The following is a 57671-nucleotide window of genomic DNA, read 5'->3' on the forward strand; positions in this document are numbered from 1 at the left end:
TGTTGTGATGTGGGCGCGGCCAAGGGCGGCGTCTGTGATGTTGCCAGTTACACCTTTGGGGCGCAGATCGACGAGCATCACGTGTGTGTCTGTGCCGCCAGTAACGATATCAAGACCACCTTTCATCAGCTGGTCTGCCAGAGCTTGGGCGTTTTTCACCACTTGTTGTTGGTAGGCTTTGAACTCTGGGCGCAAGGCTTCGCCAAAAGCAACGGCTTTGCCCGCGATAACGTGCATCAAGGGGCCGCCTTGGATGCCAGGGAAGATGGCAGAGTTGAATTTCTTGGCCAGTGCTTCGTCATTTGTGACGATCATGCCACCACGTGGGCCGCGCAGTGTTTTGTGCGTGGTTGTTGTGGCAACGTGGGCGTGTGGGAATGGGGACGGGTGAACGCCAGCCGCCACGAGGCCCGCAAAGTGGGCCATGTCCACGTGCAAGTATGCACCAACGCTGTCTGCGATTTCGCGCATTTTGGCAAAGTCGATTTGGCGTGGGATCGCAGAACCACCCGCGATGATCATTTTTGGCTGATGTTCGTTGGCCAATTCTTGGACTTGGTCATAATCCAAGAGGTTGTCTTGCTTGCGCACGCCGTATTGAACAGCGTTGAACCACTTGCCTGATTGGTTTGGCTTCGCGCCGTGTGTCAGGTGGCCCCCTGCGTCCAAAGACATGCCAAGGATTGTGTCGCCTGGTTGCAAGAGCGCCTGCATTACACCTTGGTTTGCTTGGGAACCCGAGTTTGGTTGCACGTTAGCAAATTCACAGTTGAACAGTTGTTTCGCACGCTCAATAGCGAGGTTTTCTGCCACATCAACGAACTGACACCCGCCGTAGTAGCGACGCCCAGGATAGCCTTCGGCATATTTGTTCGTCATCACCGACCCTTGGGCCTGCATAACGGCCTTGGATACAATGTTTTCGGATGCGATCAGTTCAATTTCGTCCCGTTGACGACCAAGTTCGTTAGTGATGGAGCCAAAAATCTCTGGGTCACGGGTGGATAGGTCTTCGGTGAAGAAGCCAGCGTCGCGTACGTTTGTCATAAGTGCATCCTGTTGTTGGAGGGCGATTGCCGCAGGGTATAATTGGTGCCGTCGGTTCCAGAAGTTCCAGATGCGACGGATTTGTATTCTTGGCGGACGGAATATGGGGAATCACTCCAAAAGCAAAGGTGCAAACTGTCGCAAATAAGCCGATTCTTTGTGTGCGATGGTATGCAATAAGCCAATTTTTTGAAGGATTTGGCCGAACCGACCCGCAGTTTCGCTTGCGCTGGTGGGGCTGTGCAGGGATGGTAACGCAAGACAATCAAAAAGGCGCAGGTGATGCGATTTAAAAAGATCAGTTTTTTGGCCAGCAAAGCCGAAATGGCCCAAGACGCCCGCGCGGCTTTGGTGCAGCGGTATGGGCATGTGTCCCCTGTGCAAGCGGATTTGATCGTCGCGTTGGGGGGGGATGGTTTTATGCTGTCCACTTTACACGAAACCCAAGGTCTGCGTGCGCCTGTTTACGGAATGAACCGTGGGACAGTTGGGTTTTTGATGAATGAATATTCCGAAGACGGGTTAGAGGATCGGCTGGCGCTGGCCGAGGAAACCGTGATCCATCCGCTGCGCATGACGGCACATGGTGTTGATGGCGAAGAACGCGAAGGTTTGGCCATCAACGAAGTATCTTTGCTGCGCAAAGGGCCCCAAGCGGCCAAACTGCGAATTTTGGTGGATGGCAAAGAGCGGCTGTCTGAGCTGGTGTGTGATGGGGCGCTGTTGGCAACCCCAGCGGGTTCAACCGCCTACAACTATTCTGCGCATGGTCCGATTTTACCCATCGGGGCGGAGATTTTGGCGCTGACGGCCGTTGCAGCGTTTCGCCCACGGCGCTGGCGTGGGGCTTTGTTGCCGATGCGTGCGAAAGTGCGAATCGAAGTGTTGGAATCAGATAAACGCCCTGTGCAAGCGGTGGCAGACAGTTTTGATGCCCGCGCTGTGGAATGGGTGGAAATCCAAAGCGCGCCAGATATTTCTCATCGGTTGCTGTTTGATCCAGAACACGGCTTGGAAGAGCGGTTGATCCGCGAGCAGTTTGTCTGACTTTGTGATCAAAGGCACAAAGGGCGTGGTACTGCGCCGCCTTTCGCCTGCAGATTTGGCGGCGTTTCAAGCCTATCGCCAAGACCCAGAAGTGGGTCGGTTTCAAGACTGGGACCGTATGGATGATGAAAAGGCCGCAGGGTTTTTACAGCACATGTCCAAAGCCGCGTTGTTTGTGAAAGGACAATGGTCTCAGATTGGTGTTGATTTGGACGGTGAGCTGATCGGGGACATGGGTGTTTTTGTCAGCGCGGATAAACCCGAAGCAGAGATTGGTGTGACATTGGCACAAGGTGCGCAAGGCAAAGGGCTGGCCGAGGCGGCTGTGCGGGCGTTGATTGGCTATCTGTTTGATGATCTTGGACTAGATCAGATTATTGCAGGTGCGCACAAAGACAATGCGCGATCCATTGCGTTGATGGAGCGGTTGGGCATGAGCTTTACGGCCGAGGTTGGGGACGATGTGGATTACGTTTTGCATCGCTCAGTTTAATCGGCCTGTTTAATTGTATGCTGCGCATGTGCTTGGGAGCTTTTGCTTGGGCAAAAGCGATTTTGGATATTTTAGTCGAAAGAAATGTGGGGATTATTGCATTTCGCGAAAGGCTGATGCGACGGTTTTTTAAGCGAAACGCTTTAGGGTAGGCTGAGTTTTGCCATTCTGCCGCCGTCGATTGTCCAGATTTGACCAGTGACAAAGGCAGCTTCGTCTGAGGCGAGCCAAGTGACAAGATTTGCAACCTCGCTCGGGGCACCCGTGCGACCGACGGGGTGAATGCCGCCGATTTTCTTGCGAAACTCTGCTGGGTCGCCCAAGCTTTCGATGAAGGCTGTGTTGAGATCGGTGTCGATCCAGCCTGGGGCCACGGCATTGCAGCGTATTCCATCTGGGCCATGATCAACCGCAATGGCGCGGGTCAGGCCATGCAGGCCTGCTTTTGAAGCGCAATAAGCAGGGTGGCGTGGGTTCGAGCCGAGCCCTTCGATGGAACCAATATTGACGATATTGCCAGCGGATTTGATCAGGTGGGGCAGGGCGGATTTGGTCAGTAAAAAGGGCGCGGTGAGGTTAACCTGAATGGTGTTGGCCCAGTCTTGTTCGCTGGTTTCAAGGGTGGTGCCTTCAATCATCAGGCCCGCGTTGTTGACAAGGATATCGAGTCTTCCTGTTCGCGCGATGATCTGGTCGATGACGTTTTGTGGTGCGGTTGGATCAAGGAAATCTGCGGTGATGCTGGTGTGGGTTGGGTCCGTGCCGCGCTGGGCGGTGAAGACTGTTGCGCCAAGGCCGGCGAACCTGTCTGCGGTGGCCGCGCCGATGCCACTGCGCCCGCCTGTGATAAGAACGATTTTTCCATTGAAGTCGATCATTTGACGGGTTTTCCTCCGTTTACCTCGAGGAGTGCGCCGCACATGTAGCGGGACTGATCCGAGGCGAGGAAGAGGATCACATCGGCGATGTCTTCAGGCTCGGCAATGCGGCCAAGGGGGACAGAGGCATTCAATTCTGCGATGGCTTTGTCAGGGTCCATGCCACGAATTTTGAAACCCGTGCGGATCATTGGAGTGTTGACCTCGTTTGGGCAGACGGCGTTGACGCGGATACCTTGATGAGCGTGGTCCATGCCGAGGCATTGGGTCATCGACGCGACGGCGGCTTTGGACATGACGTAGACGGGATGGTTCGGGCCAGGGTGAACGCCCCAGCAGGACGATGTGTTGACGATGGCACCGCCCCCAGTTGCGGCCATGATGGGAATAGCCGCGCGGCAGAGGCGGAACGGGGCCTCCACATTGATGGCCATGGTGCGGGCGAAATCGGTGTCAGTGGCTTGCGTGATGTCGCCCCGTGTGATGATGCCTGCGTTATTGATAAGGATGTCGAGGCCACCCAATACATCGGCAGCATGGGTTGGGAGAGCGTCGCAGAATGTGGCGTCCATCAGATCGCCGGTGATTGAATGATCCGCCACGCTGTCTTTGATATCGACACCAAGCACGGTTGCCCCAGCGGATTGGAAACGCCGTACAACGGCCTGCCCGATCCCGCCAGCGGCGCCGGTGAGTAACACGCGTTTGCCTTTTAAATCTGTCATCTGCGGCTCCTGCTACTCCCCAAAAGGTACATCCCGTTATACGGGGCGCAATGCCGAATGCGACGCGGGATGTCGGATTATTTTGAAAGTTTATACGCCGACTGGTCGATGGGGTAATAGGCTTCGATTGCGGCGGTTGCGATGACGCTGGCTGTTGTTCCATCGGCAGAGGGGATGTTTTGGCCGCCCTTGATTGCCGTGACCTGAGCGTTGCCACGCGGCAATTCCGCAGCAACACGCGCGGTGTCGAGCGCGTCTGGATCTTGAACACCGATGGTGACCTTAACCGTCATTTGTTTGTGGTCGAGGTTCAGTTCCGTGAACAAGGTGAGCGAGGAATGACGGATGGCATCATTCACGGCGCGGATCGCGGCTTTGGTGTAGTCTTGGCCGTAAAGGTCTGTGCCGATGCCTGTTTCAAGGATGATACGGTGATCCATTATGCAGGCTCCATATCAAAAGAAACGACGATTGCGGCGTTGGCGATGACGGTGTGATCCGTGTTGGTGGGTTTGGCGATATCAAGGCCGCCGTGAGAAGCCGTGATCGCGATTTGGCCGTAAGGAAACATGTCTTTGAGCGCGTCTGTGTCCACTTTATCAGGGTGTTGTACCGCGATGTCTACATCCACGATCATGGCTTCTTTGGGGAAGCCGAAAGCGGGTGCGACCGTTAATGAATTGCGCCAAAGTGCGTTTTGAATGGCGCGGCGGGCGGCGGCGGTATAGTCCATTCGGCGCAGTGATGTGCCGTGACCAATTTCTAGGGCAACGCGGGTTTTGGGCATGGGGTGGCCTTTTCTTTTGGTGCTGCGAGGTAACCTCAGCCCGAATGCGGATGCAAGAGCGGTGGATCAATTGTTTTCGCGCACGGATTAGGGTACATGTGAGTCTTGAATTTTTTGCGGAGTTATCATGGCGTTGAGCACAAATGAACAGGTGCGGTATTGGGGCATCGGTGCGGTGGTCTTTCTGCTGTGCCTTTGGGTGATGGGCAATGTGTTGTTGCCGTTCATCACGGGCATGGCGATTGCGTATTTTCTGGACCCTGTTGCGGATCGACTGGAAGCGGCGGGTTTGTCGCGCAGTGTGGCGACCACAGTGATTACGCTTGTGGCGGTGGTGGTCATCCTGATCTTACTGATTGTTTTGATCCCATTGCTGGTGCGCCAAACGGCGGGATTTGTGTCGGCGTTGCCTGAGTATGTGGCGCAACTGCAAACCTTTATCAAAGAACGCTTTCCTGAGGCTTTTAAAGAAGGGTCTGCAGTGTTGCAGGGGTTGAATTCCGTCATTGAATTTGTGCGCTCCAAGGGTGGGGATTTGGCAAATGCGTTGCTGGCGTCTGCGTTTACCATTGTGGATGTGGCCATTTTCATGGTCGTCGCCCCAGTCGTGGCATTTTACATGCTGCTCGATTGGGATCGTATGATCGCCACGATTGATGGCTGGATTCCGCGCGATCATTTGGAAACGGTGCGCGATTTGGCGCGGCAGGTGGACAATGTTCTGGCAGGATTCGTGCGTGGCCAATTGACGGTTTGCAGCATTTTGGGTGCATTTTATGCGGTGGCTTTGATGCTGGTCGGGCTACAATTTGGCGTGGTGGTTGGCCTGATTGCGGGACTGTTAACCTTTATCCCTTATGTGGGATCGATCATTGGGGGCGTGTTGTCCATCGGACTGGCGTTGTTTCAGTTTTGGGATGATCCGATTTGGATTGTCGCGGTTTTGGTGATCTTTGTGATTGGTCAGATGCTGGAAGGTAACTTTTTGACCCCGAAACTGGTTGGACGGTCCGTTGGGTTGCATCCTGTTTGGTTGATGTTTGCACTGTCTGCCTTTGGCAGCTTTTTGGGGTTCACAGGGATGCTGATTGCGGTTCCTGTTGCGGCCATGCTGGGCGTGTTCTTCCGATTTGGTGTAAGCCAATATTTGGACGGGCGATTGTACACGGGGATGTCGGGCCAGAAAGACAACGGCGATGGCTGAACAACTGGTGTTCGATCTGCCGGTTAAAACGGCGTTCGGACGGGATGATTTTTTCCGCTCTGCTGCGAACGAAGCGGCTGTGGCTGCTATCGAAAGCTGGCCCACTTGGCCCTTGGGTAAAATGGTTTTGGCTGGACCAGCGGGCGCGGGTAAATCCCATTTGGCACAGATTTGGGCCGAGATGGTTGAGGGATCGGTGATTGCAGCGAATGGCGACTGGGATGCACGCGATATCGGTGGCGCGGTGTGTGTGGAAAACGTGCATGCCATTGCTGGACAGCGCGCGCAGGAAGAACGGTTGTTTCACTTGCATAATATCCAAGCCCAACAGGAACGGCCGCTGTTGATGACAGGACAGGGCGTGCCAAGCGGTTGGGCCATTGGCCTGCCCGATCTGGCGAGCCGCATTCAGGGCAGCTTGCTCGTGCAATTGGGCGCGCCAGATGATAGGCTTTTGGCAGCGGTGTTTTTGAAACAATGCGCGGATCGGCAGTTGCAGGTGGAGCCAGGCGTTGTGGATTACATCCTGCGCCGCGCGGAGCGGTCCTTTGTCGGGATGCGCGATCTGGTGGGACAGATGGACCATCTGTCTTTGCAACGCAAAAAGCCAATTGGGCAGGGAATGGTGCGTGAAATTCTTGCGCAAATGGAGTTGGACACATGAAGGATAGCCCCGTGGTATCGTCACATATCGAGCCAGATTTTCTGCACAACCCAACACCAGAAGCGGTTGAAGTGCCCGAGTTGGATATCACCAGTTCCGCGCGGTTTTTTAATCGCGAGCTGAGCTGGCTCGCGTTTAACACCCGCGTTTTGGAAGAGGCGCAAAACCCGCGTTTGCCCCTGCTGGAACGGGTAAAAATGCTGTCGATTTCTGGTACGAACCTTGATGAATTTTACACCGTGCGTGTGGCAGGTCTGCGCGAAATGGTGCGCAATAATATTCAACGACCAGCCCTTGATGGGAAGACGCCCCAGCAGCAATTGGATGCCATTGATCTGGATGCCCGTTGTTTGATGCAAACCCAACAAGATGTCTGGGTCGATCTGATGGCCGAGATAAAGCGCGATGGGATTGATATTTTAACCCGTGATAAACTGTCAGAAGAGGATCGCGCGCATCTAAAACAAGTGTTTGTGGAACAGATTTTTCCGATCCTAACGCCGTTGGCCATTGATCCTGCGCATCCGTTTCCGTTTATCCCGAATACAGGTCTAACGTTGGCGTTGGAGTTGCGGCGCAAGAAAGACAAACGCGTTTTGCAATCTTTGCTGCCTATCCCCGCGCAGGTGCAGCGGTTTGTGGCGCTGCCAGATGGTTTGGCGGGCACACAACGGTTGATCATGCTCGAAGAGGTCTTGCTAGAGTTTTTGGATCAACTGTTTCCAGGCTATGGCATTGTTGGGCATTGTTCGTTCCGATTGCTACGCGACAGTGATTTAGAACTTGAAGACGAAGCTGAGGATTTGGTGCGCGAATTTGAAACCGCGCTGAAACGTCGTCGTCGAGGCGAAGTGATCCGCATGACTCTGTCCACAGGGGCACCGAGTGGGCTGACCAATGTGATCCTCGAGTCTTTGGGGCTTAAAAAATCTGATGTGATTGAAGTGGACGGTCTGCTGGGGGTTTCAGACCTTGCTGCGGTGATTTTGGACAGCCGTGCCGATCTGCAATGGCAGCGGTTTAAACCGCGTGTGCCAGAACGGGTGCAGGACTTTGAAGGGGATATTTTTGCGGCCATTCGCCAAAAAGATATGCTGCTACATCATCCTTACGAAACCTTTGACATCGTGGTGGAGTTTCTGCGCCAAGCAGCGCGCGATCCCGATGTGGTGGCGATCAAACAGACGCTGTATCGTACATCTAACGAAAGCCCGATTGTCGAGGCGTTGTGTGAGGCTGCGGAAAACGGAAAATCTGTGACCGCATTGGTGGAATTGAAAGCCCGATTTGATGAGGCCGCAAACATCCGTCAATCGCGGCGTTTGGAACGGGCAGGGGCGCATGTGGTTTACGGATTTATTGATCTAAAAACCCACGCGAAACTGTCCACTGTTGTGCGGCGCGAAGGCGATGCGCTGGTCACATACACACACTTTGGAACAGGGAATTATCATCCTATCACAGCCAAATTTTACACCGACCTTTCGTTTTTCACTTGTGATCGGGATTTAGGCCATGATGCGACGAAAGTGTTTAATTACATCTCTGGCTATGTGCAGCCAGAAGGGCTGAGTAAACTGTCCGTGTCGCCGCTGTATCTGAAAAATGATCTGCTGGGGATGATCCAAAACGAAGTGGATGCGGTGGCACAAGGAAAGCCTGGCACAATCTGGGCCAAGATGAACGCGCTGATTGATGGCGATGTGATTGATGCCCTTTATCGCGCGTCGCAGGCAGGTGTGAAAATTGATCTGGTTGTGCGTGGGATTTGCGGTTTGCGTCCCGGTATCAAGGGATTAAGCGACAATATCCGCGTAAAATCCATTGTTGGCAGGTTTTTGGAACATTCGCGGATTGTGTGCTTTGGCAATGGGTTTGGATTGCCTAGCAAAAACGCCAAAGTGTTCATGTCATCGGCCGATTGGATGGGGCGCAATTTGAAACGCCGCGTGGAATCGCTCGTGCCGATAACCAACAAAACTGTGCATGCCCAGATCATGAGCCAAATCATGGCTGCCAATCTGGCCGATCAGGTAAATTCTTGGGTGTTGCAGCCCGATGGCACTTATGTTCGCGACTTGGAAGGGGACGGATCAGCTTGGTTCAATTGCCACAAGTTTTTCATGGAAAATCCGTCGCTGTCTGGCCGTGGTTCGGTTGGCGCGAAAGATGTGCCAAAGTTGATGCACAGCAATGAAGGTTAACCCACCGTGCAAATAACAACAAAGTTTGCAGAACTGGAACGGGTTGGCGTGATTGATGTGGGGTCGAACTCTGTCCGTTTGGTGGTGTTTGACGGAGCAGCCCGCTCGCCTGCGTATTTTTTCAACGAAAAAATCCTGTGCGGGTTGGGGCGCGATATTTCGGAAACAGGTGTTTTGCATCCAGAAGGGCGGGCCCGTGCGCTGCGTGCGATGCAACGGTTCGCGGCTCTGGCGGCTAGTTTTGAGGTGCAATCCTTGCGGGCGGTGGCCACCGCAGCGGTGCGCGATGCAAGAGATGGGGGCGAGTTTTGTAAAGAGGTGTTGGCGCAAACAGGTATCAAGATTGATGTGATTGCGGGCAAAGACGAAGCGCGTCTTGCGGCCCAAGGCGTGTTGTTGGGTCGCCCCGAAGCCCATGGGCTTGTCAGTGATATTGGTGGGGCATCTATGGAATTGGCGGAACTGTCCAACGGGACGGTTGGCACGCAGGTGACATCGCCCCTTGCGCCGTTGCGTTTGGCGGATGTGAAAGGGGACGTGGATGCGCATATCCGCAGAGAATTAACCGCGTTGCGTAAGCAGATATCGGGCACATATGAAACGCTGTTCCTTGTGGGAGGATCGTATCGCGCCATTGCCAAAGTGGACATGATCCGACGGTCCTATCCGCTCGGTGTGTTGCATGAGTATGTGTTGGAGCCCGCACAGATGATCGAAACGCTCGATTGGATCAAATCTGCGAGCCCTGAAGACTTGGCCGCTTCGTCCACTTCGAGCGCAACGCGCATGGCGCTGGTGCCGATGGCCGCGCGAGTGTTGCGCCAGTTGCTGGATGTGTTTGGCCCAAGACGGATTTCTGTATCGAGCTATGGTCTGCGCGAGGGCATGTTGTTTGAGAAAATGCCGCCAGATGTGCGTGCCCGTGATCCGCTGATCGAAGCCTGTCGTGTGATGGAGCGGACTTCGGCGCGGTTTGTGGGGTTTGGAGCGCATTTGGCCGCGTGGGTTGCACCATTGTTGCCCGACGCGCCACGGCTGCAACGGTTGGTTTTGGCGGCTGGATTGCTGCATGATGTGAGTTGGCGATCCGATCCAAGTTCACGCGCGGAAGAGTGTTTCGACAACGCTATGCGAGGCAATTTGGGTGGACTTGACCATAAGGGGCGGGTGATGTTGGCGATGGCGCTGCTGCATCGATATCGCAAAAGCGGTAAAATCGAAAAATACAAAACGTTGCGCAGCGTTCTGAACGACGAAGAGCAAAAATCGGCACAGATCATTGGACAAGCAATGCGATTGGGGGCGTCCCTGGCAGGGGGGGATCCGCAGGTTTTGGCCCAATCGCAATTGACACAAAGTGATACCCACCTTGATCTGCGCCTTGGGCCACAGGCCGAGGCGTTCGGCGGTGAAGTGGTTGAGGCACGTTTGGCAGAGTTGGCCACTTCTATGGGGCGCGCTGCGCGGTCAGGCGCGTTATAAATCCTGTGCGTGATCGGCAGCCCATTGCGCACGTAGGGCCCTACTTTTTCCGATGAAATTGCCGCCTGGTTTGATTTTGGGCTGATTTGCGAGCCGATCAAGGCGGAAATGCCTGAAATTATTTCGCAATTCGCACCACGCAGGCATCACGATCACCTCTGAATAATAGATGATGGAAATGGGGCAAACGGTGCGATCTGTTTCTGTGCCGTCCGCATCGCGGTAGGTGATGCACAGTTTCTTTTCATCGCGAATGGCGCGGCGGATTTCGGATAGATCAATGCCATGAGGTTCGGCTGCGCCCCATGTGGAGGAAAACAAAGTCTCTGACAGCGGTGTTGCCTCGGCCAGTTTTTGGGCGGCGCGTTTGGCGGCCTTTTGTAGGGATTTATCCCCTGTGCGGGCAATCATGGATAGACCCACGGTGATGGCTTCGGCCTCTTCTACATCAAAATTCAGGGGAGGCAGATCATAGCCCCGCCGCATAATGTAACCGATGCCAGCGGCCCCTTCGATCGGCACGCGCATGGATTGTAGCGTGGCAATATCGCGGTAGATGGTGCGCGGTGTGACCTCACACTCGGTTGCTATTTGCGCAGCTGTCATGGGGTTTGCCGCGGACCGCAGGACTTGGATGATTTCGAACATACGGCTGGATCGGGGCATCGGGGATTTCCTTTTCTTGGGGATAGCATAGGACTCCTGACAACATGTTGTCAGTAGCGTTTCTGTACACTGGGGCCAAAGAAGGAGACCTGCATGGATCGGACCTATGTGATTGGCGTGATTTTGGTGACGATTTCGGCTGTGGTGTGGTCGAGTGCGGGGATTTTCACTCGCGGGGTCAGTGCGGATGCGTGGAGCGTGATTTTCTGGCGCGGCATTGCGGCAACGGGATTCACGCTGGCCTATATGGCGCTGCGTGGTGTGTTGCTGGCAGAGTTTCGTGGGCTGAACAAACCAACAGTTTTGGCGATTGTGTTGATGGCCTCGGGTACGGCAGCGTTTATTCCCGCATTTAAATTGTCGAGCGTGGCAAATGTCGCCTTGATCCGGGCCACAGCACCATTTGTGACGGCGGGTTTGTCGTGGCTGTTTTTGCGTGAAGCCCCAAGCCGCCGCGTGCTGATCGCGAGTTTTGCCACGCTGTTTGGGGTTGGCATCGTGGCAAAAGGCAGTGTGCAATCTGGGTTGTGGATTGGGGATTTGCTGGCGTTTTGGATGGCTTTGATGATGTCGGCCTCATTTGTTGTGTATCGCCGCTGGCCCAAGACCCCTGCCGCGCTGCCTTCGGCGGTTTCGGCAGCGGTTTTGGTTCCGATTGCGTGGTTTTTGACGGATGCGATGGCGGTTGTGCCCCATGAACGGTGGATCATCACGGCGTTTGGGGCGGTGTTTGCCACTGCTTCTGTGCTGATGATGGAAGGCGCGCGGCGCATTCCATCTGCGGAGGTGGCGTTGATTTCAGCACTAGAAACTCCTGTGGCGGTTCTGTTGGGGTTCGTGATTTTGGCCGAAACGCCGCCGATGATCACGGTGATCGGGGGGATGATTATCATGGCGGCTGTGATCTGGTCGCAATGGCGGGGCGTGACACGGTAGTTCGTGTTGCACCGCTGTTCGGTTTGGCCTAGAGGTTTTGGTGATCAAGAATTGGAGCCGACCCCATGCGCATGTCCCGTTATTTCCTGCCTGTGTTGAAAGAAGACCCTGCGGAAGCATCCATTGTAAGCCACCGTTATATGTTGCGGGCTGGCATGATCAAACAAGCGACTGCTGGGATTTATTCGTGGCTGCCGCTGGGGTTCAAAGTGCTGCGTAAGATCGAAGATATTGTGCATGAAGAACAGGCCAAGGCGGGGCATTTACCGATGTTGATGCCAACCATTCAATCCACAGATTTGTGGAAGGAAAGCGGTCGGTATGAGGCATTTGGCGAAGAAATGCTGCGGTTTAATGATCGTCACGAGCGTGAGATGTTGTTCACGCCAACCGCTGAAGAGCTGATCACAGATATTTTCCGCGCCCATGTCACATCTTACAAAGACATGCCGCTGACCATGTATCAGATTCAATGGAAGTTCCGCGATGAGCGCCGCCCTCGGTTTGGGGTGATGCGCGGGCGCGAATTCTACATGAAGGACGGCTATAACTTTGACCTGACCAAAGAAGACGCGCTGCATGCGTATAACCGCCATTTGGTAAGCTATCTGCGCACCTATGAGCGGATGGGCTTGCAGGCGATTCCGATGCGCGCGGACAGTGGCGCAATTGGTGGCGATGATACGCACGAATTTTTGGTGTTGGCCGAAACGGGCGAAAGCGAAGTGTTTTACGACAGCGCGGTTACAGAGCTGACGTTTGGGGACCGTGATATCGACTTTGATGACAAAGCACAGTGCCAAGCCATCATGGAAGAGTTCACCACCAAATACGCGCGTACCGATGAAACCCATGATGAAGCACTGTTTAACGAAGTGCCAGAAGAGCGCCGCAAATCGGCGCGTGGTATTGAGGTTGGCCAAATCTTTTATTTCGGGACGAAGTATTCCGATGCGATGAACGCCACGGTGCAGGGGCCTGATGGCAAACCTGTGGCGGTGCATATGGGCAGCCACGGCATTGGTGTGTCTCGACTGCTCGGCGCGATTATCGAAGCCAGCCACGATGACAAAGGGATCATTTGGCCCGAAGGCGTGACGCCGTATCATGTGGGCATTGTGAACCTGAAACAAGGTGACGAGGAAGCGGATGCTGCTTGCGAGGCGCTTTACAAAGAGTTTACCGCCGCTGGTTTGGAACCGCTTTATGATGATCGTAAAGAACGGGCGGGCGGCAAGTTCGCGACAATGGATTTGATCGGATTGCCTTGGCGCATTACAGTCGGTCCAAGAGGTTTGAAAAATGGTGTGGTCGAGCTCACTTCGCGTAAGACGGGGGATAGCGTTGAGATGACACCAGCAGAGGCAGTGGCCCGCGTCAAAGAGATTTACGCGAGCCTGTAAGCCAAATCACAGGCGGTCCGATGGGACGAGTTATCAATCTTTGCGGTGGGGCGGCCCTGTTGGTCGGTGCATCGCAGTTTCCCGAGTTTTCGCAGCAATACGTGCAGCGATTGGGCGGAGCGGTTGATGAATTGCGCCTTGTGGCTGCGGATTTTGACAAAAGCGCGACCAGCGTTGGCATGACCCGTGAAGAGGCTTTGGCGTCGATGACAGGCAATGATTTTCAAGTGGCGCGGCGCACGGATATGATACGCAGTTTCAAACGCCTATACCGATTGGAAAGCGATTTGATCGCGCTGGAAGGGGCCGATGCCTTTACCCGTTTGCGCCATGTGTTTCGATTTTCAGATAGCGGAATTGTGGCCCGCGCGTGGGCGGCATATCGCCCTGCCATACCAATTGATTTTGACGGCTTGATCTTTGCCCTTGGCGGGTTCTTCGCAGGATTTGGGCTGTTTGCAGGCCTTGGTCGGGTGTTTCGCCGCAACAAAACACCCGAAGTAAAACGACGGATAGAGGATGTTAATCCATGAGCACCACAGCCCCTTTTGCGCGGTTTGAATGGATGATCGCTTGGCGATACCTGCGCGCCAAACGCCGTGAAGGCGGCGTGTCCGTTATGACGTGGATTTCGTTGATCGGTATCACGCTGGCGGTGTTTGCGCTGATCGCAACTCTTGCGGTTCGTACAGGGTTTCGTGTGGAGTTCACCAACACCATTCTGGGCGCAAATGCCCATGCTTCGGTTTATGTGTCGCCTCATTTGGATGGGGACGGTCGCACGGTAACAACATTCAAAAATTATGATGAAACGGCAACGGAGCTCAAGGCAGTGCCTGGTGTTGTTCGCGCAGCCCCCATTGTGAACGGGCAAGTGATGGCATCGGCCAATGGGCGCAACACGGGAATTCAGGTGCTGGGCCAAAGATACGAGGATGTTTTGGGCATTCCGCTGGTTGTGGAGCCAGAAACGCAACTGGGCGAATTGAGCAATTTTGACAAAGGCGTTGCCATTGGCGTTGGCATTGCGCGGGAATTGAACCTTGCCCTTGGGGATAAAATCACGCTGATTTCACCTGATGGGATTAAAACGGTGGTTGGAACCAGCCCACGGGTTGGATCTTATGAAGTGGTTTATATCTTTGGTGTCGGGCGATGGGATATCGACAAAACACGGGTATATATGCCGCTGGCGGAGGCGCAGAGTTTCTTTAACCGTGATGGGCAAGTGGACGAGTTCGAAGTGATGATCGCTGATCCTGACAAGGTGGACGGTTTTGTCGATCAACTGACCCTTGCAGCGGGGCCAAATTCGCTGGTTTGGACGTGGAAGAATGCGTCTGGTGGGTTCCTCCGCGCGTTGGAAATGGAAGATAATATTATGTTTATCATCCTGTCTATTCTGGTGCTGATTGCGTCGATGAACATTGTATCGGGCCTGATTATGCTGGTGAAAAACAAGGGCCGTGATGTGGGTATTTTGCGCACGATGGGGCTGACGCAGGGGTCGATTTTGCGGGTGTTCTTTATCTGTGGTGCGTCCATTGGTTTGGTTGGCACGGCGATGGGCGTGATCCTTGGCTGTTTGTTCGCGATCTACATTGATCCGATCTTTGGCTTTGTGAACACAATTGCAGGGGGTGGCGTTTGGGACCCGTCCACGCGCTTGTTGTCGCATTTGCCTGCCAAATTGGAATTGGGTGATGTATTAAGCGCGGTCGTTCTGTCGCTGGGGCTGTCGTTTGGGATCACGTATTTCCCCGCACGCCGCGCGGCACGGATGAATCCTGTGGAGGCACTTCGCTATGAATGATGCGTTGAAATTAAGCGGGATCACCAAAGGCTATAACCTTGGGGCGCCGACCGAAGTGAAGGTGTTGAACGGTGTGGATTTCACACTGGCCGCGGGCGAGGTTGTGGCGATGGTTGCGCCCTCTGGTGCTGGGAAGTCGACGCTGCTGCATATTGCAGGGCTGCTTGATACCCCAGATACAGGATCGGTGGAGATCAGTGGCCAAGCGGTGGGATCGGGGGATCGGGCCCGCACGCGGCTGCGTCGTCAGGACGTTGGATTTGTGTATCAGTTCCACCATCTGTTGCAGGAGTTTACGGCGCTGGAAAATGTGGTGTTGCCGCAATTGGCCAATGGGGTTTCCCAGCGCGATGCGCAGGCTCATGCAGAACAATTGATGGAAACGGTCGGCCTGAAAGATCGCATTGGGCATCGTCCCGCAGAATTGTCAGGCGGGGAACAACAGCGCGTGGCGTTTTGCCGTGCCTTGGCCAATAAACCAGCGGTTTTGCTGGCGGATGAACCCACAGGAAACCTTGATCCAGGCACATCAGACACAGTGTTCGCGGCGTTGATGGCGTTGGTGCGTGCATCGGGGATGTCGGCGTTGATCGCGACTCATAACCTTGAACTGGCCGCACGCATGGATCGTATGGTGCGCCTTGATGCGGGTGTTTTGACAGCGGCGTAAGCCTTTCCAAAAAACAGAACGTTACGTTGCAGAGCAAAATGCGCTCGCCATTCTTGTGCGACAGGCGTAGGGGTGGGGCATGCAAGACAATGTTGTACGAGTATTAGACGCTGACAGTTTGCCCATGTGGCGGCGGCCTTGGGTGTTGCTGGGTGTTATGGCGTTTGTGATGCCGCTGGCGTTTTCCACGTGGATGGCGTTGTTGAACAATTTTGTAATTGAAGTCGCGAATTTTGATGGCAGCAACATTGGTTGGCTGCACTCTTTGCGCGAAATTCCAGGATTTTTGGCTATCGGGGTCATTTATGTGCTGTGGTACATCCGCGAGCAGGCGCTTGCGGTGATGTCTCTGTTGTTGCTGGCAATCACGGTGTCTGTGACCGCATGGTTTCCAACCTTCGGCGGGTTGTTGGTGACAACGCTGATCGGCTCCATTGGATTTCACTATTATGAGACTGTGAAAATGTCTCTGGAATTACAATGGATTAAGAAAGAACGCGCGCCACAAGTCCTTGGCTGGTATGTGGCCGTTGGATCGGGTGCGAGCCTGTTTGCTTATGGCTTTATCATGCTTGTTTGGAAAGTTTTGGGCTGGGATTACAACACGATCTATCTCGCGGGTGGTGGTTTGGCCTTATTGCTGACGCTGTTTTGCTGGTTCGCCTATCCCACCTTCGAAGCACCCGTAAAACAGCACACGCAGATGGTGTTTCGCGCCCGTTATTGGCTATATTATTCGCTGCAAGCGGCATCGGGCGCGCGGCGACAAATCTTTATGGTGTTTGCGGCCTTTATGATGGTGGAACGGTTCGGATTCGAAGTGCATGAAGTCACGGCGCTGTTCCTGATCAACTATGTGGCCAATATGATTTTTGCGCCCTTGATGGGCGCGTTTGTGTCCAAAGTGGGCGAGCGCAATGCGCTGGCGTTTGAATATATCGGGCTGATCATCGTGTTCTGTGCTTACGGTGGGATTTACATGTTTGGATGGGGTGTTGTGATTGCGGCGAGCCTGTACGTCATCGACCATTTGTTCTTTGCCTTGGCCTTTGCGCAAAAGACATATTTCCAAAAAATCGCGGACCCTGCGGATATTGCGCCTACGGCGGCGGTGGCGTTTACGATCAATCATATTGGTGCGGTTCTGTTGCCTGCGATGTTGGGGTATTTGTGGCTGATGTCACCTGCTGCAGTGTTCATTTTCGCAGCCAGTGTGGCGTGTATTTCGCTCGCTCTTGCGTTGATGATCCCGCGCCATCCGGTGCCTGGAAATGAAACTGTGTTTTCGCGCCGTTTCGCAGCGGAGCCGGGCGAATAATGGCCGCAATGGGCGACAAGGCGCGGTTCCTGTCAGGATCAACAATGCGCCATGTTGTGGTGATGACACTAACGGGGTCGCTTGGCCTTGTGTTTATGTTTCTGGTGGATGTGACGACCCTGTTTTGGGTCAGTTGGCTTGGCGATGAAGGGTTGGTTGCGGCTCTTGGCTTTGGCTGGACCATCCAGTTTTTCACCATTTCCACCGGCATTGGATTGATGATCGCAAGCATGGCGCTGGTGTCCAAATCCATCGGCCAAGGTAAGCTGGAGTTGGCACGGCAACAAACCACGTCGGCGGCACTTTATACCTTTGTGTTTCAATTGCTTACGGCGGGGATCGTGCTGGTGTTTCGGCGCGAAATTCTGGCCTTTGCAGGGGCTGAAGGACAAACGCTGGAAGATGCGGCACGGTTTTTGATGATCTCGGTTCCGAGCTTGCCGTTTATGGCGCTTGGTATGGTCGGTTCTGCCGTGTTGCGCTCTATTGGGGATGCTGTGCGATCCATGTCTGTGACTATGTCCGCTGGACTGGTGGCGATGGTGGTGGACCCGCTGTTTATCCTCGGTCTTGGTTGGGGGTTTGAAGGGGCTGCATGGGGCATCGTTGTGTCGCGTACAGTGTCGGCGATCCTGTCCATTTGGTTTGTGGTACGGATTCACGATATGGTAGGGCCCGTTTCGCGTGAGACGCTGCGCACCCTGTTTAAACCGTTTGTGGCCATCGCAATTCCAGCGGTGATGACGCAACTTTCCACACCATTTGGCAACTATATCTTAACCAAGGTGATCAGTGCTTATGGTGATGCAGCGGTTGCGGGTTGGGCCGTGGTCAGCCGCATCGCCGTGCTGGCGTTTGGGGGAATATTTTCCTTGTCTGGTGCCATTGGTGGGATCATTGGCCAGAACTTTGGTGCAGGGCAAATGGACCGCGTGAAGCAAACCTACAAAGACGCGCTGATCTTTTGCGCGATCTACACGGTGCTGTCTTGGGGGCTGTTGATCCTGCTGCGCGATCCAGTTGCAAATCTGTTCGGGCTCGAAGGTTTGTCACGTGATGTGTTCTTGGCGTTTATGCTGATCGGCGCAGGTGGGTATATGTTTGCGGGCGCGTTGTTTGTATCGAATGCTGCGTTTAACAATTTGGGCAAGCCGATCTATTCCACATTCTGCAATTGGTTCCGTGATGGTATCTTGATTTATCCCTGTTGCGTGCTGATGGGCCTGTGGTTGGCAGCACCGGGTGTTGTGTATGGGCAGGCATTGGCGGCGGTTTTGGCAGGGTCGGCAGCGATGATCTGGGGCTGGCGGTTTGTTGGGCGTTTGGCGGCCCGTTAACTTGTTTCTTTGGGTTTAAAACGCTAACTACAACGAAACATATTTCACAGGAGAACAACGATGTTGAAAGGTTTGGGCGGGCTTGGCGATATGGCCAAGATCATGAAGCAGGCGCAGGAAATGCAAGGCAAAATGGCCGATGCGCAGGCCAAGCTGGATGAAATGACAACCACAGGCGAAGCGGGCGCTGGCATGGTGACAGTCACTGTCACCGCCAAAGGGGATGTGAAAGGGATCGAGATTGATCCGTCCCTGTTTGTACCATCTGACAAAGAAGTTGTGGAAGATTTGATCGTTGCGGCGATCAAAGACGGGCAGGCCAAAGCCGCCCAAATGCAGAAAGACGAAATGGGCAAAATCACCGAAGGGCTGAACCTGCCCGAGGGGATGAAGCTGCCGTTTTGAGCAGCAATAACCAAGAAATCGACGCGCTGATTGCTTTGCTGGCGAAGTTGCCGGGCATGGGGCCAAGATCTGCGCGTCGGGCGGTTTTGCACCTGATCAAGAAACGCGCGTTGTTGCTAACACCACTGGCAGACGCCATGTTTGCTGTGGCCGCCACGGCACGCGAATGTGTGGTGTGTGGGAACATCGGCACGAGAGACCGTTGTGACGTTTGTGAGGACCAACGGCGCGGAAACGGGCAGATTTGTGTGGTCGAAGATGTGGCTGATTTGTGGGCCATGGAACGCACTGCGGTGTTCAAAGGACGCTATCATGTGTTGGGCGGGTCCCTGTCGGCCCTTGATGGGGTTGGGCCGGAAGAGTTGCGCATCCCATCGCTGATTTCACGGGTTCTGGCAGAAGAGGTTACAGAGGTGATCCTTGCGCTGAACGCCACGGTGGATGGGCAGACCACGGCGCATTACATTGCCGACCAGTTGGAAGAAGCGGGGGTCGCGGTCACGTCGCTCGCCCAAGGTGTGCCCATCGGCGGTGAGCTGGATTATCTGGATGACGGCACGATTTCAGCTGCGTTGAATGCACGGAAATCTGTTTAAAGACGGACGTTCAAGGCCGTGAGGCCGTGGAAATGGTATGTGTCTGCATATGTCGGTTGGTCGCGCAATTTCATGTTGGGGCAGCGGACAAATAAGGTTTTCAATGCGATTTGCATTTCCAATCTTGCGAGCGGTGCGCCAAGGCAGAAGTGAATGCCTGCGCCAAAGCTGACCAGTTTGTTAGGACTGCGGTTGGGTTGAAATTGGGCCGCATTTTCAAACACATCGTCGTCCCGATTTGCACTGGCAAGCAGGCAGGCAACGGTATCGCCCCGTTTGAAGTTTTGGCCAAACACGGTGCAATCTGATTTGGCATGGCGTTCAAACAAATGCAGGGGCGGATCGAACCGTAAGGTTTCCTCTAGGCTCGCATCTGTTGGTGCCGCATTATGTTCCAGCAGCACTTTGGCCCCGTTGGCGATGGCGTGAACTGTGGCTTCGTGGCCTGCGTTCAGCAGCAAGATGCAAGTGGTGGTAAGCTCTTCGGGTGAAAGTTTATCACCTAGTTCTGCGATCAGGGCTGTGATCAGATCATCTTTGGGCGCGGTTTTTCGCGCCGTTGCAATGTCATTGATGTAATCAGCAAAGGCGCGACTGGCGCTGGCGGCGGCGTCTTCGTCAGCGCGGGTGCGGCTGGCTTGATACATCGCCACCATCTTGTGGGACCAATCGAGGAGGAGGTGGGCGTCCTCTTCTGGGGCGCCGATTAGGCGGGCGATGATGGTGACGGGAATTGGGGTGCAAAATTCGGGCAGGAGATCGACGGTCGGGCCGAAGCTGTCGATCAGCGAATTGGCCAGCGTTTCGATTTCAGGGGCGAGGGATTTGATCCGCCGCGATGTGAACGCACGCATAACCTGAGCGCGCAGCCGTGTGTGGCGCGGGGCGTCAAGTTCCAGCATGGAATGGGCTTCGATATCCATAAATGGTTGGATGTGGGGTGGGATGGGTTTTGCAAATTCTGCAGGGACTTCGCGGCCCCAGTTTTTGTCGCGTAAGAAATGGTTCACAGCCGCGTGCGTGGTGGCGCAGGTGCGGTTGTAGTCTTCCCAAAAAATCAGATCCCCAGCGGCGCGGGCACGGTCGTAAAACGGGTAGGGGTTTTGAACGAATGCGGTGTCTGTTGGGGATTGGGACAGGGTTTTCATCGAGGTGCCTGTGTTGGCTGTGATGTTAGATTTTGGATATTTCCGGCCAGAAGAAGCAGGGGGGTGCGTCTGGTTTGTTGGGTTTGTGTGGGCCGCACCGTTTGTAAGGCGCGGCCCAATGCCGTTATTTTGCGGCAGTGATCATGATTTCAACTTTAAAACCAGGTGTCGCCAGATGCGCAGAACCCGCAGCGCGACCAGGTTCGTGGCCTTGGGGAACCCATGCGTCCCAGACAGCGTTCATTTCGGCAAAGTCGGACATGTCATCAAGCCAGATTTGCGCCATGAGGATTTTGGTTTTGTCAGAGCCGGCTTCGGCCAAGAGATCGTCGATTTGTTGCAAGATGCCTTGAGTTTGGGCGGTTACAGATTCCCCTTCGGCGGCCACTTGGCCTGCGAGATAAATTGTGTCACCGTGGATGACCATTTGGGACATACGACCGTTAGAGTGGGAACGTTGGATGTTGGACATGTGAAGTCTCCTTTGGATTGATTTGGGTGTGTTATATCGGTGAAAGTGTCGCCCTGCGAGCGGTTATGTGAGTGCTTGGGCCAATGTGGCGAGCGCGGTGATGGCGACAAACCCGAGCATGATCGGGCGCAAATTCCAATCTGACAGGCGATTGAACAGACGCGCACCGACCCAGACGCCGAGCATGAGGGCAGGCATGGCGAGGATGGCATAGGCGACGGTGGCCCATGTTATCAAGCCTACGGCCCAAAAGCTGAAGCAGGCCAAACCGATGAGCCCCCCTGCCAGACATACGATATTGGCGCGCGCCTGCTGAGACGGTGCGCCGCGTGCGAGGATTGCCGTTGCAAACACGGGACCAGCGATTGCGGTCATGCCTTGGGTCAACCCTGCAAACGCCCCTGCGAGATATGTGCCCGTCGGGGTGATAAAGGCGGCGAGGCGTTTTTGTTGGGCGATGACAACGAGCATGGCGAGCACGAGGATCGAGATAGCAATTTTGAGCGGTTGAGGGTCGATCATGCTGGCAAAAAATGCGCCCGTCGGGACAAAAATCACGAACATAGACAGCATCGGCAAAACCGCTTTGCGCTCTGCGTGTTTTAGCGCCCCGAAAACTAGGCCCAGTGCGACAGGAATTTCGATGATGACTTCGATCACGATGGCTTGGGCTGGGCCGTAAACATAGGCCAGCGCGGGCACAACGAGCAGGGCAGAGCCAAAGCCTGCAAAGCCGCGAAAAATACCTGCTAAGAAAACAATTAACCAAACAAGGATCAGCGTGCCGTCAATAATGATGGGCGTACCAAGAAAAGTGAAACCGCTAGCCAAGATGCGCTGTGGCCCCAAGGGCCTGTTCAAAGTCAGCGATCAAGTCGTCGATGTGTTCGATGCCGATAGAAATGCGCAACAGGTTGTCTGGGATGCCACTGTCTGGGCCTGCAACGGTGCGGCGGTGTTCGATGAGGCTTTCTACGCCGCCAAGAGATGTGGCGGGGATAAAGAGTTCGGTTTTCTTGGCCATCTCAAACGCGCGATTGTCTTTGCCATTGATCAGGATCGACATCATGCCCCCAAAGCCGTTGTGCATTTGGTTGGCGGCAACGTGATGGCTGGGATGAGTTGGCAGGCCTGGGTAGAGGACGGTTTCAATATCCCTATGCGCAGCAAAGTGTTTGGCGAAAGCCATGGCATTGCTGGAGCAGGCTGCATAGCGGATGTGGAGTGTGCGCAGGGAGCGGATCAGAAGCCATGCTTCGAAGGCAGGCAAGATTGTGCCTTGGAAGCTGCGCACGTTGCGGATTTCGTCCCAAATATGCAAATCGGTACGGGCGGATAAGACGCCTGCGGTGAAGTCGGAATGCCCGCCCATGTATTTGGTGGCGGAGTGGAAGGAGATGTCTGCGCCCAGATCGAGCGGTTTTTGCGTGCAGGGCGGGGCGGCGGTGCTGTCTACCATAAGAATTGCGCCTGCGGCGTGGGCCAATTCTGCGGCGGCAGCAATATCGGTGATGGACCAATCGCCATTGGCGGGGGTTTCGATCCAAACAAGTTTGGTTTTGCCAGGCTGGATTTGGTCTGCGAGCGCGTCGAGATCACCCGCAGGGAAGTGATCAAGGCTAATGACGCCCCGTGCTGCTTGGCGGTCAAGCCATTGCAGGCCAACGTGGTACATCATACCTTGCGCAACCACATGTGCTTGTGGCGGTAAGGCCTCCACCACGGCCACAGAGGCGGACATGCCAGAGTTAAACAAGAGGCTATCATCCGAACCTTCGAGCGCGGCGATGATCTCTTCTGCGTGCGTGGTCGTCGGGCCCGCATAGCGAGAGTAGATATAGCCTTCACGCAGATCGTAGTTTTCATCCCGCGCGAAGGTGGATGTTGCGAGCATTGGCGGCACAACGGAGCCCGTTGCTTCGTCGATGTGGCGCAGTGCTTGTGCCGCGAGTGTTTCAGGCGCGAGGCTGTTTTTCTTCACGGCTTATGCACCGCGATAGGGTTCAACGTATTGCAGCGCCATATCCCACGGGAAGAAAATCCATGTGTCTTGGGATACGCCAGTGATAAACGTGTCCACCATCGGTTCCCCTTCGGGTTTGGCGTAAACGGTGGCGAAGTGGGCGTTGGGGTACAATTTGCGCACCAATTCCAGCGTTTTGCCCGAATCCACCAGATCGTCGATGATCAGCACACCAGTGCCATCGCCCATCAACTCGCTATCTGGGGATTTGAGAACTTTTGCTTCGCGTCGTTCATTCGCGGCGCCACCGCCTGCGTGGTAGGACATGACGGAAATTGTATCGACGGTGCGGATATCCAATTCGCGGGAAACAATCATCGCAGGGGCCATGCCACCACGGGTGATCGCCACAACTGCACGCCAATCCCCATTGTCAGGGCCTTTTCCATCCAATCGCCAAGCCAATGCACGGCTGTCGCGGTGAATTTGATCCCAAGAGATGTGGAAGCCTTTTTCGTGGGGCAGACGGTTTTCGGACATGGCAGCAGAGACTCGCATTAAGAAATGTTGTGTGGCGTTGATACTATGGCGGGCGAGCGGTGGGAAGGGGGTTGAGTTTATCAATGGCGCGGGTTAAATGATGTTACGTTAGCGATAACGTAAATAGTAAACACGGAGTGCTAGATGACCTTAAACGCCACAATCAACGAAGTGACGGCGCGTATTTCTGCGCGGTCTGCCGAGGCACGATCCAAGTATCTAGCGCAAATGGCGGCGGCGCGGTCTGATGGACCAAAGCGGGCGCATTTGTCGTGCGGGAACCAAGCCCATGCTTATGCCCCAATGGAGGGAGACAAGGATGCGCTCGCCAAAGGGCGCGGCGCGAATGTGGGGATCATCACTGCTTATAACGATATGCTGTCGGCGCATCATCCGTTCGCAGCATATCCCGATCACATCAAGGATGCAGTGCGCGGTGTTGGAGCCACGGCGCAGGTGGCGGCGGGGGTTCCAGCTATGTGTGATGGGGTCACGCAGGGACAGGATGGAATGGAGCTGTCGTTGTTTTCACGCGATGCCATTGCGATGTCGGCGGCGATTGGTTTGTCGCACAATGTATTTGATTCAACAGTATACTTGGGTGTTTGCGATAAAATTGTTCCGGGACTGGTCATTGCGGCAGCGCGGTTTGGGCATCTGCCAGCGGTGTTTTTACCAGCGGGGCCTATGCCGTCTGGTATGGGCAACGATGAAAAGACGCAGGTGCGAAAGGATTTTGCCGAAGGAAAATGTGATCGCGACGCACTAATGGCGGCGGAAATGGCGAGCTATCATGGGGCGGGGACCTGCACGTTTTACGGCACAGCGAATACCAACCAGATGCTCATGGAGTTTATGGGGCTGCATTTGCCTGGCAGCAGTTTCGTGGCCCCAAACACGCCGCTGCGCGCAGCGCTGACCACCGAGGGTGCGAAGATTGCGGCAGGATTGTCTGATCTGGGCAATTCGTACACACCTGTCAGCGATATTCTGGACGAGAAAGCCTATGTGAACGGGATTGTCGGGCTGATGGCCACAGGTGGATCGACAAACCTGTTAATCCACCTCATCGCCATGGCACGGGCGAGCGGCGTGATCCTCGATTGGCAAGACTTTAAGGATATCGCAGATGTGGTGCCGCTGTTGACGCGGATTTATCCCAATGGGCTGGCGGATGTGAACCATTTCCATGCGGCGGGTGGCCTTGGGCTGGTGGTGCGCGAATTGCTAGGCGCTGGGCTGTTGCATGATGATACGCTGACGGTGGCGGGGCATGGGTTGGCGCATTACACAAAAGAGCCGAAATTGATTGATGGCGTGTTGGTTTGGGAAGAAGGCACGGATGTGTCTCTGAACGACAAGATTATCGCATCCGTAGAAGCGCCGTTTCAGGAAACCGGCGGGCTGTCAGCACTGACAGGGAACCTTGGGCACGGAGTGATGAAAACGTCGGCCGTTGCGCCAGAACGGCGCGTGATTTCTGCACCGTGCCGCGTGTTTCATGACCAAGCGTCCGTGGTGGCGGCGTTTCGGGCGGGGGAATTTGACAGTGATGTGGTTGTTGTCGTGCGCTATCAGGGGCCAAAGGCGAATGGGATGCCAGAGTTGCATGGACTGACGCCGTGTTTAACTGTGTTACAAGATCGCGGGATCAAGGTGGCGTTGGTCAGTGATGGGCGTATGTCGGGTGCCTCTGGCAAAGTGCCAGCGGCCATTCATGTGAGCCCAGAGGCGGTGGACAACGGGCCGATTGCGTTCTTGCAGGACGGGGATGTTGTGACGGTGGATGCCGAAGCGGGGATTCTGTCAGTTGATCCGAGCGTTTTGGAGCGGGAAGTCGTCCATCCAGAAATGTTCGACGCTGTTGGCGTGGGGCGTGAATTGTTTGCTGTGTTTCGTGACCGCACGGGTGCAGCCCGCGATGGTGCCAGCGTATTTGAATTTTAAAGGATAGAGCCATGATTACAGCGATTGAAGCAAGTAAACGGAATTTGGAGATATGCAGTTTGGCCCCCGTGGTGCCCGTGCTGGTGGTGGAAGATGTCAGTGCGGCGTTCGATCTGGGCAAGGCGTTGGTGGCGGGTGGATTGCCCGCACTTGAGGTCACATTGCGCACCGACGGAGCATTGCAAGCGATTGCCCAGATGGCCAAAGTGAACGGCGGTGTTGTGGGGGCAGGGACCTTGCTTACCCCTGAAGACGTGAAAAACGCTAAGGCCGCAGGCGCGCAGTTTGGTGTGTCCCCAGGGGCCACAGACGCTTTGATTGCAGCATGCGAAGCAGAAGGGTTACCGTTATTAGCAGGGGCAGCCACAGCCAGCGAGTCGATGAAGTTGCTGGAGCGCGGCTATTCTGTGCAGAAGTTTTTCCCCGCCGAGGTATCTGGCGGGGCCAAAGCGCTCGGTTCCTTAGCGTCACCTTTACCGCAAATTACGTTCTGTCCAACGGGTGGTGTTTCGCCAAAAAACGCAAATGATTACCTTGCGTTGTCGAATGTGCGTTGCGTTGGGGGATCTTGGGTCGCGCCAAAGGATTTGGTCGCAGCAAAGGATTGGGACGCGATTACGGTTTTGGCCAGAACCGCATCCCAGTTGTGATTATTTGCGGCCAGTGACCACGTCGATGTCAGGGGCGTCTTCGGCTTTCATGCCGACCACGTGATACCCTGCGTCAACGTGATGGTTTTCGCCTGTGACTCCAGAGGACAGATCAGAACACAAGTACATGCCTGATTTGCCCACGTCGTCTGTGGTCACGTTGCGGCGCAGCGGCGAATTCAGCTCGTTCCATTTCAGAATGTAGCGGAAATCGCCGATGCCTGATGCTGCTAAAGTTTTGATCGGGCCAGCGGACAGCGCATTCACGCGGATGTTTTTCGGACCGAGGTCCATGGCGAGGTATTTCACGGAGGCTTCTAAGCCAGCCTTAGCAATGCCCATGACGTTGTAGTGTGGCATGACCATTTCAGCGCCGTAATAGGTGAGTGTCAGAAGAGCACCACCATCTGGCATCATCTTTTCCGCACGCTGGGCCACAGCGGTGAAGGAATAAACGGAAATGTCCATTGTCATACGGAAGTTGTCTTGAGACGTGTCCACATACCGACCGCGCAATTCGTTTTTGTCAGAAAAGCCAATGGCGTGAACTACGAAGTCCAGCTTGCCCCATTTTTCTTGCAGGGTCGCGAAGAGCGCGTCGATGCTTTCGTTATTTGTCACATCGCATTCCAGCACCAGATCAGAGCCGATACTGTCTGCCAGCGGCTTAACGCGTTTGCCCAAAGCTTCGCCTTGGTATGAAAACGCAAGCTCTGCGCCTTGTTCGTGGCAGGCTTTCGCGATGCCCCAAGCGATGGATTTGTCGTTGGCGACACCCATAATGAGACCACGTTTGCCGTGCATAATTCCAGAATTCATTGCCCTGCTCCTTACCCGTCTTGAGGTTCCTATCGTTTACGCCAAGGCAGGTGAGGCTGCAAGAGTGGCTATTAAAATGTCCGATTTTGAGACTTTGAAAACAAAAGTGTATCTAAATTGTGAAAAATCTCACCCTTTCGTCACTAAACCCAAGGTTATTCCTAAGTTCTGCTTGATTTGGGACTCAAAATAATGTCGTGTAAACTCAGCCGACCGGGAACGGCTTTAAATACAGAGTACCGCAATGAAGCCGATAGAATTATCTTCGGACCGCGGCGGCGTTTTTGCAGGGGATGATCCTTTTGCAATCGCTAAGGCTTGGCTTGAAGAAGCGAAGTCGGCCGAGGTCAATGACCCGAACGCGATCGCATTGTCGACCGTTGACGCGAATGGCATGCCCAACGCGCGGATGGTGCTTTTGAAAGATATCGAAGACGCTGGGTTTGTGTTTTTTACCAACTACACGAGCGCAAAGGCAAGTGAGGTTGACGTTAACGGCAAGGCCGCATTCGTGATGCACTGGAAAACGCTACGTCGTCAAATCCGCGTGCGTGGGACGGTTTCCAAGGTGACGGCGGCGGAGTCCGATGCCTACTTCAAAACGCGAAGCGTGTTCAGCCGAGTGGGCGCATGGGCGAGCGATCAATCTTCGCCACTGGACAATCGGGGCGTTTTGGAAGAACAGGCGCAAAGAATGAGTGAAAAGTTGGGTGAAGACCCCGGACGCCCTCCGCATTGGGGTGGATATCGGATTTCACCCGTAGAGATCGAATTTTGGTGTGACGGCGCAAGCCGATTGCATGATCGGTTTGTGTGGCGCCGCGAAAGCGACAATACGGACTGGACAGTTGATAGACTCAACCCATAGTAGGAATGGCGGCCTATTCAAATAATCTATGCGGATTGGTCAAAGAGAAACGAAGTAGGGACGGTGAAAGCGGAAGCACATAAGAATTCTGTGTTTTTAACGTAAACGCATTGGGTGTTGTGCGGGCGCGTCGCGAGTGGAGCGAAAAATGGTATCGAAGACAGGCAGCGTAAAGTGGTTTGACAGTACCAAAGGGTTTGGTTTCGTCACAGATGACGAAGGCGGACGGGATATTTTGTTGCATGCAAATGTTTTGCGCAACTTTGGGCACAGCTCTGTCGTGGAAGACGCACGCATCAAAGTTGAGGTGGCCGAGAGCGCACGCGGTTTGCAAGCGGTCGAGATCCTTGAGCTGGAACTGCCTCAAGCGGATGAAAAAATTGTCCTCAAGGGGGTTCCTGAGCTGGGCTTTGATCTGTCGGCGTTGAAATCCGACGAACCGCTGACCCCTGCACGGGTTAAATGGTTCGATAAAATCAAAGGTTTTGGCTTTGTGAACCTATTTGGCGATTCCGCTGATGTGTTTGTTCATATGGAAGTGTTGCGTGCCTATGGCATGGCCGAACTGGTTCAAGGTGAAGCCGTATGTGTCCGCACCGCGGATGGTCCACGGGGGCGCATGGCCATTGAAATTCGGGCGTGGGATTATGCCGATGCTGAAGGGTAGCAGCGTTGCAGTTGCCCTTATGCTGCTGGCCAATGGAGCGGTGGCAAAATGTTCGGATGCGGTTGTTGATCTGCGTTGGGACGGCGGCAGCGCACGTTTTAATGTAGAAATCGCGGATGACGATATTGAACGCGGTCGTGGGCTGATGTTCCGCGAAAGCATGGGACGGTATAACGGGATGCTGTTCGTATACGACGCGCCGTCCACAGTTTCTTTCTGGATGAAGAACACGCTCATCCCGCTCGATATGATTTTCTTGGATCAACATGGTGTTGTGCAACGAGTTCATGAAAACGCCGTTCCCGGCAGCCTCGAGAGCATTCCTGGCGGAGACAACATTTTGGCGGTTCTGGAAGTGAACGGTGGCCAATCGCGCAAGTTGGGATTGGTGGAAGGGGCGCAAATGCGCCATCCTGCATTTAGTGACACAATGCCTGCTTGGGCCTGCGAATAGCCTGTAACCTATTTTATTTCGGTTGCAGGTCAGCCTTGCGCATTTTTGGGGTTTTCAAACCACGATACGCGGCGTATATCGCCACCACTGGTTCGGGGCGTGGCGCAGCCTGGTAGCGCACCTGTTTTGGGTACAGGGGGTCGTGAGTTCGAATCTCGCCGCCCCGACCAGTAAAATCTCTTCAAATCAAGAATCGTCTTTGAACCTGCGGTACTGCTGCGGTTTTAAAGTGTTTGCCGTTTTAGCCATTTAAACTGGATTCTGGGATAACGCGGTCCCAATTTTTGACATAGGTGGTGGAATGGCGGGGGTGCTTATCAACCAAAGCGATCCAGTTGAAACTTTTTTAAGTGCGTTTGATTCTGTGGATTGTTTGGGGATGAATCGGTGTCGGATTCAATTTTTTCTTTAATACGCCTTGGTTACCCGATTGGCCTTATGTGGCTCTGTTTGCGGTCGCTCGGTGGGGCGTCTTTCGGAACAATGGGTCAATGGAAAAATGGCCAATTTATTTAAAAATTTTCGTTGACGGATTCGTGACCATCGTACACTTTGTGCGGGCCTCAGATAAAAACCACAACATTTAGTGGATAAGCATAGAGGCAGGGAACGAAGGACACTAGGCAACGACCAAGTTTGGGATACACCAAACCACGATACCTGTGTCTGTACTGGAAATGTTATTAGCTCACGGGGCAGCCATGAAAATCGAACGCCGATTTACCAAAGAAAATCAAGACGCTTACGCGGACATCGAATTCCACAAAACAACATCAGAAATCCGTAACCCCGACGGGACAGTGGTTTTTTCGCTTGATGCGGTAGAGGTTCCCGTAAGCTGGAGCCAAGTGGCGGCGGACGTTATTGCGCAGAAGTATTTCCGCAAAGCAGGTTTGGCCGACAAATTAAAGCGCGTGAAGGAAAAGGGCGTTCCTGAGTTTTTGTGGCGGTCCGTTCCTGATGGCCCTTCAGCCAAAAAAGAATATGACGGGGAAACATCCTCTAAGCAGGTTTTTGATCGCCTTGCGGGCGCTTGGGCCTATTGGGGATGGAAAGGCGGTTTGTTTGACACAGAATCAGACGCCCGCGCTTATTTTGACGAGATGCGGTTCATGCTGGCCAACCAAATGGCTGCGCCGAACTCGCCACAATGGTTTAACACCGGTCTGCACTGGGCCTATGGCATCGATGGTCCGAGCCAAGGGCACCACTATGTTGATTACAAGACCGGCAAGCTGACCAAGTCGAAGTCAGCCTATGAGCATCCGCAGCCACATGCTTGTTTCATCCAATCGGTTAGTGACGATTTGGTGAACGAGGGTGGGATCATGGACCTTTGGGTTCGCGAAGCGCGTTTGTTCAAATACGGCTCTGGCACGGGTACTAACTTCTCCTCCCTGCGAAGTGCTTCTGAGCCACTTGGCGGCGGCGGCAAATCCTCTGGGCTTATGTCCTTCTTGAAGATTGGGGATAGAGCCGCCGGCGCAATTAAATCGGGTGGCACGACCCGTCGCGCGGCGAAGATGGTGATCTGTGATATGGATCACCCAGATATTAAAGACTTTATCAACTGGAAGGTTCGTGAAGAGCAGAAGGTTGCCTCCCTTGTGGCTGGCTCCAAGATGCACGAAGACAAGTTGAACGAAATCTTCGGTGCGATCCGCGCTTGGGATGGGTCCGAAGAGGGCGCGTTCGATCCAAAGGCAAATGCTGGCCTGAAAGCGGCGATCAAATCCGCCAAGAAAGCCCGCATTCCTGAAACATACGTGAACCGTGTGCTGCAATACGCAAAGCAAGGGTTCGACAGCATTGAGTTCCCGACGTATGACACAGATTGGGATTCAGAGGCTTACGGCACAGTCGCTGGCCAAAACTCCAACAACTCTGTTCGGGTGACCAACGCATTCTTGCAAGCGGTCAAAGACGACAAGCCGTGGGAGTTGCTGCGCCGCACAGACGGTGCCGTTCAAGAAACAGTTTCCGCACGTGAATTGTGGGAAGATATTGGTCACGCTGCGTGGGCCTGTGCCGATCCGGGTGTTCAGTATCACGACACAATCAACCAGTGGCACACATGTCCAGAAGACGGGCAGATCCGTGGCTCCAACCCATGTTCCGAATACATGTTCTTGGACGATACGGCCTGTAACTTGGCGTCTATGAACCTGTTGAAGTTTTACGCAGACGGTAAATTCGATGCAGGGGCTTACATGCATGCGTCCCGTTTGTGGACCATGACACTGGAAATTTCTGTGTTGATGGCGCAATTCCCATCGAAAGAGATCGCAGAGCTTTCTTACAAGTTCCGCACATTGGGTCTGGGCTATGCGAACATTGGCGGGTTGCTGATGAACATGGGCTATTCCTATGACTCTGAAGAAGGTCGCGCCATGTGTGGTGCGCTGACGGCGGTGATGACAGGTGTCTCTTACGCCACATCTGCCGAGATGGCGAAAGAGTTGGGCCCGTTCCCTGGGTATGAGAAGAACGCAAAGCACATGCTGCGCGTTATGCGCAACCACGCGCTAGCCGCTGAAGGTGCAACCGATGGGTATGATGCGCTTGACGTAAAGCCTGTTCCTTTGGACCATGCAAACAGCCCTGATCCTGAATTGTCCGAATTGTCCAAAACGGTTTGGCAGGAAGCAGTGGCTTTGGGTGAAAAGCACGGCTATCGCAACGCTCAGGTTTCTGTGATCGCGCCAACCGGCACAATCGGTCTGGTTATGGATTGTGACACAACAGGGATCGAACCTGACTTTGCGTTGGTGAAGTTCAAGAAGCTGGCCGGTGGTGGTTACTTTAAGATTATCAACCAATCTGTGCCTGCTGCGCTGACGACACTTGGGTATTCCACAAGCCAGATCGAAGAGGTTGTCTCTTATGCGGTTGGTCACGGGACCATGGGCAATGCGCCAGACATCAACCACACCACGTTAAAGGGTCACGGATTTGGCCAAGCCGAGATCGACAAGATCGAAGCGGCGCTGCCAACCGCATTCGACATCCGTTTTGTGTTCAACCAATGGACACTGGGCGCGGATTTCTGTTCTGGCACGCTCGGCATCCCTGCCGAAAAGCTGAACGACCCGTCCTTTGACCTGCTAACACATCTTGGCTTTACCAAGGCGCAAGTTGAAGCAGCGAACAACCATGTGTGTGGGACGATGACGCTGGAAGGGGCGCCTTTCTTGAAAGACGAGCATTTGTCCGTGTTCGATTGTGCCAATCCATGTGGTAAAATCGGCAAGCGGTTCTTGTCCGTAGACAGCCACATCACCATGATGGCCGCAGCTCAGTCGTTCATTTCTGGTGCGATTTCCAAAACGATCAACATGCCGTCTGATGCAACCATCGAAGACTGTCAGAAAGCCTATGAGCTGTCTTGGTCGCTCGGTGTGAAAGCAAATGCGCTGTATCGTGATGGGTCAAAACTGTCTCAGCCATTGTCTGCTGCGTTGATCGAAGATGACGAGGACGACATCGAAGAAGCCTTGCTCGAAGCGCCAAACGGTGAACGGGCTCAGGTTCTGGCCGAGAAGATCGTTGAAAAGGTTATCATCAAAGAAGTTGCACAAGAACGCAGCCGTCTGCCAGAGCGCCGCAAAGGGTACACGCAAAAGGCAACGGTTGGCGGACACAAAGTGTACCTGCGCACAGGCGAGTACGAAGACGGCAACCTTGGTGAAATCTTTATTGATATGCACAAAGAAGGGGCTGGCTTCCGCGCTATGATGAACAACTTTGCCATCGCGGTATCTGTTGGTCTGCAATACGGTGTGCCGCTGGATGAATTCGTCGATGCGTTCACATTCACACGGTTCGAACCAGCGGGCATGGTGCAGGGCAACGACAGCATCAAAAACGCAACGTCGATCCTTGATTACATCTTCCGTGAATTGGCTGTGTCCTATCTGGACCGCACCGATCTGGCGCATGTGAAACCTGCGGGCAATCACTTTGATGATTTGGGTCGCGGTGTCGAAGAAGGCTCCAGCAATGTACGCCCAGCCTCTGATGATGCGGTTGCGATGCTCAAGCAGGTTGTTTCCCCAGGATACCACCGTCATCGGATGCCACAGGAGTTGATGGTGTTGCAGGGTGGTGCGTCTACGGGCTTGTTTGGCGGCGCTGAAACAGCGGCTCCAGAGGCATCCTTGGGCGGCGGCTTTGCCGAAGCTCCTGCACCTGCACCCACAGCTGCGCCTTTGCAAATGGACGACCGTGCCAAAGCCAAGATGCAAGGCTATGAGGGCGATGCCTGCGGAGATTGCGGGAACTATACGCTGGTGCGCAACGGCACGTGTATGAAGTGCAACACCTGCGGCGCAACAAGCGGTTGTAGCTAAGACATTCAGATTAAAGGCGGGCCAAGGTCCGCCTTTAACGCCTTCAGGCCGCAGGCAACTAACCGAGCGGTAACAAGAAGAGCCTGAAAGTTGGACTTAAGGGGGGCATATTGCTCCCCTTCTTTTTTGGAAATTCCTGAATGATTCGGCACTGTTAACCATTATTCAGGCACAATCAGTGCCTTTGATTATCATTGTCGCACTCTCGGAAACAGTCTTCGCCCAAAACTGACAAATCATGGTAAATTTGAGGCAAATTTGGTCAAAATAGTGTCAAAGCGAAAACTCGCCTGTTAAGGTTGAACAGTGACATCAGCTGCTTGGTGTCGTGACTAACGGTAAAATGGCGCTGCAATTTACGGCAGGCCGAAACTTGGGTGTAACATGATTGAGATTATTCTTCTGTCCCTGTTGGGTAAGCGTTCGGTAAACCTGCTTAGGGATGGTTCGCTTTAGGATGATTCGTCTGATTATTGATCATCAAATTTATTTTGGATCCGCTCAATTCTAAACGCGGAAAACTCTGCAGGCAGGATGATTGCGCCCTCAATCGACAGGCTTGGAAGAATTAGGTGCGTTTCGATGATAGACAGTTTGGCTTGAGCCTCTTGCGCAGTGCTTTTAAATTCAATCAAATCAACCCATGATCCTGTCAGGCTGTGTAACCCCTCTAGAACAAACCGTTTTTTGTATGTGTTACTCATGGTTCAGCCTAATAGTAATGTGCGCTTGGGTGGTCGCCCAAATGGAACTCTTGTTAAATCCGTCCGATTGGTGTTGCCGCGGCAATTTAGACGAGATGCGGCAACACCGAGGGCAGTCAGGTTACAGCAATCGACAAAAGCGCAAAGACGCCATGCGCGATCAAAGCACCAAGAATGGCGCTTATTGCAAGGGCATACAGGATTTGTAGTTGGTCAGACATTTTATCAAAATACTCATCAAACTTGTTACAAAGCCTGTCTGACAAGAAAATGAGACCAAAAACGGGCGCTTGGGTGTTTTTTTAGGGGTGATAATGGGTAGCCGATTGTAAAAGGTTGGTGACCCATTCTCAAGATGGCATTTTTGGTGGTATGGTCAACTCGCTCGCTGTCGTCCAAAGCCACCCTAATCCAAGCGACATTACTCTCTTTCAATTTTAGATTGTTTGACAAAATTTGGCTTTTGAACGATGCCTAGTGCTTTCAAATATATGTTGGGGGCAACATGAAACGTACTATCATTATATCAACACTAGCTTTGCTTATGACAACGCCAAGTTTTGCAACAACTATCATAGCAAGCTGCTATCGGGGTCCGTCACATGAAGTAATATGGGACCATGCAAATCCCGTTTTTATTGAAACACTTGTTTTGGCAGGCCTGGAAAGACAATCGGCCGAAGTCATTGCTACGCATCTGTGCCGTGACCCCAAACTGGTCGGAAATCCTGATGGAATGCGGCGGGTGTTGAGTGGGCTAATGAACAGTTAAAGGTGCTTCCAGCACAATACTGTGGCATTTACACTTGAAAAGTACGTTCTGGTTCCTAAATGTGCATTAGTTCATATTAGCGAGTACTCAAATGTCATATCCAGTTTTAATGTTGTCTCAAAGTGCGTTGATCAATCATGGACTTGGGCCATCAGATGCAAAAGCATGTAACAACATGGTACGATTTGAAAGCCGAAGGAAAAAGACGCCGGTGATCAAGAATATTGGGTTGCGCTTTACGTTGGTCGAACAACGTTTAGCAAGCATGTACCTGATTCCTTCCACTGATATTTGGCCAAACCAAAATGAGCGTGTAAAACGTAAGCACTTGGAGAACCTGTTCCAGTAGGCGAACCCCTAGCTTCACCCCTTGTAGTTCCAAGGTAGCAGCTCATCAATTCTGTTGATCTTGTGGTTGGCGATGCGGGTTAGGACGTCTGTGAGCCACTCTTGGGGATCAACGTTGTTGAGCTTGGCGGTTTCCATGAGGGTATAGATGATGGCAGCTGACTGGCCCCCGCGTTCAGATCCCATGAACATGTAGTTTTTGCGGCCTATGGCAATGCCACGCATGGATCGTTCTGCTGTATTGTTGTCCAGCTCCAGAAAGCCATGATCCAAATAGTCACGCAGCCTCTTCATGCGGGTCAGTGCGTATCTGATTGCATTGGCCAATGGCGTTTTGCCCGATAGTTTGGGTAACTCGCCTTGCAGCCAGCTTTCCAGATCATCAAGAATAGGTTTTGCTTTTTGTTGTCGCAGTGCGACGCGCTGGCCTGGCGGTGAGCCGCGTGCTTCCTTCTCTACGGCATAGAGCTGGGCGATGCGCTGTATGGCCTCTTCAGCCACATGCGAGCCTTGGGACTTGAACACGTCTACAAACTTGCGTCTGATATGGGCCATGCAGGCCACTTCCTTGATCTGGCCAGAACGGTAAAGCTCTTCAAATCCTGCGTAGCCATCGGCATGCATCCAGCCTTGGTAACCTTTGAGATGTTCGCTTGGTCGGATACCTCTGCGGTCTAGCGTGAACTCATACCAAGCAGCTGGTGGGGTATCACTGGCCCAAGGGCGTTCGTCCCTGTCATAGGCCCAGAGGCGGGCTGTCTTTGTCTTGCCAATGCCTGGCGCCAGCATCTTCACGGGCGTATCATCGGCAAAGATGGCTTGGCCTGACAGAACGTGACGTTTGATGGCCATCGCCAGTGGTTCCAGCAACGCTGCGGATTTACCCACCCATCCCGCCAGTGTCGAACGATCAATGTCCAAGCCCTCACGGGCAAAGATTTGTGCCTGACGGTAGAGCGGCAAGTGATCCATGTATTTGCTGATCAACACATGGGCTAAGAACCCTGGGCCGGGAATGCCCTTCTCAATCGGGCGTGACGGCAGTGGTGCTTGGCTGATTGCCTCGCAACACTTACAGGCCACGCGGGGGCGGATGATCTGGTTCACGACAAAGCGTCCCGGGACGTATTCCAGCTCTTCTGTTGTATCGCGGGCCAACTCGCGCAGTGCACCTCCACACTCGGCGCAGTCATCACCGACAGAAAGAACCCGTTCCACGCGTGGCAGATGATCAGGCAGTGGTTTACGCTTGGGTTTGATCTTTGCATGCGCAGCAGGTTGCTCAGGCGGCGCATTGGGCGCGATCACAGCTTGAGCAACTTCTTCATCCTCAAGTCGCAATTGTAGCTGATCGATGCCCTCGGCCTTCGATCCAAAGCGGTGACTGTTCTGCCCTGCAACCTGATGGCGCAGCTTCTCAATAAGCAAGTCACGGTTCTTCAACTCGGCTAATAATCCAACGGTGAACTCGCGCAACTCTGTGGGTTCGGAGGGGATTATATCGGGTGCATCGGGCATGCGTTCCTATACTTGATGTGGTCAGCGTCGTGAATCCCTGAACGTACAAAAACCAACAAATATGCACCTATCCAACTTGCAATGGCCGCCACGTCTTCTGGGGCATGCGCCAGTCGATGCCTTCCAACAGCATTGATAATTGTGCGGGCGTTACACTGATCTTGCCGTCTTTTGCAGCAGGCCAAACAAAGCGGCCTTTCTCCAGCCGCTTGCTGAATAGACATGCGCCCTGTTGATCCCACCAAATGATCTTCAAAAGGTCACCCCGACGGCCACGGAACACAAACAGATGGCCCGAGTACGGGTCTTGTTCTAGGACGCTTGCCGCTTGCGATGCCAGTGTATAGAAGCCGCGCCGCATGTCCGTTACGCCAGCCGCAAGCCAAACCCGTGTATTACTAGGAACGGGGATCAAACGGCCAATCCTTCGACCAAACCCACAACCGCGCTCAGCGCTGTTGGCCCCTCAATCAAAACCCGTCGTCCATCCGACAACGTTAGATCAACGCGCGTCGCACAAAGAGCTGAAGCCGAAGGGGTAGTGACCATCCTATCTATCGGCTGAGCGCTCAGTTCAACTTCGACAGGCAGAAAAGCGTCTTCGGGGGGAGAGGTTATGTCCTCCGTGGGCGTTGCAAAGCGGGGATCCTTCATCCAGTTGTGAATCAAGTTTGCGTTCACTGCATAACGTCGTGCAACTTGCGCGACAGAAAAGCCCTCCGTTGCCGCTTGGCGGCAAATCTCTCGCTTCTCGTCATCCGACCAAAAGCGCTTCTTTCCTCGGCTCATAAAATGCCCCTAAGTGTCCATTCTCAATAGTGGACACTTAACTCATTCCCTCACTCTCCGTCAGAGCGGGTTCGCCAAACGCTTACCCTGTTGGGGCTGGGTGGCATTGCATTTGGTATTGATGAAATCGCGAACGATGACGATGACGACAACACAGCGCCTGCTGAGCGGTCTGGCGAAGAGTTCGTAGGGGACGACACAGCGCAGACATTCACAGGCACAGACGGTGACGATCTGGTCGATCTTGCTGGCGGTGACGATGTAGCTGATCTGGGCGCAGGGAACGACGAAGCTCGTTTGGGCGTTGGGTTTGACACAGCCTTTGGTGGTGACGGCAACGACAGCATCGACGGCGGGTTTGGCGAAGACAGCATCGACGGCGGCGCTGGCGATGACCGCCTTGACCTTGGCGAGCAAAGCGACATCGCAGATGGCGGTGACGGCGATGATCTGATCTTCGGTGAAGAAGGCGACGATGTTATCACTGGCGGCTTTGGCGAAGACCGCTTGTACGGTGAAGAAGGTAGCGACGACATCAGCGGCGGTGGCCAAGACGACCAAATCTTCGGCGGTCGCGGCGATGATGTTCTGCGCGGCAACAACGGATCAGACTCTGTTTCTGGCGGCATTGGTGATGACTTTGTCACTGGTAACGCGGGCGACGATTTGGTTTTTGGTAACGGTGGCGATGACTCGGTTATTGGCGGTATTGGTGATGACGTCGTTTTCGGTGGCAATGACACGGATACTGTTCGCGGCGATGCAGGTGACGATATCGTTTACGGCGGGTCCGGTGCTGACCTCGTTGGCGGCGGCGACGGCAACGACTTCTTGTTCGGCTCTGACCTTGACACAGAGGCCAGTGGCTTTGACGCGCTCCTTGACGACAACGAAATGGATCGTCTGTTCGGTGGTGCTGGCGAAGACAACATTCTGGTCCAACGTCAGGATATTGCCACGGGTGGTGATGATGCTGACACGTTTACGTTGGATGCGCGTGAGCTTGGTGATGCTTCTACGATCACTGATTTCGACTCCAGCGAGGACATGGTTGAGCTGTTGTTCCCAGCAAGCGAAGCTGATCCAACCATTACGATCCAAGAATTGCAGGACGATGCGGGTACTGTAATCGGGTCTACAGTTGTTGTGAACGGAACGGCGGTTTCCAATGTAACGACAAGCACACCTTTGACGGTGGCTGATGTTACGGTGGTCCGCGTCTAATCGCGACCTTGCAGACTTATGAATTTATTGCGGCGTGTCCTTCGGGGCGCGCCGCGATAGTATCAGGATGGCGACTAGGCCTGTGCCTGAAATCCACAGACTTGCGGCGCTAATCCCGATAAGGTTGGCCAACGCACCTATGACAAATGCGCCAAGCGCTGTGGCCCCAAGACCCACAACCACCCATATAGACATGACACGACCGCGCATATCGTCGGGCAGGTCTGCTTGGATCATGGATTGCATAGTGACGCCGAAATACGTGCCTGTGGCCCCTAGCATCGCGGCACAGAACAGGGCCAACGCCCAAATTTGCGTGGTTCCAAGAACAGCCATCGCCAAAAGCCCCACAATGGCAACCGAGACGTTGCCAAGGGACAAGGCGTTTCGGCCCGTGGATTTACGCCCCATTGCTTTGTAAATCGCGGCACACAGCGCACCACCGCCTACTGCAGAGCCGAGTTGGCCAAGCCCAACCGCCCCAAGGTTAAAGGACCCATCTGCGATGATCGGTAACACTTCGAGAACACCACGCAGGGCAACCGAGAATACTGCGGTTGTGGCCAGAACAGCCACAATCGTGCGCCGTTGACGGATATATCGCATGCCTTCCGCCATGGCAGTGACAAAGGGCTCGCCACCGTGCTTGGTGAGTTCGCGCGGGTGCAGGCGGAACAAGACGGCAAGGTTCGGCAGAAATAGCACCAACGTGACCAGCAGCGCCGTTGTTGTGCCCGTTAGATCAATGAGAACGCCGCCGATAGCCGGGCTGATCAATCGCGCGAGGTTAAAATTCAGCGCGGACAGAGCCACAACCGAGGACACATCTTCGGCCTTTACCAAACGCGGGGCCAGCGACAGGCGCACAGGGTGATGTGCCGCCGTCACTGTACCAATGGCCAAGGATATCAGGATCAAACTGAACGTCGCGACGTGTCCCGCAATTTGCAGCGCCAGCAGAACGGCAATGCAGGCGATCATGGCCAGATTGGTAGCATAGGCGGCCCGTTTGATATCGGAGCGATCCACCAAGACCCCAAAAAAAGGCCCGCCAAACAGCGTCGGCAGCAAAGAGCACGCGGCCACGATGCCAACGAATTGTGCTGAATGGGTCAGATCCCAGGCCAGCCAGCCAATGACAATACGGCTGATCCACAGGGCGTTGACGTTGGCAACCGCACCAAAAAAGTACAATCGAAATTCGGGGGACCGCAGGGCGACTAGGTTCATAGACGAACCCTAAGACAGGGTTCGACAGAGGAAAAGCGCAAAGCAGTCGCCACACAAATGACGGTGCGTTTGTTCCGCGTTAGGCGGCTGCCTTGCGGGCCTGCACCGTATGGAAAGCAATCACCGCCACGGCGGCAATTAGAGCAGGGACATGGAACATTGGATCGCTCATCATGATTACGGCGGCAATGGCCAATCGCGCCACAATTTCCCATGCAGGCATGGCCCGTTGGTCATAGGCGGCCAGAGCGCTCGCCAACAAATACAGCGCAAGGATTAGACGGGCAATCAACCACAGCAGGGCGCCTAGATAGAACTCACCATCATAGCCTGGCAGGTATTTGTCCGCATCGCCCGTTGCAGCAGGGTTCAGGATTGCAGGTTCGATCAGCAACAGCTCTGGGTACATGGCGAAAACAAACGGGATCACAAACATCACAATACCCGATTTCACAGCCGAGAACCCAGTGGCCATGGGTTCTGCTTTGGTGATTGTGGCCGCCGTAAAGGCCGCAATGGCCACAGGTGGCGTAATGGCCGAGGCGACCGCAAAGTAAAAAATGAACATGTTGGCGGTAAAGATCGACAGGCCAAGCCCTGCAAGCAATGGCCCCATCAACAACGCAACGTTGATATAGGCAGGCACCGCAGGCATCCCCATTCCAAGCAGAACCGCCAACGCCATCGTGGTGAACAATGCGATGAATTGGAACATCACCGAACCACCAGAGCCAAGGTTGAGCGATTGAAGGAAGCTCAACACATCAAGAGCGATAAATTTCGACAGACCAGTAAAGTTCAGGCAGAAGTCAATAATCGAAACAGCCAAAAACATCAGGTAGAGGGTCGAAATAAGAACGCCCGCACCTGACAACGCGTCGAGGATTTTCTTCGGAGTTTTGCGGACCTCTGGGTCGATAAACAGCAGCACCACCAAAAAAATCACGGCCCACCATCCAGCACTGCCTGCATCGCCAACGGAGTTTTGCACAATGCGCAAAAGCCACGGCAGATCAGTGGCACGGCATTTTTCGCCTTCGATGATGGTTTCAACGCCAATCAGCCAACCGATGGGGCCACAATCGATGTTTTCTTTTGACGTAAGCAACAAAACAAGGATCAGCAGGATTGGGCCAAAGATTTGCAAAAGGTGCAGTTTGTCTTTGCGATCCAGCACCATGTCTGGTGTTTTTTCGCCAATCGCCTCGATCCCTTGTTTGCGGGATTGGAACACTGCGGACAGGAACAGACAGAAGAAGTAGGCCACTGCTGGGATCGTCGCAGCGATAATCACCTCGCGGTAGGGAACCGCTGTCAGGGCTGCCAGAATAAACGCTGCAACGCCCATGACGGGCGGCATGATAGACCCGCCAGAAGAGGCAGCCGCCTCGACCCCGCCCGCAAAGACGCGGGAAAAGCCGCGTTTGATCATCATCGGGATGGTCAGAACACCCGTGGACAAAACGTTCACCACGGGGCCGCCCGAAATGGTGCCAAACATAGCGCTAGAAATAATCGCCGCATGTGCGGGGCCACCGCGCAGTTTGCGGGTCCAAAGGAATGCCAGTTTGATCAGGGATTGCCCCCCAGCGGAGGCCCCAAAAAGACCGCCCAATACGATGTAGGGGAAGACTGTGTTCATGATGATGTCGATAAATCGACCCAGTAGACCAGAAGCGGAATTCACAAGAACATCATGCACGCGGGGACGCCCATCCGTAAGCATGCGGGGTTCGCCGCCTAGTTTCGTCATCAAATATTTGTTGATGTCATCTGGCCCGTGGAAATACCAAACCAGCACAGTGACAATGGTGTAACCCGCGATCAGGATTGACACCATAACCAGTGGTAAGCCCCACACTTTGACGTTGTAAGCAAGGAACACGATCACAGCGACACCAACAATCAGCACAAGGAACCCACCCGTTGTGTTGATACATTGAGGGTCTTCTACGCTATCAGGGACGGGCAGGCCGTACAGCTCTGCAAATTCGCGTTCTTCGATCAAGCTTTTGGCGATCAGTTCGGCCCGTTCACCCGTGAATTGATCCACGATACACACGCTGTCGATTTCCATAAGATAAGTAATGGAAATAGCCGCGGCCGCCACTACAAGGGCCACATCCATAAACAGGCCAAAGTTGCGCCGCGCACTGCTGCGGTTGGCCCAATCTCGAAACATCGAGTGTTTTAACGCGACGATCAGCATCATCCAAAAGAAGATCAGCGGGTAAAAATACTCATACGGAAATTTGCGCACAACGACCCAATCAAGGCCCGTGATCGCGCGTGCGGCGTTGTCCATGCCAGGAATGCCAGGCATGGCGTTTAACATGCCGACCAAAACTAAGAATAGCGCCAGAAAGTAAACCAGTTTTGACGTTGGTTTGGGATCCTCAGCTGAGACTTTTGCTGCAACGTTTGGGTCTTGTGACATGGATTTTAGCCTTGCTTGGTAAAAAACAGGCCGCAAATTGTGCGGCCTGTTTTAAAGATCAAAGTTGAAAAGATTACTCTTTTGCGCAGTCGTCGATTTTGAAGCCTGCTTCTTCCCACGCAGCAACAGCGCCTGGGTGGTATTTGATTGGGTTGGCACCACACATGCCAGATTCCACAACATCCACGATGCCAAAGCCCGCGTTAGACGCGAAAGGTGCTTTTGCCTTCATTTCATCAAGGGTTTCGATGTGTGCTGTAACCAGTGCTTTGACCAGATCGAAATCCATGTCTTTGTGAACCACATCGCCACCGATTGTTGCCAAGCCACGGAATTTACCGTCTTCGGACACAACAGTCACACCGTTTGGTGCTTTCATATCAGCCACATCCATCACCCAAGGCGCAGAGCCTGGAGCACGGGTGTATTTTTGCCATGCTTCGGATTCGAACTTTTCTTTTGGCACTGACCAAATTGTCATATCACCAGCGGATAGAACGGTTGTGATACGCGTATCAGGAAATAGCATCGGCAAAACGGCGGCTTCTACGGAACCATCAGAAATGGTCTTTGGCGCTTGGCCCCAGTTGACCTGTACACCTTCGTAACCGTCGCCGTCTTTCAGCCCAGTAGTCAGTTGGATTACAGCGCGCGCGTTTGTCAGCGCAGCCCCGCGCGGCGGACCGTTCAGAATCTTGCGACCCTTGATGTCATCCCAGCCTTTGATGTTGTTTGAGTTGTACGCATAAAGCCCAAACACACCAAGAGTCATGGGATAAAGCGCGCGCAGATTGCCTGCCAGTTCCGCACCTTTTTCCGCACCCAGCTTGGAATAGGGGCCACGGCCTTTGGACATCAAAAACGGTAGGATATAAGGCGCAGATGCGATGTCGGTTTTGCCTTCAGCCACGTTTTGGATGGAGTTTGTCAGTGTTTGACCATCGGACAGCTGAATGTTTGCAATACCGCGTTTTGCAGCCACTTCGCCAAGGTGACTGATGCCAAGGTGAACCGAACCACCAGGGCTTGCGGTTTCAGCTGTCAGGTTAACCTGAGCAGATGCCGAAGTTGCCGCCAGTGCGGTTGCCGCAACGATGGCGGACAGTGAAAAGAATTTTGACATGGTTCCTCCCAGATGAATGTCGATGAGGAAGGATACCCTAAGTACAGAATCCCTCGCTGGCAGAGAGTGTAGCCAATAACCTTAGGGAATCTAGAGCTTATTGAGTGTCATAAATTAAATTAATTGCGTGGCTTAACCCGCCGCGTGGGTTCCGCCTGTGTCGGGTCTTCGGGCCACGGGTGGCGGGGATAGCGCCCGCGCATGTCTTTGCGCACGTCTGCATAACTGGTTGACCAGAAATTCGGTAAATCAGCGGTGGTTTGCACGGGACGGCGCGCAGGAGACAAAAGTTCAATCAACAACGGCAAGCGTTTAGGCCCAGCTGTGGGATGAGTGGTCATGCCAAAGAGTTCTTGCAACCGCACTGCAATTTTAGGTTGGGCCGCGCCATAATCAATCGGCAGTTTTGTTCCTGTCGGGGCTGTGATGCTTGCAGGGGCCAGTTGGTCGAGGGTTTGTTGTGCCTCCCAAGACAAGATGTTGCGCAGGATGGTCAGCAGGTCGAGCTTTTTCAGGCCGTCAGGGGCACGAATTCCTGTCAAATGCGGCTCGAGCCAATCGGTCAGTGTTTCAAGAAGCGCCGTATCGGAAAAATCTGGCAAAGCGTGGTCTTGCGCGCGCAGCCATTCAACGCGAGCGCGAAACAAAGTTGCGGCATCGGACCAAGGAAGACATTGCAACCCCAAGTCACGGATGCCGTCGCACATGGCGGCGTTTGACGCGTCGGGGGGACAGTCTTTCCAGTTTTGATCATCCAGCACCAACTGCCCAAACTGTGTGCGTTTGCGCGTCAGCACGCGGCGGTCCCTTTTGGACCATTCACAGATATTCACGTCTTCGAATTGATCGCCGTATACATTGGCGAGTTCGGCCTGCGTGATTGGCAAAGCGGCGCGAACCTTTGCTTCGCGCGCGTCCCCATCAAGATTCGTGGCAATGATTAGGCGGTTTGCCCCCGTGGGATCGTCGTCTCGAAAAACCGCACCTTTGCCACCAGACAATACAAATCGAGGCGCATCCCCTTTGCGCCGCAGCCCGATACGGTCAGGATAGGCAAGCGCAAGGGTTTCAGCGAGCGAGAGGCTGGACGGTGTGTGTTTCAGGCGTTTGGCTTCGTGTTTGATTGATTTGATTGTGCCCGCGTTGGTTTTGAACGGCCGTGTATTTGCAAAGGCGTGCGGGTCTTTGAGCGCTTCCAGTCGTAAGCTAAGATCGCTTGGCGCGGTGCGCGGCAGAGGATCGCGAGACTCGATTAACGCTGCCAGCAGCGGTGCATCCGGCCCGCCGTGTTCTAACATATGGGCAAGCCGCGGATGCAACGGGTGACGCGCCAGTGCGGTTCCATGCGGAGTAATGCGATTGTCAGCATCCAGCGCACCAAGGGACCGCAGCAACGCTTGGGCCTGCGCCACGTCTGCGTCACGCGGGTGATCGAGAAACGGCAGAGTCTGTGGGTCCGATGTGCCCCATGCGGCCAGTTCAAGGATCAGACTGGCGATATCCGCAGACAGAATTTCGGGCAAAGGGAAGGGGGCCAAGCCGCCTTCTTCGCCTTTGGTCCAAAGCTTGTAGCAAATGCCCTGTGCCACACGACCTGCGCGGCCCATACGCTGTGTGGCTTCGGCCTTGGTGACGCGGTCCGTGATCAGGCGCGACATGCCTGAGCCTGCATCAAATCGCGCGCGCCGTGCGCGGCCCCCATCCACCACAACGCGTACGTCTTGGATCGTCAGGGACGTTTCCGCGATGGAGGTGGCCAGCACAACTTTGCGGCCCTGTTTTTCAGGCAACACCGCGCGGCGTTGTTCAGCAAACGGCAAACCACCGTAAAGAGGGCGAAGAATGCAATCGGCGGGCAGGGCGTTTTGCAACACTGCTTCAGTGCGGCGGATTTCCCCTTCACCTGGCAAAAAGGCGAGAATGCCGCCTGTGGTTTCCTTTGCAGCTTGGGCGATCAGGTCGGCCATCGCGTTTTCAAACCGCGGTCCATGTGTGTTGGGTTTCGCCCAAGGTTTTGGCAGGTGGCGCGACTCCACGGGAAAAGAGCGCCCTTCTGATGTGACCATGGGCGCATCGCCGATGAGTTTTGCGACAGGCGCAGCGTCGAGCGTGGCGGACATAACAATCAGATGAAGGTCGGGGCGCAATGCCTCGCGGACTTCTAGTGTAAAGGCCAAACCTGTGTCTGATTGCAGGCTGCGTTCGTGAAATTCATCAAAGATGATGCAACCAATCCCCGTAAGTTCAGGATCGGATTGAATCATACGGGTCAGAATACCTTCGGTAATCACCTCGATTCGAGTTTCGGGCGATGATTTGCTGTCCCCGCGCATCCGATAACCCACGGTTTGACCTGCTGTTTCACCCAATGTTTCCGCCATGCGTTCCGCCGCAGCGCGTGCTGCAAGGCGGCGAGGTTCCAGCATCAGAATTTTACCGTCGATAAGGGTCTCTTCGATCAGGAACAGCGGCACGCGGGTGGTTTTACCTGCGCCCGGAGGCGCTTGTAGTACGGCCATTTTGGCTGTGCGCAGGGCATCCGCCAATGCTGGCAAGGCAGCCTCAATTGGGAGGCCGCTCATAGCGCATCACTTTCGCTTGGCGCGAAGGCTGCCAAAGGTGGTTTGGGTCGTGAACGACATAAGGCGAAACGTGTCTGCATCTGTGCGGGTGTACAGCAGCGAGAACGGAAAGTTGACCCTTTCTTGCATATCCTCAGGCGAAAAACCTGCAACGCGTGAATAGGTTCCTTTGCAGGTTGCGCTGTTGCCCATGATCGTTGCGGGGGCGAGGGTCAATTTGGACAACCGTCGCCCATCAAACATGTCGATCATCTGGTTACACAGGGTTTTGGATGTTTGATCGGAAAACACCGTTGCAGCGGCGGTCAACGGATCAATTACGCCCTTTTGGTCGGCTGGAGTGATGTCATAGGGGCGCTTTTCACGTTCAGGCAGATAAGAATCAACACTTGGGATGCCATCGGTGATGCGCATTTTGACTTGGCTGTTACGCGATCCTGTTTTTGTTTGTGCGGAATATCGGCGCGGTGAATAGGTGCCATTTCGGTGTGTGCCTGCGGATTGGCCCGCATACCCCACATCGCGGATGGTGCGCAACAAACTGGAGGGATTTAAGAGCCCTGACACCGAAAAGGCAGAGCCGTTAAGGCGGATATCGGTTCGGATATTGCCCGCTTTAATACCAGAAACATACAGGCTGAACTGGTGGACGGTTTGCTCTGCGTAGACGGGCAAGGCCAAGGTTATGGCGAACAAGGCGGGCAGGACGTGGCGCATGTTAGGCTCTCTTTTCGTCAAGTCTGGCTTCCCCCTTGGTTTAAGATTGATTAAGACTTCGGGGAAGAGTGGCGGCTCGCGATGGGCGATCCTTTGCCATCGTTAGAAAGCGGAGTGAAATCAATAGGATGCAAACAGATCAAAGCATGGTTGATGCAATCCTTGAGGGCAATCGGCGGATTTTGGCACGCGCGATCACGCTTGTAGAAAGCACACGGGACGATCATCGCGCCCAAGCAGTGCAGTTGGTGGATGCGCTCGGAAAATCTGGGCGCAGTGCCTTGCGCATTGGTCTGTCTGGTACGCCTGGTGTAGGGAAATCCACGTTTACCGAAAGTTTCGGCATGATGCTTGTGGAGCAGGGGCTCAAGGTGGCCGTTTTGGCTGTTGACCCGTCTTCGAAACGTTCAGGCGGATCGATTTTGGGGGACAAGACGCGGATGGACCGCCTGTCACGCCATCCAAATGCGTTTATTCGACCTAGCCCGTCCAGTGCAGCGCTCGGTGGTGTGGCGCGGCGCACGCGCGAGGCGATTTCGCTGTGCGAAGCCGCGGGGTTCGATGTGGTGTTGGTGGAAACCGTGGGCGTTGGACAATCCGAGGTGATGGTCGCAGATATGACCGATCTGTTCTTATTGCTGCTGGCTCCTGCGGGCGGCGATGAATTGCAAGGTGTGAAACGCGGCATCATGGAAATCGCCGATCTGATCCTGATCAACAAAGCGGACGGGGAATTGAAACCCCAGGCCCTGCGCACCTGTGCGGATTATGCTGGGGCGCTGCGATTGTTGCGTAAACGCGTGCAGGACCCCAAAGAGTTCCCCAAAGCCATGACGATTTCTGCCCTAGAAGAAGACGGACTGGCACAAGTGTGGTCTGAAATCGAGACACTTGTGAAATGGCGTCGTTCGGAAGGGCATTTTGCAGCGAATCGGGGACGCCAAGCCAAGGTTTGGTTCGAAGACGAAGTACGCCGTGGGGTTTTGGCTCAGCTGGAGCGGGATGAAACCTTGCAAAAATTGCAAGAAAATCTGCGCAAACAGGTAGCAGATGGGGTGCTAACACCTGATGCAGCTGCGGCAGATGTGCTTCAGGCGTTGAAATCGCGAAAATAGAGCGCGATTAGGGGGGCTTGCGCCCTTGACGTATAATTCAATCAGTCCTAAGAAGCGGCTCGGATTTCAAATGCAAGTGCGGGTTTCATCGCACGGCAAGAGAGTAAGGATATACGCGATGTCTCGTCGTTGTGAGTTTACAAACAAAGGCCCAATGTCTGGCAACAACGTCAGCCACGCCAAAAACCGGACCCGTCGTCGGTTCCTGCCTAACCTGAACGATGTGACGCTGATCAGCGAAACATTGGGTCGGTCTTTCAAATTCCGCATTTCTGCGGCTGCCCTGCGCACTGTTGATCACCGTGGTGGTCTGGACGCGTTCATGGCGAAAGCAAAAGACTCTGAGCTGTCCGATGCAGCTTTGAAAGTGAAAAAAGATATCGCAAAAGCACAAGCTGCGGCCTAACGTCCTCTTGTGATTTTGTCTTAGAAACGGCCTCTTTCAGGGGCCGTTTTCTTTTGGCATTTCGAAAATAATACAGGTGATAAAAATGCGTATCCTCGCTGCGTTGGGTGCGATTGCTGTGGCAATTGCGTTGGTGGTTTTTCTGTTCCTTGGCAAAGGGGGGGATGTAGTCAATCCAGAGGAACCGTTCAAAGTTGAAGACGCCTATGCTCGCGCCGTGGGCGCAAGCGCCATGGCAGGTGCGGCGTATATGGCGATTACCAATCAATCAGGCCAAGATGACGTGTTGATTGCCGCGAAAACAGATGCGTCCGCAATGGCAGAACTGCACACGCACATCGAAGATGGCGATGGCATCATGATGATGCGCCAGATCGAGGGCGGCATTCAATTGGCCGCTGGCGAAACAGTTGTGATGAAACGGGGTGGTGACCACGTGATGCTGATGGGGTTGAATGGTGCGCTTGATGCGGGTCAGACGTTGACCCTCACGCTGACCTTTGAAAAGGCGGGTGAAATTGTTGTGGACGTGCCTGTCGACAACAACCGTTAATTATTGGGGCAGATCGCCCGTTGCTTCGCGCCAATGACGGCGGCACAGGGACACATAAGTTTCGTTGCCGCCGATTTGAATTTGCGCCCCTTGGGTGATGACATCGCCGTTTTCGTCTTGGCGCACCACCATCGTAGCCTTTTTTCCGCAAAAACAAATCGTGCGCACTTCGCGCATTTCATCGGCCATAGCCAGCAATGCAGCCGATCCTGGAAACAGATGGCCCAAAAAATCAACTCGCAGGCCATAACACATGATGGGCACGCCCAGATCGTCCACAGCGCGGGCCAATTGCCAGACCTGACCCGCTGATAAGAACTGCGCCTCGTCGATAAACACGCAGGTCAGCGTGCTGCTTTTCATACGTTTTTCGATCATGTCAAACAGATCGCTTGATCCGTCAAATCCGTCAGCCTTGGCGGATATGCCGATGCGAGACCCGATTTCTCCTGCCCCTGCGCGATCGTCAAAACGGGCCGTAATGAGGTAGGTTTCCATCCCGCGTTCACGGTAGTTATGTGAGGCTTGCAACAACGCTGTGGATTTGCCAGCGTTCATGGTGGAGTAGTGGAAATAGAGTTTGGCCATGGGGCGACATTGGCGCGAGCAAGGCCGCAGTTCAAGAGATTCGTTTCCGTAGACTCAGCGGTTATGACAGGCAAACGATCTGGCGTTGAGGCGGCGATTTAATGGATCAAGCCAGAGTGGAACGGTTAAAATTAGAGCAATGTGTGTTTAGAAATTCCGTCTAGAAAAATAAAACCGTTCGCATAGGTTGTGGCGCCAGATTTGCAAAATGCAAAGATTTTGGCGTCACCTTGCCCTGTTCCCGCTTTGGATGAGTGATGTTGGCGCAGATCATCATCACATTTTGGTTATTAGATCAGGCAATGGAATTTGAGAGTCTAAAAGGGTTTGCCTTGGTCGGCGAAACTGAGTTTTTGTGCGATTGCTTCGCTCGATGTGCTAGTGAATTTACTGCAAGACGCTGAAATTAAATAATATTAGTGGATGAGTGATTCTGCGGGAAGCAATGTCTCTGTTCAAATGGACGCAATGAAAACACAATGTAGAACAAGAATTTGGCGATCTCGTCATGCTTTGAACTTAATTGACCTCAGGTAAGATTTCGAACCCGCCCCAAAATTGGTAAATTCTGCAATCGAATGAGGCGCTTGCAACTTTTAGTAGAGGAAATTGGCAATTTAGGATTGCATTCTCTCTGCCGCTGTGGTTTAAAGAGGTATACCGCCAAGTGAACAATCTCACAACGGCGCTCCGTCGGCTAGACCTTCGGCTTATCAGAAAATCGCGAAAATGCCGTCAGGCCAATCCGTTTAATGTGGAGCCGTTACCTATGCCTCATCCTGTCGATCTTCATGTTGGTACTAAAATCCGTTTGACCCGTGCGTCACGCGGAATCAGCCAACAACAACTCAGCGAAATGCTGAAGATCAGCTTCCAGCAATTGCAAAAATACGAACGCGGTATCAACCGCATCAGCGCCAGTCGTCTATGGGAAGTTTCCCAAGCGCTGGGCGTGAAGGTCTCTTACTTCTTTGACGGTGCAGATGGCGAAGAAGGCCAAGACATCGAAGAGATTTCAACACGCACAATAGAATTGGCAACGCAGATCAATCAAATCCCGAACGAGGCGGTGAAAAACCAAATCGTTGGATTGATCAAAGCGTGTACCTAACAGTTTTGGCAGGGCCGCCGATGGCCCCGCCGTTGTGACAAGGTTTGTAACGAGTGCTCTGAGGGTAGTACGAGTACTGAGTATTGGTGTACCAGCCCCGTTTAACAGAAATGTTAAACGGGGTTTGTTTTTTCAGGATCACGTTTACTGCGCTTCCTTGAGAGTTTTGATCACAGCCCCTGCAAAGGTGGTCACACCGTTTTTCTTAGCGATCTTTTTGTGATGTGCGTGCAGAGTTTTCGGGGACAGTCCAAGGGCCGTCGCCATTTCAGAATTACTTAACTCTGGATGGTCGATTTGCATTTGCAAGATTTTCGCCTGCATTTCAGAAAGAACAGGGTTTTCGCGCGGAACATGGGTCAGCAACTTGTGGGCGCTGTGCAGTTGTTGGGTCAATTTATCGGCTGCAAGGTACAGAACACCGCCAAGCTCTTCGAAGAGTTTTTGCGTTGGATGCGCCGAAGTTAAAATTACAGATGACCGCAAACTGTTTTTGCCCGTAAGCAAGACCACACCGTCAACCATCCCAAATTGTTGGAACAGGCTCTCTACACGTGATGCGTTTTGCACATCGCTGTTAGAGCCGGCACGAGCCTCTGCGAAAGTATAGCTTCGCGTCCAGGAGTGAATCGCCTTTGCAATCGGGCAATATTGGTCCAATTGCGCACCGTAATAGTGCTCAAGAAAACCATTCGCCATCCGTCCTTCCCAGTTTTCGATGTAATCGACATTCCACCGTTGGAACACCAAACCATTGAACCCAAGGCTCAGGATGATGTCCCGCGTGGTTTCGGGAGTTTCGGATTGCCAAAGCTGTTCAATTAGTGACGCAAAGTTGACACTCACGTATTTTTCCTCGTTTCGTCAAAGACTTCTGGTACCGCCATGATTGCTTGGCGCAGGGTCACCTCTTCCTGCGGTTCATCACGGTCAATTGTCAAGCGGATAGGGCGGTACGTGTGCCCATCCAGCTCCAAAGGCTCCTCGCCCGTTTCTTTGCCGCCATAGATCCGCCAAAAACGCATCAGCTTCGGATTTTCCACGATCCCGATAACGTTTTTCAGCCCCATCAAATCTGTATAATGACGCGCGCTGTTCATTAGAGCGCGAAAAATCCACGGATTGCGCTCACGGGCGTTTTTCAGGATCGCCATACGTTCCCAAATGATAGTGCCACCCTCTGTGCCAGAGACAATACGCATCCGCATTGTCGCGACGGGTTCGCCCTTCCAAAAGGCCAAAAGGTGGGCCGCGCAGAAATCGTTTCCGTCAAATTCAATCTCTTCGGACTCGCCGCCCTCGGCGACGAAAACTTCGCGCCTGATGTCATATGCTTGCTGCATTTCCTCCATGGTTTTTACCATAGAAACAGTTGTTTCCTTCGTTTGCATTATACTCTCCTACGTTGAGCGGTTCTGTAGAGTTAAAGCTAGCGTCTATTTTGGGATTTGGCTCGCATTTGTTTTAAATTGTTTACTTTTCTTTAAGGCTTTACAACCTAAAGTTTTAATCAATCATGCGTAAAAGCGTCTTGCGGGTAATTCCGCAAAACGCCTTTTATTGTACTTTTTCAGTAGGTTAGTATTCTTGCAGAGGGGCCACTTCGAGAGCGCCTTCGCGGATATTGCGAATCGCTCGTGCCGCTGCGTAACTGGCCGCTGCCGTCGTGTAATAGACGATCTTCCCATAAAGTGTGATCGACCGAATTTCACGGCTGTCCTCAATAGAGGCTGCACCTTCGGTTGTATTGAACACAAGATTGATGTCACCATCGCGCAGGCGGTCGACCACATTGGGTCGGCCTTCATAGACTTTGTTCACCGTCTCAGCTTCGATACCAGCGGCCTTTAAGAAACCCGCCGTACCGCGCGTGGCCACAATCTTGAAACCCTGATCGGTCAGGATTTGTGCGGCTTCGATCATCTGTGGCGTTTTGTCTTCGTTCTTGACCGACATGAACACGGACCCTTCCGAAGGCAGCGTGTGCCCTGCGCCCATCTGCGCCTTTAAGAAGGCACGTGCGAATGTTTTGTCCAATCCCATGACTTCGCCAGTGGAGCGCATTTCAGGGCCCAGCAACGTATCAACACCTGGGAAGCGGGCGAAAGGCATCACAGCCTCTTTCACTGCGTAGTGTTCTGTCTCTGGGGCTTTCAGATCAAACGCGGACAGCTTTTCACCTGCCATGATCCGCGCAGCGATCGCCGCAATGGGTGAGTTAACGGCTTTGGCCACAAAAGGAACTGTGCGCGATGCACGCGGGTTGACTTCGAGGATGAAAACCTCCCCGTCCTTGATCGCAAATTGCACGTTCATCAGACCAACCACGTTCAGGGCCAACGCGAGCTTTTCAGATTGCACCTTCAGTTCGGCAATGGTCGCTGCATCCAATGAATAGGGCGGTAAGGAACAGGCGCTGTCGCCAGAGTGGACGCCTGCCTCTTCGATGTGCTGCATGATGCCTGCCACATGCACGGTTTCACCGTCACACAGCGCGTCTACGTCCACTTCCACGGCCCCAGATAGGTAGCTATCGAGCAAGACAGGGCTGTCACCAGACACAACAACCGCTTCGTTGATGTAGCGTTCCAGTTGCGCATCATCGCGCACGATTTCCATGGCGCGACCGCCCAAAACGTAGGATGGGCGGATCACCAGCGGGTATTTCACGTCGGCGGCGATTTTGAACGCCTCTTCACCAGAATGGGCGATGCCGTTGTAAGGCTGCTTCAGGTTCAACCCTTCGAGCAGTTGCTGGAACCGTTCGCGGTCTTCGGCAAGGTCGATGGCGTCTGGCGTGGTGCCAAGGATTGGAATGCCTTCTTCTTCAAGCGCATTGGCCAGTTTCAGCGGGGTTTGTCCCCCAAACTGGACAATCACGCCGTGCAATTCGCCGTTTTCCCGTTCCACGCGCAGGATTTCCAGCACATGTTCCAGCGTCAGCGGTTCAAAATAGAGACGATCTGACGTGTCATAATCGGTGGACACGGTTTCGGGGTTACAGTTGACCATGATGGTTTCATAGCCCGCGTCTGTCAGCGCGTAACAGGCGTGACAACAGCAGTAATCGAACTCGATCCCTTGGCCGATGCGGTTCGGGCCACCACCAAGGATAACCACCTTTTTGCGATCTGTTGGGCGGGCTTCGCATTCCACTTCACCCATCGCATCCGCTTCGTAGGTGGAATACATGTAAGGTGTTTGCGCTTCGAATTCTGCCGCGCATGTGTCGATGCGTTTGAACACAGCCGTTACGCCTGCTTTGGTGCGTGTAATGCGGACATTGCGTTCTGATTTGCCTGACAAATGCGCCAGACGCGCATCGGTAAAGCCGTGGATCTTCAAGCGCCGCAAGGCCTTGGCATCCGTCGGAAGACCATTTGCGATGATGTCATGTTCCATGACAATAAGCTCGCGGATGCGGGATAGGAACCACGGATCAAAAGAGGTGATTTCGTTGATTTCATCGTCGGTAAAGCCAAACCGCATGGCCTGTGCGATGATGCGCAGTCGATCTGGTGTCTGCTGCGCCAGCGCACGGGTCACAGACTTATCAATCGCAGTTTGTGCAGCTTCGTCGCGGCCCCGTTGGATAAACGCAAGGGATCCGTTTGGATCGGGTTCTTGCACGTAGGTGTCTAGCGCGGGGCAACCGTCCACAACGATTTCGTCAAACCCTGACAGGCCTGTTTCCATCGACGCCAGCGCTTTTTGCATGCTTTCATGGATGGAGCGGCCGATAGACATAACTTCGCCGACGGATTTCATAGCAGTTGTCAGCGTTGCTTCGGAGCCTGGGAATTTTTCAAATGCAAAACGTGGGATTTTCGTGACGACATAGTCGATGGTCGGTTCGAACGATGCTGGTGTGACCTTTGTAATGTCATTGTCCAACTCATCCAACGTATAGCCCACAGCCAACTTCGCGGCGATCTTTGCGATTGGGAAACCTGTTGCCTTAGAAGCCAGTGCAGAGGAACGCGACACACGCGGGTTCATTTCAATCACGACCATACGGCCGTCAGCTGGGTTCACGGACCACTGTACGTTGGACCCACCCGTTTCCACGCCGATTTCGCGCAGAACGTTGATGCTATGCGTGCGCATCATTTGGTATTCTTTGTCTGTCAGCGTCAGCGCAGGGGCCACGGTGATGGAATCGCCCGTGTGAACGCCCATCGGGTCCACGTTTTCGATGGCACAGACGATAATGGCGTTATCCGCTTTGTCGCGGACCACTTCCATTTCGTATTCCTTCCACCCCAAAAGGCTCTCGTCGATCAGGATTTGGTTTACAGGTGACGCGTCGAGCCCGCTGGCGCAGATTTTCTCATAGTCATCACGGTTATAGGCGATACCGCCACCAGTGCCGCCCATGGTAAAGGCAGGGCGGATAATCGCAGGCAGGCCAACCTCTTCGAGGGCGGCAATACAGTCTTCCATGCTTTCGGCGATAGCCGCGCGTGGATTTTCGATGCCAAGACGATCCATGGCTTCGCGGAACAATTTGCGATCCTCTGCCATTTCGATGGCCTTGCGATCCGCGCCGATCAGCTCAATGTTCAACCGCTCCAGCGTGCCGTCTTCATCAAGGGCAAGCGCAGTGTTCAGACCCGTCTGCCCGCCCATTGTTGGCAACAAAACCAGTTTCTCGTCGGGGCGTGCGGCCAGTTCTTTTTCGATGATCTTGGCGACAACTTCAGGGGTAATCGGCTCGATATATGTGGCATCGGCCATGTTCGGGTCGGTCATGATCGTGGCAGGGTTGGAGTTCACTAGAACAACGCGATAGCCTTCTTCGCGCAGCGCCTTACAGGCTTGCGCACCAGAGTAATCAAACTCGCACGCCTGACCGATAATAATGGGGCCAGCCCCGATGATCATTACTGTATCAATATCGGTTCTTTTTGGCATGTCGGGCCCCAAGGCTTGGCCGCGTATCGTCATTGCGCGAGGGCGCAATGGATTCGGCAGCGATTGCAAATTGTCGTGGTTATAATCAGATGGGGCGGTGGTTCAAGGGGAATTGCTTGTGGTTTTCAGGCTAATTTGCGAAGAGCGATCACCAGATAAAGGAACGGGCGTTATGGCGGAAATTATTATGGTGCGCCACGGGCAGGCACAAACGGGCGCTAAGGACGAAGCGTCTTATGACAAACTGTCTGACCTTGGGCATCAACAGGCGGCTTGGTTGGGGGAATACTGGGCCGACAAAGGCGCGGTGGATCGCGTTTTGTCCGGCACCATGCGCCGCCAGATTGAAACAGGGCAGTCCATTGGATTGCACGGCGTTTCGTATCACCAAGATGCCCGATTGAACGAAATGGATTATTTTGGCCTTGCTGCGTTTTTGAAAGAACATGGGGGTGTACCCGTACCATCCAGCCAAGAAGAATTTCAAACCCATGTGCGTGATGTGCTTGGCGCATGGTCCCGCGCCGAAGTGGGGGACGAATTGGAAAGCTATGCTGACTTTCGCGGTCGGATTTTGGACTGCGTGCGCGAAGTGGCTGCACGCGATGATCGCACTGTAATCGTCAGTTCCACTGGGGTGATTGCCACATTAATAGCCGTGGCGCTTGATCTTGATATGGCGCGCAAGACGGATGTGTTTCTGAAGATTGCGCATACGTCTGTGCATCGGTTCGAAATCGTAGGCGATGATGTGCGGTTGATCCAGTTTTGTGCGACACCGCATCTGGATGCCCCTGAACGGGTCAGTCTGCGGACCCATATCTGACGGGTTTGACAGAAAAATCAGCGGATAAGACTTGTTTTTTGCTTTAATCGGATGATCTACGATCTGTAATGACACATAAACCTTACATATTGCTTGATTTCGGCCCTGACGGGCGTCCGCAAGTGTTTTCGCATCCTGACGATTTGATCGTGGCTTGGGAGCCTGACGAAGTGGCGCAAGCGTTTGAACAAATGCAGGCTGCCAAAGATGCGGGTAAGTGGCTGGCAGGGTTTGCAAGTTACGAACTTAGCTATGCGTTAGAACCAAAATTGGCGGCGCGCATACCAAAAGATCGCCGTTCACCGTTGATTTGCTTTGGGGTGTTTGATGGGCCCAACGAAGACGCGACAACAGCAAAACTGGCACAGATTGAGGCCGAACAGGACCGCGCTAAACTGAGCGCCCCAACGCCTGTCTGGGATGAACCGACTTACACAAAAGCGTTTGATCAAGTGGCCCAATACATTGCCAGCGGGGATTTTTACCAGACAAACCTGACATTTCCGATGCGCGCCACATGGAGCGGCACAGCCGAAGGATTGTTCGGCGCACTGAGCCGTGTGCAAGCCGTAAACTATGGTGGGATTGTGGATTTGGGGCAGGGGCCTGTTTTGGTGTCCCGCTCGCCCGAGTTGTTTTATCGCACCAATGCAAAAGGCGTGATTTCGACCCGCCCGATGAAGGGTACTGTGCCCCGCGGCAAGACCGAGGCCGAGGACGCGGAACTGAAGGCGTTTCTTGGCAGCGATGAAAAGAACCGAGCCGAAAACCTGATGATTGTGGATTTGCTGCGCAATGATATCAGCCGTGTGGCCGAGCTGGGCTCTGTCAAAGTGCCAGAACTGTTTACGGTGGAAAGTTATGCGACCGTGCATCAGATGACATCTTTGGTGCAGGCGCAAATGCGCGCAGAAGTAAGCATCGCAGAAATGTTCACAGCGCTGTTTCCATGTGGGTCGATCACAGGTGCGCCAAAAATTCGTGCGATGGAAGTCATCAACGATCTCGAAGAAGAGGCACGGGATATTTACTGCGGGTCCATTGGGTGGATCGGGCCAGACGGATCCTCTGCCTTTAATGTGGCCATTCGAACGCTATCTTTGGATGCGGACGGCACGGCGCGGCTGAATGTTGGCGGCGGCGTGGTTTACGACAGCACCGC

The 57671-nt window shown here is 53.9% G+C and carries 53 protein-coding genes and 1 tRNA gene (2 of these 54 only partly in view); 29 read left to right on the forward strand and 25 right to left on the reverse strand.

Annotation, left to right across the window (positions count from 1 at the left end; genetic code table 11):
• Window positions 1-1047, reverse strand: the 5' portion of a protein-coding gene (glyA, locus tag QBD29_RS05630) for a serine hydroxymethyltransferase (RefSeq protein WP_280100336.1). Its footprint begins 246 nt before the window's first position; only the first 1047 of its 1293 coding nucleotides appear in the window; its start codon is at window positions 1045-1047; its stop codon lies beyond the left edge, outside the window.
• Between the two features lie 282 nt (window positions 1048-1329).
• Between glyA and QBD29_RS05635 the strand changes: the two genes are divergently transcribed.
• A complete protein-coding gene (locus tag QBD29_RS05635) occupies window positions 1330-2094 on the forward strand; it encodes an NAD kinase (RefSeq protein ID WP_280100337.1) in 765 nt (254 codons plus the stop codon).
• Window positions 2087-2587, forward strand: coding sequence for a GNAT family N-acetyltransferase (locus QBD29_RS05640; protein WP_280100338.1), 501 nt, complete (start codon window positions 2087-2089; stop codon window positions 2585-2587). The genes QBD29_RS05635 and QBD29_RS05640 overlap by 8 nt, the downstream gene beginning before the upstream one ends.
• A gap of 143 nt (window positions 2588-2730) precedes the next feature.
• Here QBD29_RS05640 and QBD29_RS05645 read toward each other — a convergent pair whose 3' ends face one another.
• The 4 genes from QBD29_RS05645 to QBD29_RS05660 form a co-directional block, all read right to left on the reverse strand.
• Window positions 2731-3465 (reverse strand): SDR family oxidoreductase, encoded by a 735-nt coding sequence (locus QBD29_RS05645; protein WP_280100339.1) that lies wholly within the window; start codon window positions 3463-3465, stop codon window positions 2731-2733.
• Window positions 3462-4190: an SDR family oxidoreductase gene (locus QBD29_RS05650; RefSeq protein WP_280100340.1), complete on the reverse strand. Its 729-nt coding sequence runs from the start codon at window positions 4188-4190 to the stop codon at window positions 3462-3464. Before QBD29_RS05650 ends, QBD29_RS05645 begins: the two co-directional genes overlap by 4 nt.
• Before the next feature lie 77 nt (window positions 4191-4267).
• The gene (locus tag QBD29_RS05655) at window positions 4268-4630 is read right to left on the reverse strand and encodes a Lin0512 family protein (protein ID WP_347936328.1); all 363 of its coding nucleotides are present in this window, start codon (window positions 4628-4630) and stop codon (window positions 4268-4270) included.
• Window positions 4630-4977 carry a Lin0512 family protein gene (locus QBD29_RS05660; RefSeq protein WP_280100341.1) on the reverse strand — a complete coding sequence of 116 codons (348 nt, stop codon included), beginning with the start codon at window positions 4975-4977 and terminating at the stop codon, window positions 4630-4632. The genes QBD29_RS05655 and QBD29_RS05660 overlap by 1 nt, the downstream gene beginning before the upstream one ends.
• A gap of 127 nt (window positions 4978-5104) precedes the next feature.
• On the opposite strand from QBD29_RS05660, the gene QBD29_RS05665 reads away from it, so the two are divergent.
• Genes QBD29_RS05665 through QBD29_RS05680 form a run of 4 tightly spaced genes read left to right on the forward strand, consistent with a single transcriptional unit; the run spans window position 5105 to window position 10531 of the window.
• On the forward strand, window positions 5105-6181 hold the full coding sequence (locus QBD29_RS05665) for an AI-2E family transporter (protein ID WP_280100342.1): 1077 nt from the start codon (window positions 5105-5107) through the stop codon (window positions 6179-6181).
• Window positions 6174-6845: a DnaA/Hda family protein gene (locus QBD29_RS05670; RefSeq protein ID WP_280100343.1), complete on the forward strand. Its 672-nt coding sequence runs from the start codon at window positions 6174-6176 to the stop codon at window positions 6843-6845. Before QBD29_RS05665 ends, QBD29_RS05670 begins: the two co-directional genes overlap by 8 nt.
• Window positions 6842-9049: an RNA degradosome polyphosphate kinase gene (locus QBD29_RS05675; protein WP_280100344.1), complete on the forward strand. Its 2208-nt coding sequence runs from the start codon at window positions 6842-6844 to the stop codon at window positions 9047-9049. Before QBD29_RS05670 ends, QBD29_RS05675 begins: the two co-directional genes overlap by 4 nt.
• Window positions 9050-9055: 6 nt before the next feature.
• Window positions 9056-10531, forward strand: a complete 1476-nt coding sequence (locus QBD29_RS05680; protein ID WP_280100345.1) for a Ppx/GppA family phosphatase — start codon at window positions 9056-9058, stop codon at window positions 10529-10531.
• Here QBD29_RS05680 and QBD29_RS05685 read toward each other — a convergent pair.
• Window positions 10526-11197 (reverse strand): YafY family protein, encoded by a 672-nt coding sequence (locus QBD29_RS05685; RefSeq protein WP_280100346.1) that lies wholly within the window; start codon window positions 11195-11197, stop codon window positions 10526-10528. The genes QBD29_RS05680 and QBD29_RS05685 overlap by 6 nt on opposite strands.
• A 93-nt stretch (window positions 11198-11290) precedes the next feature.
• On the opposite strand from QBD29_RS05685, the gene QBD29_RS05690 reads away from it, so the two are divergent.
• From QBD29_RS05690 to recR, 9 genes are all read left to right on the forward strand, one after another.
• The gene (locus QBD29_RS05690) at window positions 11291-12133 is read left to right on the forward strand and encodes an EamA family transporter (RefSeq protein ID WP_280100347.1); all 843 of its coding nucleotides are present in this window, start codon (window positions 11291-11293) and stop codon (window positions 12131-12133) included.
• 65 nt (window positions 12134-12198) lie between these two features.
• Window positions 12199-13536 carry a proline--tRNA ligase gene (gene proS / locus QBD29_RS05695; RefSeq protein ID WP_280100348.1) on the forward strand — a complete coding sequence of 446 codons (1338 nt, stop codon included), beginning with the start codon at window positions 12199-12201 and terminating at the stop codon, window positions 13534-13536.
• A gap of 20 nt (window positions 13537-13556) precedes the next feature.
• Entirely contained in the window at window positions 13557-14069 is a 513-nt protein-coding gene (locus tag QBD29_RS05700) for a DUF2937 family protein (RefSeq protein WP_280100349.1), read from the forward strand.
• Window positions 14066-15349, forward strand: coding sequence for a lipoprotein-releasing ABC transporter permease subunit (locus tag QBD29_RS05705; RefSeq protein WP_280100350.1), 1284 nt, complete (start codon window positions 14066-14068; stop codon window positions 15347-15349). The genes QBD29_RS05700 and QBD29_RS05705 overlap by 4 nt, the downstream gene beginning before the upstream one ends.
• A complete protein-coding gene (locus tag QBD29_RS05710) occupies window positions 15342-16019 on the forward strand; it encodes an ABC transporter ATP-binding protein (RefSeq protein ID WP_280100351.1) in 678 nt (225 codons plus the stop codon). Before QBD29_RS05705 ends, QBD29_RS05710 begins: the two co-directional genes overlap by 8 nt.
• A 79-nt stretch (window positions 16020-16098) precedes the next feature.
• The gene (locus QBD29_RS05715; RefSeq protein WP_280100352.1) at window positions 16099-17337 is read left to right on the forward strand and encodes an MFS transporter; all 1239 of its coding nucleotides are present in this window, start codon (window positions 16099-16101) and stop codon (window positions 17335-17337) included.
• The gene (locus QBD29_RS05720) at window positions 17337-18674 is read left to right on the forward strand and encodes an MATE family efflux transporter (RefSeq protein WP_280100353.1); all 1338 of its coding nucleotides are present in this window, start codon (window positions 17337-17339) and stop codon (window positions 18672-18674) included. Before QBD29_RS05715 ends, QBD29_RS05720 begins: the two co-directional genes overlap by 1 nt.
• 60 nt (window positions 18675-18734) lie before the next feature.
• A complete protein-coding gene (locus QBD29_RS05725; protein ID WP_280100354.1) occupies window positions 18735-19079 on the forward strand; it encodes a YbaB/EbfC family nucleoid-associated protein in 345 nt (114 codons plus the stop codon).
• A complete protein-coding gene (gene recR, locus QBD29_RS05730) occupies window positions 19076-19675 on the forward strand; it encodes a recombination mediator RecR (protein WP_280100355.1) in 600 nt (199 codons plus the stop codon). Before QBD29_RS05725 ends, recR begins: the two co-directional genes overlap by 4 nt.
• Here recR and QBD29_RS05735 read toward each other — a convergent pair.
• The 5 genes from QBD29_RS05735 to gpt form a co-directional block, all read right to left on the reverse strand.
• Window positions 19672-20823 carry a cytochrome P450 gene (locus tag QBD29_RS05735; RefSeq protein ID WP_280100356.1) on the reverse strand — a complete coding sequence of 384 codons (1152 nt, stop codon included), beginning with the start codon at window positions 20821-20823 and terminating at the stop codon, window positions 19672-19674. The genes recR and QBD29_RS05735 overlap by 4 nt on opposite strands.
• A 124-nt stretch (window positions 20824-20947) precedes the next feature.
• Window positions 20948-21295 carry a RidA family protein gene (locus QBD29_RS05740; RefSeq protein WP_280100357.1) on the reverse strand — a complete coding sequence of 116 codons (348 nt, stop codon included), beginning with the start codon at window positions 21293-21295 and terminating at the stop codon, window positions 20948-20950.
• A gap of 63 nt (window positions 21296-21358) precedes the next feature.
• On the reverse strand, window positions 21359-22126 hold the full coding sequence (locus QBD29_RS05745; RefSeq protein ID WP_280100358.1) for a sulfite exporter TauE/SafE family protein: 768 nt from the start codon (window positions 22124-22126) through the stop codon (window positions 21359-21361).
• The gene (locus QBD29_RS05750) at window positions 22119-23276 is read right to left on the reverse strand and encodes a PLP-dependent aspartate aminotransferase family protein (protein ID WP_280100359.1); all 1158 of its coding nucleotides are present in this window, start codon (window positions 23274-23276) and stop codon (window positions 22119-22121) included. The genes QBD29_RS05745 and QBD29_RS05750 overlap by 8 nt, the downstream gene beginning before the upstream one ends.
• Window positions 23277-23279: 3 nt before the next feature.
• Complete coding sequence (gene gpt / locus QBD29_RS05755; protein ID WP_280100930.1) at window positions 23280-23798, reverse strand: xanthine phosphoribosyltransferase; 519 nt, start codon at window positions 23796-23798, stop codon at window positions 23280-23282.
• A gap of 144 nt (window positions 23799-23942) precedes the next feature.
• Between gpt and edd the strand changes: the two genes are divergently transcribed.
• Both edd and eda read left to right on the forward strand, forming a co-directional pair.
• Window positions 23943-25745 carry a phosphogluconate dehydratase gene (gene edd / locus QBD29_RS05760; RefSeq protein WP_280100360.1) on the forward strand — a complete coding sequence of 601 codons (1803 nt, stop codon included), beginning with the start codon at window positions 23943-23945 and terminating at the stop codon, window positions 25743-25745.
• 11 nt (window positions 25746-25756) lie between these two features.
• Entirely contained in the window at window positions 25757-26395 is a 639-nt protein-coding gene (gene eda, locus QBD29_RS05765) for a bifunctional 4-hydroxy-2-oxoglutarate aldolase/2-dehydro-3-deoxy-phosphogluconate aldolase (RefSeq protein ID WP_280100361.1), read from the forward strand.
• On the opposite strand, the gene fabI is transcribed toward eda, so the two are convergent.
• Window positions 26396-27214, reverse strand: a complete 819-nt coding sequence (gene fabI, locus QBD29_RS05770; RefSeq protein WP_280100362.1) for an enoyl-ACP reductase FabI — start codon at window positions 27212-27214, stop codon at window positions 26396-26398.
• 244 nt (window positions 27215-27458) lie between these two features.
• Between fabI and pdxH the strand changes: the two genes are divergently transcribed.
• From pdxH to QBD29_RS05795, 5 genes are all read left to right on the forward strand, one after another.
• Window positions 27459-28082 carry a pyridoxamine 5'-phosphate oxidase gene (gene pdxH, locus QBD29_RS05775; RefSeq protein ID WP_280100363.1) on the forward strand — a complete coding sequence of 208 codons (624 nt, stop codon included), beginning with the start codon at window positions 27459-27461 and terminating at the stop codon, window positions 28080-28082.
• Window positions 28083-28230: 148 nt separating this feature from the next.
• Window positions 28231-28749 carry a cold shock protein gene (locus QBD29_RS05780; RefSeq protein WP_280100364.1) on the forward strand — a complete coding sequence of 173 codons (519 nt, stop codon included), beginning with the start codon at window positions 28231-28233 and terminating at the stop codon, window positions 28747-28749.
• Entirely contained in the window at window positions 28736-29203 is a 468-nt protein-coding gene (locus tag QBD29_RS05785; RefSeq protein WP_280100365.1) for a DUF192 domain-containing protein, read from the forward strand. Before QBD29_RS05780 ends, QBD29_RS05785 begins: the two co-directional genes overlap by 14 nt.
• A 93-nt stretch (window positions 29204-29296) precedes the next feature.
• Window positions 29297-29373, forward strand: a tRNA-Pro gene (locus QBD29_RS05790).
• A 531-nt stretch (window positions 29374-29904) separates the two neighbouring features.
• The gene (locus QBD29_RS05795; protein WP_280100366.1) at window positions 29905-33552 is read left to right on the forward strand and encodes a vitamin B12-dependent ribonucleotide reductase; all 3648 of its coding nucleotides are present in this window, start codon (window positions 29905-29907) and stop codon (window positions 33550-33552) included.
• 470 nt (window positions 33553-34022) lie between these two features.
• Here the strand turns inward: QBD29_RS05795 and QBD29_RS05800 are convergent, their stop codons facing one another.
• From QBD29_RS05800 to QBD29_RS05815, 4 genes are all read right to left on the reverse strand, one after another.
• Entirely contained in the window at window positions 34023-34256 is a 234-nt protein-coding gene (locus tag QBD29_RS05800) for a hypothetical protein (protein WP_280098720.1), read from the reverse strand.
• 1135 nt (window positions 34257-35391) lie between these two features.
• Window positions 35392-36894, reverse strand: a complete 1503-nt coding sequence (locus QBD29_RS05805) for an IS66 family transposase (protein WP_280098719.1) — start codon at window positions 36892-36894, stop codon at window positions 35392-35394.
• Between the two features lie 67 nt (window positions 36895-36961).
• Window positions 36962-37309 carry an IS66 family insertion sequence element accessory protein TnpB gene (gene tnpB / locus QBD29_RS05810; RefSeq protein WP_280098718.1) on the reverse strand — a complete coding sequence of 116 codons (348 nt, stop codon included), beginning with the start codon at window positions 37307-37309 and terminating at the stop codon, window positions 36962-36964.
• Window positions 37306-37683: a transposase gene (locus QBD29_RS05815; protein WP_280098717.1), complete on the reverse strand. Its 378-nt coding sequence runs from the start codon at window positions 37681-37683 to the stop codon at window positions 37306-37308. The genes tnpB and QBD29_RS05815 overlap by 4 nt, the downstream gene beginning before the upstream one ends.
• Window positions 37684-37773: 90 nt before the next feature.
• Here QBD29_RS05815 and QBD29_RS05820 point away from each other — a divergent pair, with 90 nt between their 5' ends.
• Window positions 37774-38907, forward strand: a complete 1134-nt coding sequence (locus QBD29_RS05820) for a calcium-binding protein (protein ID WP_280100367.1) — start codon at window positions 37774-37776, stop codon at window positions 38905-38907.
• A 24-nt stretch (window positions 38908-38931) separates the two neighbouring features.
• Here QBD29_RS05820 and QBD29_RS05825 read toward each other — a convergent pair whose 3' ends face one another.
• The 5 genes from QBD29_RS05825 to QBD29_RS05845 all read right to left on the reverse strand — a co-directional run bounded on the left by QBD29_RS05825 (window position 38932) and on the right by QBD29_RS05845 (window position 46996).
• A complete protein-coding gene (locus QBD29_RS05825) occupies window positions 38932-40137 on the reverse strand; it encodes an MFS transporter (RefSeq protein ID WP_280100368.1) in 1206 nt (401 codons plus the stop codon).
• 79 nt (window positions 40138-40216) lie between these two features.
• Window positions 40217-42574, reverse strand: coding sequence for a TRAP transporter fused permease subunit (locus QBD29_RS05830; protein WP_280100369.1), 2358 nt, complete (start codon window positions 42572-42574; stop codon window positions 40217-40219).
• Window positions 42575-42647: 73 nt separating this feature from the next.
• Entirely contained in the window at window positions 42648-43697 is a 1050-nt protein-coding gene (locus QBD29_RS05835) for a TAXI family TRAP transporter solute-binding subunit (RefSeq protein ID WP_280100370.1), read from the reverse strand.
• Between the two features lie 119 nt (window positions 43698-43816).
• On the reverse strand, window positions 43817-46279 hold the full coding sequence (hrpB, locus tag QBD29_RS05840) for an ATP-dependent helicase HrpB (protein ID WP_280100371.1): 2463 nt from the start codon (window positions 46277-46279) through the stop codon (window positions 43817-43819).
• Window positions 46280-46285: 6 nt separating this feature from the next.
• Window positions 46286-46996, reverse strand: coding sequence for a DUF3108 domain-containing protein (locus QBD29_RS05845; protein ID WP_280100372.1), 711 nt, complete (start codon window positions 46994-46996; stop codon window positions 46286-46288).
• 128 nt (window positions 46997-47124) lie between these two features.
• Between QBD29_RS05845 and meaB the strand changes: the two genes are divergently transcribed.
• From meaB to QBD29_RS05860, 3 genes are all read left to right on the forward strand, one after another.
• The gene (gene meaB / locus QBD29_RS05850; RefSeq protein WP_280100373.1) at window positions 47125-48111 is read left to right on the forward strand and encodes a methylmalonyl Co-A mutase-associated GTPase MeaB; all 987 of its coding nucleotides are present in this window, start codon (window positions 47125-47127) and stop codon (window positions 48109-48111) included.
• 118 nt (window positions 48112-48229) lie between these two features.
• The gene (gene rpmB, locus QBD29_RS05855; RefSeq protein ID WP_280100374.1) at window positions 48230-48517 is read left to right on the forward strand and encodes a 50S ribosomal protein L28; all 288 of its coding nucleotides are present in this window, start codon (window positions 48230-48232) and stop codon (window positions 48515-48517) included.
• Between the two features lie 85 nt (window positions 48518-48602).
• Complete coding sequence (locus QBD29_RS05860; protein WP_280100375.1) at window positions 48603-49070, forward strand: copper chaperone PCu(A)C; 468 nt, start codon at window positions 48603-48605, stop codon at window positions 49068-49070.
• Here the strand turns inward: QBD29_RS05860 and QBD29_RS05865 are convergent, their stop codons facing one another.
• A complete protein-coding gene (locus QBD29_RS05865) occupies window positions 49071-49658 on the reverse strand; it encodes a thymidine kinase (RefSeq protein WP_280100376.1) in 588 nt (195 codons plus the stop codon).
• 769 nt (window positions 49659-50427) lie between these two features.
• Here QBD29_RS05865 and QBD29_RS05870 point away from each other — a divergent pair.
• Window positions 50428-50769: a helix-turn-helix transcriptional regulator gene (locus QBD29_RS05870; protein ID WP_280100377.1), complete on the forward strand. Its 342-nt coding sequence runs from the start codon at window positions 50428-50430 to the stop codon at window positions 50767-50769.
• Window positions 50770-50913: 144 nt separating this feature from the next.
• Here the strand turns inward: QBD29_RS05870 and QBD29_RS05875 are convergent, their stop codons facing one another.
• The 3 genes from QBD29_RS05875 to carB form a co-directional block, all read right to left on the reverse strand.
• Window positions 50914-51615 (reverse strand): hypothetical protein, encoded by a 702-nt coding sequence (locus QBD29_RS05875; protein ID WP_280100378.1) that lies wholly within the window; start codon window positions 51613-51615, stop codon window positions 50914-50916.
• Window positions 51612-52160 carry a hypothetical protein gene (locus tag QBD29_RS05880; RefSeq protein ID WP_280100379.1) on the reverse strand — a complete coding sequence of 183 codons (549 nt, stop codon included), beginning with the start codon at window positions 52158-52160 and terminating at the stop codon, window positions 51612-51614. Before QBD29_RS05880 ends, QBD29_RS05875 begins: the two co-directional genes overlap by 4 nt.
• 187 nt (window positions 52161-52347) lie before the next feature.
• Window positions 52348-55683 carry a carbamoyl-phosphate synthase large subunit gene (gene carB / locus QBD29_RS05885; RefSeq protein WP_280100380.1) on the reverse strand — a complete coding sequence of 1112 codons (3336 nt, stop codon included), beginning with the start codon at window positions 55681-55683 and terminating at the stop codon, window positions 52348-52350.
• Between the two features lie 172 nt (window positions 55684-55855).
• Here carB and QBD29_RS05890 point away from each other — a divergent pair, with 172 nt between their 5' ends.
• Complete coding sequence (locus QBD29_RS05890; protein ID WP_280100381.1) at window positions 55856-56509, forward strand: histidine phosphatase family protein; 654 nt, start codon at window positions 55856-55858, stop codon at window positions 56507-56509.
• 68 nt (window positions 56510-56577) lie between these two features.
• On the forward strand, window positions 56578-57671 hold the 5' portion of the coding sequence (locus tag QBD29_RS05895; protein WP_280100382.1) for an aminodeoxychorismate synthase component I. Its footprint extends 67 nt past the window's final position; only the first 1094 of its 1161 coding nucleotides appear in the window; its start codon is at window positions 56578-56580; the stop codon falls past the right edge of the window.

This window comes from Amylibacter sp. IMCC11727, assembly GCF_029854195.1.
Lineage (GTDB): Bacteria > Pseudomonadota > Alphaproteobacteria > Rhodobacterales > Rhodobacteraceae > Amylibacter.

Coding starts and splice junctions, on each gene's coding strand:
- gpt (WP_280100930.1), bottom strand. CDS start 23,798: ATGTCCGAAAACCGTCTGCCCCACGAAAAAGGCTTCCACATCTCTTGG.
- meaB (WP_280100373.1), top strand. CDS start 47,125: ATGCAAACAGATCAAAGCATGGTTGATGCAATCCTTGAGGGCAATCGG.
- pdxH (WP_280100363.1), top strand. CDS start 27,459: ATGAAGCCGATAGAATTATCTTCGGACCGCGGCGGCGTTTTTGCAGGG.
- QBD29_RS05890 (WP_280100381.1), top strand. CDS start 55,856: ATGGCGGAAATTATTATGGTGCGCCACGGGCAGGCACAAACGGGCGCT.
- QBD29_RS05720 (WP_280100353.1), top strand. CDS start 17,337: ATGGCCGCAATGGGCGACAAGGCGCGGTTCCTGTCAGGATCAACAATG.
- QBD29_RS05780 (WP_280100364.1), top strand. CDS start 28,231: ATGGTATCGAAGACAGGCAGCGTAAAGTGGTTTGACAGTACCAAAGGG.
- QBD29_RS05860 (WP_280100375.1), top strand. CDS start 48,603: ATGCGTATCCTCGCTGCGTTGGGTGCGATTGCTGTGGCAATTGCGTTG.
- QBD29_RS05685 (WP_280100346.1), bottom strand. CDS start 11,197: ATGCCCCGATCCAGCCGTATGTTCGAAATCATCCAAGTCCTGCGGTCC.
- fabI (WP_280100362.1), bottom strand. CDS start 27,214: ATGAATTCTGGAATTATGCACGGCAAACGTGGTCTCATTATGGGTGTC.
- QBD29_RS05785 (WP_280100365.1), top strand. CDS start 28,736: ATGCTGAAGGGTAGCAGCGTTGCAGTTGCCCTTATGCTGCTGGCCAAT.
- QBD29_RS05655 (WP_347936328.1), bottom strand. CDS start 4,630: ATGGATCACCGTATCATCCTTGAAACAGGCATCGGCACAGACCTTTAC.
- QBD29_RS05815 (WP_280098717.1), bottom strand. CDS start 37,683: ATGAGCCGAGGAAAGAAGCGCTTTTGGTCGGATGACGAGAAGCGAGAG.
- QBD29_RS05690 (WP_280100347.1), top strand. CDS start 11,291: ATGGATCGGACCTATGTGATTGGCGTGATTTTGGTGACGATTTCGGCT.
- QBD29_RS05805 (WP_280098719.1), bottom strand. CDS start 36,894: ATGCCCGATGCACCCGATATAATCCCCTCCGAACCCACAGAGTTGCGC.
- QBD29_RS05665 (WP_280100342.1), top strand. CDS start 5,105: ATGGCGTTGAGCACAAATGAACAGGTGCGGTATTGGGGCATCGGTGCG.
- hrpB (WP_280100371.1), bottom strand. CDS start 46,279: ATGAGCGGCCTCCCAATTGAGGCTGCCTTGCCAGCATTGGCGGATGCC.
- proS (WP_280100348.1), top strand. CDS start 12,199: ATGCGCATGTCCCGTTATTTCCTGCCTGTGTTGAAAGAAGACCCTGCG.
- QBD29_RS05845 (WP_280100372.1), bottom strand. CDS start 46,996: ATGCGCCACGTCCTGCCCGCCTTGTTCGCCATAACCTTGGCCTTGCCC.
- QBD29_RS05670 (WP_280100343.1), top strand. CDS start 6,174: ATGGCTGAACAACTGGTGTTCGATCTGCCGGTTAAAACGGCGTTCGGA.
- eda (WP_280100361.1), top strand. CDS start 25,757: ATGATTACAGCGATTGAAGCAAGTAAACGGAATTTGGAGATATGCAGT.
- carB (WP_280100380.1), bottom strand. CDS start 55,683: ATGCCAAAAAGAACCGATATTGATACAGTAATGATCATCGGGGCTGGC.
- QBD29_RS05700 (WP_280100349.1), top strand. CDS start 13,557: ATGGGACGAGTTATCAATCTTTGCGGTGGGGCGGCCCTGTTGGTCGGT.
- QBD29_RS05865 (WP_280100376.1), bottom strand. CDS start 49,658: ATGGCCAAACTCTATTTCCACTACTCCACCATGAACGCTGGCAAATCC.
- QBD29_RS05800 (WP_280098720.1), bottom strand. CDS start 34,256: ATGAGTAACACATACAAAAAACGGTTTGTTCTAGAGGGGTTACACAGC.
- QBD29_RS05740 (WP_280100357.1), bottom strand. CDS start 21,295: ATGTCCAACATCCAACGTTCCCACTCTAACGGTCGTATGTCCCAAATG.
- QBD29_RS05650 (WP_280100340.1), bottom strand. CDS start 4,190: ATGACAGATTTAAAAGGCAAACGCGTGTTACTCACCGGCGCCGCTGGC.
- QBD29_RS05735 (WP_280100356.1), bottom strand. CDS start 20,823: ATGAAAACCCTGTCCCAATCCCCAACAGACACCGCATTCGTTCAAAAC.
- QBD29_RS05705 (WP_280100350.1), top strand. CDS start 14,066: ATGAGCACCACAGCCCCTTTTGCGCGGTTTGAATGGATGATCGCTTGG.
- QBD29_RS05715 (WP_280100352.1), top strand. CDS start 16,099: ATGCAAGACAATGTTGTACGAGTATTAGACGCTGACAGTTTGCCCATG.
- QBD29_RS05710 (WP_280100351.1), top strand. CDS start 15,342: ATGAATGATGCGTTGAAATTAAGCGGGATCACCAAAGGCTATAACCTT.
- QBD29_RS05880 (WP_280100379.1), bottom strand. CDS start 52,160: ATGCAAACGAAGGAAACAACTGTTTCTATGGTAAAAACCATGGAGGAA.
- QBD29_RS05660 (WP_280100341.1), bottom strand. CDS start 4,977: ATGCCCAAAACCCGCGTTGCCCTAGAAATTGGTCACGGCACATCACTG.
- rpmB (WP_280100374.1), top strand. CDS start 48,230: ATGTCTCGTCGTTGTGAGTTTACAAACAAAGGCCCAATGTCTGGCAAC.
- QBD29_RS05825 (WP_280100368.1), bottom strand. CDS start 40,137: ATGAACCTAGTCGCCCTGCGGTCCCCCGAATTTCGATTGTACTTTTTT.
- QBD29_RS05870 (WP_280100377.1), top strand. CDS start 50,428: ATGCCTCATCCTGTCGATCTTCATGTTGGTACTAAAATCCGTTTGACC.
- QBD29_RS05795 (WP_280100366.1), top strand. CDS start 29,905: ATGAAAATCGAACGCCGATTTACCAAAGAAAATCAAGACGCTTACGCG.
- QBD29_RS05645 (WP_280100339.1), bottom strand. CDS start 3,465: ATGATCGACTTCAATGGAAAAATCGTTCTTATCACAGGCGGGCGCAGT.
- QBD29_RS05725 (WP_280100354.1), top strand. CDS start 18,735: ATGTTGAAAGGTTTGGGCGGGCTTGGCGATATGGCCAAGATCATGAAG.
- QBD29_RS05830 (WP_280100369.1), bottom strand. CDS start 42,574: ATGTCACAAGACCCAAACGTTGCAGCAAAAGTCTCAGCTGAGGATCCC.
- QBD29_RS05635 (WP_280100337.1), top strand. CDS start 1,330: ATGCGATTTAAAAAGATCAGTTTTTTGGCCAGCAAAGCCGAAATGGCC.
- edd (WP_280100360.1), top strand. CDS start 23,943: ATGACCTTAAACGCCACAATCAACGAAGTGACGGCGCGTATTTCTGCG.
- QBD29_RS05675 (WP_280100344.1), top strand. CDS start 6,842: ATGAAGGATAGCCCCGTGGTATCGTCACATATCGAGCCAGATTTTCTG.
- QBD29_RS05835 (WP_280100370.1), bottom strand. CDS start 43,697: ATGTCAAAATTCTTTTCACTGTCCGCCATCGTTGCGGCAACCGCACTG.